The 56178-nt window shown below is 67.2% G+C and carries 49 protein-coding genes and 3 pseudogenes (2 of these 52 cut by a window edge); 22 read left to right on the forward strand and 30 right to left on the reverse strand.

Annotation, left to right across the window (positions count from 1 at the left end):
* The 6 genes from ccmE to ACFFGH_RS15425 form a co-directional block, all read right to left on the reverse strand.
* Positions 1-123: the 5' end (the start) of a cytochrome c maturation protein CcmE gene (gene ccmE / locus ACFFGH_RS15400; protein ID WP_386669746.1), read on the reverse strand. 348 nt of this gene lie to the left of the window's left edge; 123 of the gene's 471 nt are visible here — the first part of the coding sequence; it begins with the start codon at positions 121-123; the stop codon falls past the left edge of the window.
* On the reverse strand, positions 120-284 hold the full coding sequence (locus ACFFGH_RS15405) for a heme exporter protein CcmD (RefSeq protein ID WP_386669748.1): 165 nt from the start codon (positions 282-284) through the stop codon (positions 120-122). Before ACFFGH_RS15405 ends, ccmE begins: the two co-directional genes overlap by 4 nt.
* Entirely contained in the window at positions 281-1033 is a 753-nt protein-coding gene (locus ACFFGH_RS15410) for a heme ABC transporter permease (RefSeq protein ID WP_386669750.1), read from the reverse strand. The genes ACFFGH_RS15405 and ACFFGH_RS15410 overlap by 4 nt, the downstream gene beginning before the upstream one ends.
* A 103-nt stretch (positions 1034-1136) precedes the next feature.
* A complete protein-coding gene (gene ccmB / locus ACFFGH_RS15415) occupies positions 1137-1835 on the reverse strand; it encodes a heme exporter protein CcmB (protein WP_386669754.1) in 699 nt (232 codons plus the stop codon).
* The gene (gene ccmA / locus ACFFGH_RS15420) at positions 1832-2476 is read right to left on the reverse strand and encodes a heme ABC exporter ATP-binding protein CcmA (protein WP_386669755.1); all 645 of its coding nucleotides are present in this window, start codon (positions 2474-2476) and stop codon (positions 1832-1834) included. Before ccmA ends, ccmB begins: the two co-directional genes overlap by 4 nt.
* A gap of 37 nt (positions 2477-2513) precedes the next feature.
* Positions 2514-2984, reverse strand: a complete 471-nt coding sequence (locus ACFFGH_RS15425; RefSeq protein ID WP_386669758.1) for a DUF3293 domain-containing protein — start codon at positions 2982-2984, stop codon at positions 2514-2516.
* 100 nt (positions 2985-3084) lie between these two features.
* Between ACFFGH_RS15425 and ACFFGH_RS15430 the strand changes: the two genes are divergently transcribed.
* The 3 genes from ACFFGH_RS15430 to ACFFGH_RS15440 all read left to right on the forward strand — a co-directional run bounded on the left by ACFFGH_RS15430 (position 3085) and on the right by ACFFGH_RS15440 (position 5566).
* On the forward strand, positions 3085-4239 hold the full coding sequence (locus ACFFGH_RS15430; RefSeq protein ID WP_386669760.1) for a pyridoxal phosphate-dependent aminotransferase: 1155 nt from the start codon (positions 3085-3087) through the stop codon (positions 4237-4239).
* 115 nt (positions 4240-4354) lie between these two features.
* Positions 4355-5152: an amidohydrolase gene (locus ACFFGH_RS15435; protein WP_386669762.1), complete on the forward strand. Its 798-nt coding sequence runs from the start codon at positions 4355-4357 to the stop codon at positions 5150-5152.
* An 87-nt stretch (positions 5153-5239) separates the two neighbouring features.
* Entirely contained in the window at positions 5240-5566 is a 327-nt protein-coding gene (locus ACFFGH_RS15440) for a thioredoxin family protein (protein WP_386669764.1), read from the forward strand.
* A 296-nt stretch (positions 5567-5862) separates the two neighbouring features.
* Here ACFFGH_RS15440 and ACFFGH_RS15445 read toward each other — a convergent pair.
* From ACFFGH_RS15445 to ACFFGH_RS15455, 3 genes and pseudogenes are all read right to left on the reverse strand, one after another.
* Positions 5863-7569 (reverse strand): annotated as a pseudogene (locus tag ACFFGH_RS15445) (pseudouridine synthase).
* The gene (gene scpB / locus ACFFGH_RS15450) at positions 7562-8410 is read right to left on the reverse strand and encodes an SMC-Scp complex subunit ScpB (RefSeq protein WP_386669766.1); all 849 of its coding nucleotides are present in this window, start codon (positions 8408-8410) and stop codon (positions 7562-7564) included. The pseudogene ACFFGH_RS15445 and the gene scpB overlap by 8 nt, the downstream one beginning before the upstream one ends.
* A 55-nt stretch (positions 8411-8465) precedes the next feature.
* Positions 8466-9386, reverse strand: coding sequence for a segregation and condensation protein A (locus ACFFGH_RS15455; protein WP_386669769.1), 921 nt, complete (start codon positions 9384-9386; stop codon positions 8466-8468).
* Positions 9387-9739: 353 nt separating this feature from the next.
* On the opposite strand from ACFFGH_RS15455, the gene ACFFGH_RS15460 reads away from it, so the two are divergent.
* A complete protein-coding gene (locus ACFFGH_RS15460; RefSeq protein ID WP_386669771.1) occupies positions 9740-10039 on the forward strand; it encodes a YciI family protein in 300 nt (99 codons plus the stop codon).
* Complete coding sequence (locus ACFFGH_RS15465; RefSeq protein WP_386669773.1) at positions 10036-10329, forward strand: BolA family protein; 294 nt, start codon at positions 10036-10038, stop codon at positions 10327-10329. The genes ACFFGH_RS15460 and ACFFGH_RS15465 overlap by 4 nt, the downstream gene beginning before the upstream one ends.
* 19 nt (positions 10330-10348) lie before the next feature.
* Here ACFFGH_RS15465 and ACFFGH_RS15470 read toward each other — a convergent pair whose 3' ends face one another.
* Positions 10349-11101, reverse strand: coding sequence for a 6-phosphogluconolactonase (locus ACFFGH_RS15470; protein WP_386669775.1), 753 nt, complete (start codon positions 11099-11101; stop codon positions 10349-10351).
* A 367-nt stretch (positions 11102-11468) separates the two neighbouring features.
* Here ACFFGH_RS15470 and smc point away from each other — a divergent pair, with 367 nt between their 5' ends.
* The 6 genes and pseudogenes from smc to gyrA all read left to right on the forward strand — a co-directional run.
* Positions 11469-14972 (forward strand): chromosome segregation protein SMC, encoded by a 3504-nt coding sequence (smc, locus tag ACFFGH_RS15475; RefSeq protein WP_386670258.1) that lies wholly within the window; start codon positions 11469-11471, stop codon positions 14970-14972.
* Between the two features lie 192 nt (positions 14973-15164).
* Positions 15165-15881, forward strand: coding sequence for a cell division protein ZipA (gene zipA, locus ACFFGH_RS15480; RefSeq protein WP_386669778.1), 717 nt, complete (start codon positions 15165-15167; stop codon positions 15879-15881).
* Positions 15882-15935: 54 nt separating this feature from the next.
* Positions 15936-18293 (forward strand): NAD-dependent DNA ligase LigA, encoded by a 2358-nt coding sequence (ligA, locus tag ACFFGH_RS15485; protein WP_386669780.1) that lies wholly within the window; start codon positions 15936-15938, stop codon positions 18291-18293.
* A gap of 118 nt (positions 18294-18411) precedes the next feature.
* Positions 18412-19386: an EF-P lysine aminoacylase EpmA gene (gene epmA / locus ACFFGH_RS15490; protein WP_386669783.1), complete on the forward strand. Its 975-nt coding sequence runs from the start codon at positions 18412-18414 to the stop codon at positions 19384-19386.
* A gap of 168 nt (positions 19387-19554) precedes the next feature.
* Positions 19555-20607, forward strand: coding sequence for an S-methyl-5-thioribose-1-phosphate isomerase (gene mtnA / locus ACFFGH_RS15495; protein ID WP_386669785.1), 1053 nt, complete (start codon positions 19555-19557; stop codon positions 20605-20607).
* A 391-nt stretch (positions 20608-20998) separates the two neighbouring features.
* A pseudogene (gyrA, locus tag ACFFGH_RS15500) lies at positions 20999-23543 on the forward strand (DNA gyrase subunit A); the annotation flags it as partial.
* A gap of 196 nt (positions 23544-23739) precedes the next feature.
* Here the strand turns inward: gyrA and ACFFGH_RS15505 are convergent.
* Positions 23740-24219, reverse strand: coding sequence for a peroxiredoxin (locus ACFFGH_RS15505; protein ID WP_386669789.1), 480 nt, complete (start codon positions 24217-24219; stop codon positions 23740-23742).
* Positions 24220-24366: 147 nt separating this feature from the next.
* On the opposite strand from ACFFGH_RS15505, the gene ACFFGH_RS15510 reads away from it, so the two are divergent.
* A complete protein-coding gene (locus ACFFGH_RS15510) occupies positions 24367-24882 on the forward strand; it encodes an Hsp20/alpha crystallin family protein (protein ID WP_386669790.1) in 516 nt (171 codons plus the stop codon).
* Positions 24883-25030: 148 nt separating this feature from the next.
* The gene (locus tag ACFFGH_RS15515; RefSeq protein ID WP_386669792.1) at positions 25031-25930 is read left to right on the forward strand and encodes a DnaJ C-terminal domain-containing protein; all 900 of its coding nucleotides are present in this window, start codon (positions 25031-25033) and stop codon (positions 25928-25930) included.
* Between the two features lie 15 nt (positions 25931-25945).
* Here ACFFGH_RS15515 and pilH read toward each other — a convergent pair whose 3' ends face one another.
* The 10 genes from pilH to purB all read right to left on the reverse strand — a co-directional run bounded on the left by pilH (position 25946) and on the right by purB (position 37861).
* Positions 25946-26311, reverse strand: coding sequence for a twitching motility response regulator PilH (pilH, locus tag ACFFGH_RS15520; protein WP_386669794.1), 366 nt, complete (start codon positions 26309-26311; stop codon positions 25946-25948).
* A gap of 57 nt (positions 26312-26368) precedes the next feature.
* Positions 26369-27361 carry a YhdH/YhfP family quinone oxidoreductase gene (locus ACFFGH_RS15525; protein WP_386669796.1) on the reverse strand — a complete coding sequence of 331 codons (993 nt, stop codon included), beginning with the start codon at positions 27359-27361 and terminating at the stop codon, positions 26369-26371.
* A gap of 90 nt (positions 27362-27451) precedes the next feature.
* Positions 27452-28066 (reverse strand): LOG family protein, encoded by a 615-nt coding sequence (locus tag ACFFGH_RS15530; RefSeq protein WP_386669798.1) that lies wholly within the window; start codon positions 28064-28066, stop codon positions 27452-27454.
* A 91-nt stretch (positions 28067-28157) separates the two neighbouring features.
* Positions 28158-29585: a dihydrolipoyl dehydrogenase gene (gene lpdA / locus ACFFGH_RS15535; protein ID WP_386669800.1), complete on the reverse strand. Its 1428-nt coding sequence runs from the start codon at positions 29583-29585 to the stop codon at positions 28158-28160.
* Positions 29586-29645: 60 nt separating this feature from the next.
* A complete protein-coding gene (sucB, locus tag ACFFGH_RS15540; RefSeq protein ID WP_386669802.1) occupies positions 29646-30836 on the reverse strand; it encodes a dihydrolipoyllysine-residue succinyltransferase in 1191 nt (396 codons plus the stop codon).
* A 96-nt stretch (positions 30837-30932) separates the two neighbouring features.
* Positions 30933-33764 carry a 2-oxoglutarate dehydrogenase E1 component gene (locus ACFFGH_RS15545; protein ID WP_386669804.1) on the reverse strand — a complete coding sequence of 944 codons (2832 nt, stop codon included), beginning with the start codon at positions 33762-33764 and terminating at the stop codon, positions 30933-30935.
* A gap of 130 nt (positions 33765-33894) precedes the next feature.
* Positions 33895-34794 carry a GNAT family N-acetyltransferase gene (locus ACFFGH_RS15550; RefSeq protein ID WP_386669807.1) on the reverse strand — a complete coding sequence of 300 codons (900 nt, stop codon included), beginning with the start codon at positions 34792-34794 and terminating at the stop codon, positions 33895-33897.
* The gene (locus tag ACFFGH_RS15555; protein WP_386670261.1) at positions 34791-35933 is read right to left on the reverse strand and encodes a ribosomal protein uL16 3-hydroxylase; all 1143 of its coding nucleotides are present in this window, start codon (positions 35931-35933) and stop codon (positions 34791-34793) included. The genes ACFFGH_RS15550 and ACFFGH_RS15555 overlap by 4 nt, the downstream gene beginning before the upstream one ends.
* 119 nt (positions 35934-36052) lie before the next feature.
* Positions 36053-36451, reverse strand: coding sequence for a VOC family protein (locus tag ACFFGH_RS15560; protein WP_386669809.1), 399 nt, complete (start codon positions 36449-36451; stop codon positions 36053-36055).
* Between the two features lie 33 nt (positions 36452-36484).
* The gene (gene purB / locus ACFFGH_RS15565; RefSeq protein WP_386669812.1) at positions 36485-37861 is read right to left on the reverse strand and encodes an adenylosuccinate lyase; all 1377 of its coding nucleotides are present in this window, start codon (positions 37859-37861) and stop codon (positions 36485-36487) included.
* 134 nt (positions 37862-37995) lie between these two features.
* Between purB and ACFFGH_RS15570 the strand changes: the two genes are divergently transcribed.
* Positions 37996-39417 carry a class II fumarate hydratase gene (locus ACFFGH_RS15570; RefSeq protein ID WP_386669815.1) on the forward strand — a complete coding sequence of 474 codons (1422 nt, stop codon included), beginning with the start codon at positions 37996-37998 and terminating at the stop codon, positions 39415-39417.
* 83 nt (positions 39418-39500) lie between these two features.
* Here the strand turns inward: ACFFGH_RS15570 and ACFFGH_RS15575 are convergent, their stop codons facing one another.
* Genes ACFFGH_RS15575 through ACFFGH_RS15595 form a run of 5 tightly spaced genes read right to left on the reverse strand, consistent with a single transcriptional unit; the run spans position 39501 to position 42737 of the window.
* A complete protein-coding gene (locus ACFFGH_RS15575; RefSeq protein ID WP_386669816.1) occupies positions 39501-40133 on the reverse strand; it encodes a YggN family protein in 633 nt (210 codons plus the stop codon).
* Between the two features lie 29 nt (positions 40134-40162).
* The gene (locus ACFFGH_RS15580) at positions 40163-41212 is read right to left on the reverse strand and encodes a hypothetical protein (protein WP_386669818.1); all 1050 of its coding nucleotides are present in this window, start codon (positions 41210-41212) and stop codon (positions 40163-40165) included.
* Positions 41209-42105, reverse strand: coding sequence for an ABC transporter ATP-binding protein (locus tag ACFFGH_RS15585; RefSeq protein WP_386669820.1), 897 nt, complete (start codon positions 42103-42105; stop codon positions 41209-41211). The genes ACFFGH_RS15580 and ACFFGH_RS15585 overlap by 4 nt, the downstream gene beginning before the upstream one ends.
* Positions 42102-42476 carry a GntR family transcriptional regulator gene (locus ACFFGH_RS15590; protein WP_386669822.1) on the reverse strand — a complete coding sequence of 125 codons (375 nt, stop codon included), beginning with the start codon at positions 42474-42476 and terminating at the stop codon, positions 42102-42104. Before ACFFGH_RS15590 ends, ACFFGH_RS15585 begins: the two co-directional genes overlap by 4 nt.
* Positions 42477-42479: 3 nt before the next feature.
* Entirely contained in the window at positions 42480-42737 is a 258-nt protein-coding gene (locus ACFFGH_RS15595) for a hypothetical protein (protein ID WP_386669825.1), read from the reverse strand.
* A 123-nt stretch (positions 42738-42860) separates the two neighbouring features.
* On the opposite strand from ACFFGH_RS15595, the gene ACFFGH_RS15600 reads away from it, so the two are divergent.
* The 6 genes from ACFFGH_RS15600 to ACFFGH_RS15625 all read left to right on the forward strand — a co-directional run bounded on the left by ACFFGH_RS15600 (position 42861) and on the right by ACFFGH_RS15625 (position 47787).
* Positions 42861-43445: a glutathione peroxidase gene (locus ACFFGH_RS15600; protein ID WP_386669828.1), complete on the forward strand. Its 585-nt coding sequence runs from the start codon at positions 42861-42863 to the stop codon at positions 43443-43445.
* Positions 43446-43618: 173 nt separating this feature from the next.
* Positions 43619-44602, forward strand: a complete 984-nt coding sequence (locus ACFFGH_RS15605) for an FKBP-type peptidyl-prolyl cis-trans isomerase (protein WP_386669830.1) — start codon at positions 43619-43621, stop codon at positions 44600-44602.
* Positions 44603-44680: 78 nt separating this feature from the next.
* On the forward strand, positions 44681-45451 hold the full coding sequence (gene bamJ, locus ACFFGH_RS15610) for a BamJ family beta-barrel-assembly machinery protein (RefSeq protein WP_386669833.1): 771 nt from the start codon (positions 44681-44683) through the stop codon (positions 45449-45451).
* A 51-nt stretch (positions 45452-45502) separates the two neighbouring features.
* Positions 45503-46855 carry a UDP-glucose dehydrogenase family protein gene (locus tag ACFFGH_RS15615; protein WP_386669834.1) on the forward strand — a complete coding sequence of 451 codons (1353 nt, stop codon included), beginning with the start codon at positions 45503-45505 and terminating at the stop codon, positions 46853-46855.
* Positions 46852-47082, forward strand: a complete 231-nt coding sequence (locus ACFFGH_RS15620) for a SlyX family protein (protein ID WP_386669836.1) — start codon at positions 46852-46854, stop codon at positions 47080-47082. The genes ACFFGH_RS15615 and ACFFGH_RS15620 overlap by 4 nt, the downstream gene beginning before the upstream one ends.
* A gap of 36 nt (positions 47083-47118) precedes the next feature.
* Positions 47119-47787 carry a DUF2058 domain-containing protein gene (locus ACFFGH_RS15625; protein ID WP_386669839.1) on the forward strand — a complete coding sequence of 223 codons (669 nt, stop codon included), beginning with the start codon at positions 47119-47121 and terminating at the stop codon, positions 47785-47787.
* A gap of 73 nt (positions 47788-47860) precedes the next feature.
* Here the strand turns inward: ACFFGH_RS15625 and metH are convergent, their stop codons facing one another.
* The 4 genes from metH to htpG all read right to left on the reverse strand — a co-directional run bounded on the left by metH (position 47861) and on the right by htpG (position 54693).
* Positions 47861-50551, reverse strand: coding sequence for a methionine synthase (metH, locus tag ACFFGH_RS15630; protein ID WP_386669841.1), 2691 nt, complete (start codon positions 50549-50551; stop codon positions 47861-47863).
* Between the two features lie 43 nt (positions 50552-50594).
* Positions 50595-51692, reverse strand: a complete 1098-nt coding sequence (locus tag ACFFGH_RS15635; RefSeq protein ID WP_386669844.1) for a homocysteine S-methyltransferase family protein — start codon at positions 51690-51692, stop codon at positions 50595-50597.
* 1 nt (position 51693) lies between these two features.
* Positions 51694-52647: a metalloregulator ArsR/SmtB family transcription factor gene (locus tag ACFFGH_RS15640; RefSeq protein ID WP_386669846.1), complete on the reverse strand. Its 954-nt coding sequence runs from the start codon at positions 52645-52647 to the stop codon at positions 51694-51696.
* Positions 52648-52788: 141 nt separating this feature from the next.
* On the reverse strand, positions 52789-54693 hold the full coding sequence (gene htpG / locus ACFFGH_RS15645) for a molecular chaperone HtpG (RefSeq protein ID WP_386669848.1): 1905 nt from the start codon (positions 54691-54693) through the stop codon (positions 52789-52791).
* Between the two features lie 157 nt (positions 54694-54850).
* Between htpG and ACFFGH_RS15650 the strand changes: the two are divergent.
* Positions 54851-56012: pseudogene (locus ACFFGH_RS15650) on the forward strand (acyl-CoA dehydrogenase family protein).
* Between the two features lie 165 nt (positions 56013-56177).
* Position 56178, forward strand: partial view of an NAD-glutamate dehydrogenase gene (locus ACFFGH_RS15655; RefSeq protein ID WP_386669851.1) — a 1-nt sliver only. Its footprint extends 5003 nt past the window's final position; just 1 of its 5004 coding nucleotides falls inside the window; its start codon straddles the right edge of the window (only 1 of its three bases is visible, at position 56178); the stop codon falls past the right edge of the window.

A 56178-nucleotide genomic window follows, 5' to 3' on the forward strand; every position in this document is an offset into this window, starting at 1 on the left:
GCTTGGGGTGTACAGATAGGCGACGTTGCGCTGCAGCGCCATCGCGACCAGCGAAGCAGCCAGGCTGGCGGCGACGACGAGGGCAGCCACCCAAAGCAGGCGGCGGCGACGGATCGGGTTCATCGTTTCAGTTCTCCGGAAACCGGACGTGGAGCTTCACGGGCGGCGCGGCGCTGCGCGTTTCGCAGTTCGCGCCGAATCTGCAGGCGGGCGGCGACGAAGTCCCAGCCCAGCACGATTACGAATACCGTGTAGGCGGCGATCACATAGTTCTGGTAGCTCACGGCCGGCCGCCCTGCGCCAGTTCTGCGACCCAGCGTTTGCCCGACTCGCGCCGCAGGTTGTCGCCGCGCGCGCGTGCAAGCAGGGCGCCCGCGAACCAGAACTTCGTGCCGATCACCATCCATACCAGCGGCATGACCATGCTCTCGTCCATCGACGACGGCCCGAACAGGCGGATCGTCTGGCCCTGGTGCAGCGAGTTCCACCACACCACCGAGTAGCGGATGATCGGCAACAGCACCACGCCGACGATCGCGAGCAGCCCGGCCGCGCGCGCGGCACTGCGGCGGTCGTCGATCGCGTTGTACAGGCCGATCACGCCCAGATACAGGAACAGCAGGATCAGCTCGGTGGTCAGGCGCGGGTCCCAGTCCCACCAGGTGCCCCACATCGGTTTGCCCCAGATCGATCCCGTCGCGAGCGTGATCAGGGTGAATCCGGCACCGATCGGCGCGCAGGCCATCGCGAGAATCTCGCAGAGCTTGATTCGCCAGATCAGCGCGATCGCGGCGTAGAACGCCATCAGCCCGAACACGAACAGGCTCATCCAGGCGGCCGGGACATGGATGTACAGAATGCGGAAGCTGTCGCCCTGCTGGTAGTCGGCCGGCACTTCGAACAGTGCGCCGTACAGCCCGAACCCCATCACGAGCAGCCCGAGGCCGTAGCCCCAGGGGGCCCAGCGGGCGGCGAAGCGATCGAAGGTCGGCGGCGAGCCGAGTTGGTGGAACCAGCGCAGGATCGGATTCATCGTGTCGGTCCGGCCCGCCGGTGAGGCGGGGCCCCGGGCAGGGCTGAGTGTCGCGTACCGCAGCCGGTCGCGGCTTGATCGAAGACAGGAAACAAACGCTTGTTCAGGTCAGGGCAATGCGAATCGCGGCGGCCGCCGCAACCGGCGCAAGCACGATCGCAACCGCCAGGCCGGCTCCAAGGAGCAGCAAGGCCCCGACCGGGTCCAATCCCTGTGACGCCGCCACCACGCTCCCCGCGCCGAACACCAGGACCGGCACGTACAGCGGCAACGCAAGCAGGGCGACAAGGATACCAGAGCGCCTCATCCCAACCGTCAGTGCCGCGACCACTGCGCCCAGGAGGCTGAGCAGCGGCGTACCGAGCGCGAGCGACGCCATCAGCACCGGCAGTTGGGCCCGTGGCAGGTGCAGAAGCTCGCCCAGCGCAGGCGTCGCGACCAGCAGCGGCAGCGCGGTCGTGGCCCAGTGCATGAACGTGCGCACACCGACCAGCCAGGCCAGCGGCACCGGCGCGAGCATCCACTGCTCGAGCGAGCCATCCTCGGCGTCGCCACGGAACAGCGTGTCCAGTGCGAGCAGACCGGCGAGCAGCACCGCCAACCACAGCACCGATGCGGCAACGGCGGCGAGCTGGGATTTCTCCGCCCCCAGCGCAAGCGCGAACAGCACGACCACGAGCAGCGCGAACAGCGCCGGCTGCAGCGCGTCGCCGCGCCGGCGCCACAGCAGCCGCAGGTCGCGGGCCATCAGCGCCCGGGCGGAGCCGAGCAGGCCGGGCAGGACAGCCGACGGCGCGCTCATGCGGCCTTCTCCAGAACCAGCATCCGGGTCCGCACCGGCGGCGCCGCATAAGCCCCGTGGGTGGTCACGAGGGCCGCGCCGCCGCCTCGCAGGTGGGCCTGCACCATGCGGTTGACCAGTTCGATGCCCTCGAGATCGAGATTCGCGTACGGCTCGTCCAGCAGCCACAGCGGGGAAGGGGACAGCCACAGGCGTGCGAGCGAAAGCCGCTTCTTCTGGCCGGCCGACAGTTGGCGGGCGAGGGCGTCCTCGTAGCCGGTAAGGCCGACGATCGCGAGCGCGCTCTCAGGACGCTGGTTGCGCCTGCGCCCCTGCAGGCCGCAGAGGAACTCCAGGTTTTCCAGCGCGCTGAGATCGCCCTTCAATCCCGGCAGGTGGCCGAGGTAGGCGATCGCCCGCGCCCGGCGCGCCGCGCGCGCGCGCTGTCCGTCGATGTCGATCTCCCCGCCGTCGGCCCGCAGCAGGCCGGCGAGCACGCGAAGCAGCGTCGTCTTTCCCGCACCGTTCCCGCCCTGTACGAGCAGGGCTTCGCCCGCGTCGACCGCGAAGTCTAGCGGGCCGAAGACAGGCTCGTCATTGCGCGCGAAGCGCAAGCCACGGGCCTGCAGCAGCGGCGGGGCGCTTGGGGTCTGGGTGTCCATCGGGGCGCTGCAGGCAGCCGTTGCGGCCGCGGAGGCGTCATTCTACCCAGTCGACGCAGGGCATCTCGGCCGCTTGCATCGGGGCCGCCATCATCATCCGCAGGCACACGGGTTCGCCGCGCGCCCACTGCAGCGTACCGGCCTGGCCGAAGTCCCGCGCGAGCGTGTCGAGATCCCCGGCCGGCAGGTCGAGCACCATCCAGCCCTGCTCGCGCCAGCGTCCGTCGGGCGCTTGTGCCCACGCGGGGATGCGCTTGGCGCCGTGCCCGTCCAGGCGTTCGCGCAGCTGTCCATCGGCGACTTCATTCTCGCGCCCTGCACGCGGCGACGAAGCGGGATTCCAGGCCGTGATGAATGCGTACCGGCGCGCGGTCAGGCTCGACTCCAGCTCGGTCGCGAACTCGCCGACCCTGAGCGCAACCGTGCGCCCGTCGAGCTCCACGGCATAGTCGGCCGCTGCATAGGCACGCGCGAGGTCTGTCGCGTCGACGATCTGGAATTCCTGCATGGCGGCAGTGTCCTTGCACGGACTGGCCGATGCAACCGCTTCGCGCCGCATACCGCGGCCTTTACGTAAACTCGGCAGCCCGCCTTCACATGGCCACGCGATGACGCCCACGCCCCAGACCAAGCTGCCGAAGGTCGGCACGACCATCTTCACCGTGATGTCGCAACTGGCGATCGAGCACGGTGCGGTCAACCTCGGCCAAGGGTTCCCCGACTTCGACGTGCCTGGGCGCCTCAGTGACGCGCTTGCCCGTGCGATGCGCGACGGGCGCAACCAGTATTCGCCGATGACGGGCATTCCCGCACTGCGGGAGGCGATCGCTGCGAAGACCGAACGCTGCTACGGCTATCGGCCGGATGCAGATCTCGAAGTCACGGTGACCTCCGGCGCCAGCGAAGCGATTCTCGACGCGGTGCACGCGGTCGTGCGGCCCGGCGACGAGGTCATCGTGCTCGATCCCTGCTACGACTGCTACGAGCCCGCGATTGAGCTTGCCGGCGGCGTCGCGGTGCACGTGCCGCTCGACCCGCAGACGTTCGCGCCGGACTGGCAGGCGATCCGCGCCGCGGTTACGCCGCGCACGCGCATGTTGATGATCAACACCCCACACAACCCCTCGGGCGCGATGTTCGACGAGGCCGATATCCGCGCCTTGATCGAATTGCTGCAGGGCACGGATATCTACCTGCTGTCCGACGAGGTCTACGAGCACATCGTGTTCGACGGTCGCCAGCATGAGTCCGCGTTGCGGTATCCGGAACTGCGCGAGCGCGCATTCGTGATCTCGAGCTTCGGCAAGACCTACCACTGCACGGGCTGGAAGGTCGGCTACTGCATTGCACCGCCGGCGCTGAGCGTCGAGTTCCGCAAGGTGCACCAGTACAACACCTTCTGCACCTTCACCCCGGCGCAGTTCGCGTTCGCCGAGATGATCGAGGCCGAGCCCGAACATTACGAACGGCTGGGCGCCTTCTACGAGGCCAAGCGTGACCGCTTCCGCGAGCAGCTGCTGACGACACGGCTCAAGCCGCTACCGGTACCGGGCGGTTACTTCCAGCTCGTCGACTATTCGGATGTCAGCGATCTGGACGATGCCGCGTTCTGCCGTTGGCTTACGATCGAGAAGGGCGTCGTCGCGATTCCGCTGTCGCCGTTCTACGGCACGCCGCCCGTCGGTCAGCGGCTCGCGCGACTGTGTTTTGCAAAGAACGAGGCGACGCTCGACGCCGCGGTCGAGCGGCTGCGCATGCTCTAAGCACCTGTTTCCGCGCGTGGCATACATGCGTTTGCGTGCCCGTCGAACGCCTGCTATCGATCACTGAACATTTCCGTTGCACCTGCCGCGTCACCGCGGCACCGAGGACCGAACCATGCAGAACCTGCGCATCTCGCTCGTCCAGGGCAATACCCGCTGGCACGACCCGGAAGGCAACCGTGAGTATTACGGCGGCCTCATTGGGGCGCTGCGCGGTGTCACGGACCTCGTGATCCTGCCGGAAACGTTCACGAGCGGATTCTCGAACGACGCCATCGGCAATGCCGAAACGATGGATGGGCCGACCGTGCAGTGGATGCGCGACTGGGCGGCGCGGCTGGATGCGGCGGTCACGGGCAGCGTGCAGCTGCGGACCGACGACGGCGTGTTCAATCGCCTGTTGTTCGTGACGCCTGACGGCCGCGTGCAGACCTACGACAAGCGACACCTGTTCCGCTACGCGAACGAGCACGAGCGCTATGCCGCGGGTCGCGACCGGCTGACGGTCGAGTGGCGGGGCTGGCGGATCTGCCCGCTGGTCTGCTACGACCTGCGCTTCCCCGTGTTTTCGCGAAACAGGTTCAACGTCGAACGCGAGAACGACCTCGACTATGACCTGCTGATCTACGTCGCCAACTGGCCCTCGGTGCGCAACTATCCCTGGAAGACGCTGCTGCGCGCGCGTGCGATCGAGAACCTTTGCTACGTCGCCGGCGTCAACCGTGTCGCGATCGATGGCAACGGCCTGCAGTACGCGGGCGAAAGCGTAGTGATCGACTTCACCGGCCATGCGATCAGCGAGTGCGGCGAGATGGAGGTCGTGGTGACGACCACGCTGCTGGCGCCCGAGCTCAAGGGTTTCCGCGAGCGCTTCCCGGCGATGCTGGACGCGGACCAGTTCGAACTGCGCTGATCGACGCACTCCGCGCTGCTGTCGTGGGCGTCACCTGCCAACCGCTACCGTGCCGCGATCTTTTTTTGGCGGCAGGAGCACGAACCGATGATGATCCGCGAATACACGGAAACCGAGCCGGCGCGCGAAGACGTGGAAGCCCTGCAGGGCGCGACGTTGCTCGAGTTCGGCGCGTCGTGGTGCGGCCACTGCATTGCAGCGCAGCCGCTGCTCGAACGCACGCTCGGACTGCACCCGCAGCTGCGTCATATCAAGATCGAGGACGGCCGCGGCAAGCCCCTGGGTCGGTCGTACCGCGTCAAGCTGTGGCCGACGCTGGTGTTCCTGCGCGACGGCGAGGAAGTTGCGCGTCTCGTGCGTCCGACCGACCCGGCTGCGATCGCCGACGCTCTGCAGCGGATCGATCCGCGCTGAGGGCGCTTAGGCCGCTTCGCGGGACGGTAGTCCGCGCGTAGGCGCAGCCCGCACAGGAGGGCAGCTCCTGGACTACCCGGATCTGGGCGACATTTGCTCGTTCGCCGTCATCTGCGTGCGTAAGCGAACCTTGTCGTCCAGCACGAGCTCGATAGATGGTCAGTGGCGACCTGGCGACGGGCGCATTTGGCCTTGCAACCAGCCCGGTCGGATACCCGGCTCCGGATCGTGCGGCACTTCACGATGCGGCCTAAAGAAAGAAGGGCGCCAATGGCGCCCCTCGTTTCAGTTCCGGATCAGGCGCCGCCGCGCGGGCCGCGCCCACCGCCACCGCCACCGGGACGGCCGCCGCGCGGACCGCCGCCCGGACGCCCACCGCCCGGACCACCCGGGCGGCCGCCACCCGGGCCACCGCTGGGGCGTGGACCGCCCGGGCGACCACCGGGCTTCGCGCCTGGACGCGGACCGCGGGGCTTGTCAGCGTACGGATTGAAGCCACCCGGATTCGCATGATCAGACGGGAAGCTCGGCGCGTTGCCGGGGTGACCGTAGGGCTTGCGCCCCTGACCGCCGCCCGGGCCGCGACGCTCGCCACCGGCGCCAGCACCGCCGTACGGTGAGCCCGCACCGCGTTCGCCGCCGAAACCACCCTCGCGCCGCGGACCGCGACCAGCTCCACCGCCGCCACTGCGCTCACCACCAAAGCCGCCACCGGCCGGACGCTCGCTGCGCCCCTGACCCTGCCCCTGACCCGGGCCACCAGCGCCCGGTCGACCGCCGGGCTTGCCGCCGAACGGCTTGCGGCCGCGCGCGCCGTCGGGGTTACGGTGGCCGCTCGGGCCGGTGTCGACGCCGTCCGGCACGTACCAGGTGCGGAACGCGGCCGGGTTGCCGTCCGGCAGGCCGCGGCCGCCCTTGTCGGGGCGCTGCTTGAACGGCCTCTGCGACTGCTTGGCTGCCGCTTCGCCGCTGACGGTCAGCCCGCCATGCTTGCGTGGACCGCCACGGCCGCGGCCGCGATCTTCGCGGACATTGTCGAAGCGGCGCAGCTCACGGCCTTCGTCCGCCGTGTTGTGGCCGCCGACATAGCCGTGCGAACGGCCCTGGCCGCTCAGATCGATCGTCGCCCTAGTCGCCTTGCGCTGGCCGATCACGGGCTGCAGCGTCAGTGCCGAAGGCGCGCCGTCTTCGAGGCCAAGGTCGGTGCGCAGCTTCTCGACGCGGTCCGATGCCAGCTCCTGCGACTGTCCGCGCAGCAGTTCGCGCGGCAGGTCCACGCCGCCGTAGCGAATGCGCTTGAGGCGGCTGACCTGACAGCCCTGCGATTCCCACAGGCGGCGCACTTCGCGGTTGCGCCCTTCCTTGACGACGACGCGGAACCAGTCGTGCGAATCGCTGCCACCGATGCGCTCGATCTCGTCGAACTTCGCCGGGCCGTCATCCAGCGCGACGCCGCGGCGCAGCCGCTCGACGATGTTGTCCGGCACGTTCTCCTGGCCTTCCGGCGCACGGACGCGGCAGACGTACTCGCGTTCCACCTCGAATGAGGGGTGCATCAGCGCGTTCGCCAGCTCACCGTCGGTGGTGAGCAGCAACAGGCCGGTCGTATTGATGTCGAGCCGGCCGATCGCGATCCAGCGCGCACCCTTGAGCGCGGGCAGGGCTTCGAAGATCGTCGGGCGGCCTTCGGGGTCCTCACGCGTGGTCACTTCGCCTTCGGGCTTGTTGTACATCAGCACGCGCGCCGGCTCGGTCAGCGCGCTGGCGACGAACTGGCGGCCATCGAGCTCGACTTTGTCGCCGCTCTTGACGCTGACGCCGACCTGGGCGATCTAGCCGTTGACCTTGACCAGGCCATCGGCAATGCGCTGCTCGAGCGCACGCCGAGAGCCGAGGCCTGCCTGCGCGAGCACCTTGTGCAGGCGTTCCTCGAGCCGGGGCGCCTCTTTGGTGGCGGGGTCGATGCGTTTCAGGGTGAGCTTGCGGCTCTTTTCTTCAGTCATTTTTCTGCAGCTCCGGCCCGTCCTGCGACGCGGCCTCAAACTCGGGAACGGTCGTCGTCTCGACGGCGTTGTCTTGCTCGTGATCGTTCTCGTCCGCCGCGCGCTCGCCCGGCGCGGCTTCGGGTTCCGTGGATCCGGATTCGGACGCGCGAGCGTCCGCTGCACCGCTATCGGTGCGTAAGGTGTGTTGCGAATCAGCCGGGTCGGCGGACAGATCAGCGTCCGCCTCTTCGGTGTTGCGCCCGATGCCGCCGGCGTCAATCGGCCCGGACGCAGCCGGTGCCTGATCGAACTGCAGTTGCGGTTCAAGCTCGCCGATGTCCTTCAGCTCGGACAGCGGCGGCAGTTCGTCCAGCCGCTTGAGGCCGAAATAGTCGAGGAATGCCTTCGTGGTGCCAAATAGCGCCGGCTTGCCGGGTACGTCACGGTGGCCAACGACCCGGATCCACTCGCGTTCTTCCAGCGCCTTGATGATGTTGCTGTTCACCGCGACGCCGCGCACCTGTTCGATCTCGCCGCGGGTGATCGGCTGGCGGTAGGCGATCAGCGCCAGCGTCTCCAGCGTGGCGCGTGTGTATTTGGTCTGCCGCTCGGTCCACAGGCGCGCGACCCACGGGTGCACGTCCGCTTTTACCTGGTAGCGGAAGCCGGACGCCAGTTCGACCAGCTCCACGCCCCGCGCCCCGCAATCCTCGCGCAGGCTTTCGAGCGCCTGCTCGATCGCGCCGTTCGGGGCAGGCTGGTCCTCGGGAAACAGCGCCTGAAGCTGCGCCAGCGTCAGAGGCTGGTTGGCGGCGAGCAGCGCGGCTTCGACGATTCGGGTGATCAGGCTCTGGTCCATGGCTCAGCGGAAAACGGGGCGGTTGCAGCGCGGGCCGACGTCCACAACGACGCGGTCACGCCGTGGCATTCGTGGGGTCTTCATCGAACTCGCTCGACAGTTCGATCTCGTCCGGGTCCTTCATCAACGCGAGTGACTTCACGTAGATCGGGGAGAGCGGCTCGTCCTGCACGATCTCGATGAGCTGCTCCTTCGCGAGCGTAAGCAGGCCGAGGAACGTCACCACCACGCCGAGCCTGCCTTCCTCGGCGGTGAACAGCGACTCGAAACGATGGAACGCGCCGTCCCTCATGCGCTCCAGCAGCTCGCCCATCCGCTGGCGCACGCTCAGTGCGTCGCGCTTGATCGCGTGCTGGGTGAACAGCTCGGCGCGCTTGAGCACGTCGTGCAGTGCCAGCAGCATCTCGCGCAGTTCCACCGGTGGCGGAAGCCGGATCGACGCCCGGTCCGGCACGTAGGCCGCCGCAGGTGCCGTGTCGCGGTCCTGGCGTGGCAGCGAATCAAGATCCTCCGCCGCCTTCTTGAATCGTTCGTACTCCTGCAGCCGCCGTACCAGCTCGGCGCGGGGATCGTCCTCCTCGCCTTCCTCGGCCGTCGCCCGCGGCAGCAGCATGCGCGATTTGATCTCGGCCAGCATCGCGGCCATCACGAGATAGTCGGCCGCCAGCTCGAACCGCATCTCGTGCATCGCCTGGATGTAGTCGACGTACTGGCGGGTGATGTCCAGCACCGGAATATCGAGGATGTCCAGGTTCTGTCGGCGGATCAGGTACAGCAGCAGGTCCAGCGGCCCTTCGAACGACTCCAGGATGACCTCGAGTGCGTCCGGCGGGATGTACAGGTCCTGCGGGATCTGCAGCACCGGCTGACCATGCACCACCGCCAGCGGCATTTCCTGCTGCTGCGGGTGCGATGACCCGTTGGACGGGCCGGTGGCAGGGGACTCGGACGCCTGGGGCGCGAGATCATCGGTCATTCGGAGCCGGCCCCTCCGGGCCGTGGGCACAAACCACTGCTTCGATGCGACCGCCGCGGTGCGGCAGCCGCCGTTTGGAACGGCATGAGGCGGTACGGACTGCAAGGTCGCTGCCCTTGCCGGACGGGTCGCTTTGCGGGACAGGCCGGTGAGCGGGTCGGGGCGGGCGATGGGGTGCGGCGTGCCGCGTCTGGAATCGGTTCGCGTCGTACAACCGCGACCGTTCGCTGCTGCCGGCCCTGGATACGCGGCTAGGGTACGGGCTGGTCCATGCGCTTGTCCAGCCGGCACGTCCGGCAGGGCGCGACACTACAATGCGCGGGCCCCGGCAGGCGGGCGGAGGAGGATCGGCGATGTGGTACGTGATCGAGGGCTACGACGGCGAATCGGTGCTCGAACGGCGCCTCGAGGCGCGTCCGGCGCACGTCGAACGGCTGATCGCGCTGCGCGATGAGGGCCGCCTGCTTGTCGCAGGGCCGTGCCCGGCCGTGGACGCCGAGGATCCGGGTCCTGCGGGCTTCAGCGGCAGCGTCGTCATCGCCGAATTCGATTCGCTCGAGTCCGCCCGGACCTGGGCGGCGGCCGATCCGTACGTCAGCGCCGGCGTTTACACGCGCGTCGAAGTGCGTCCCTTCCGTCGGGTGCTGCCGTGAGCGCGGGTCCGCTTCCGCGCGACGAGCGTGTTGCGGCGATTCGCTCGGCCCTTGAGCAGGCGCTGGACCCGATCGCGCTCGAGATCGAGGACGAGAGCCATCGGCATGCCGGCCACGCCGGCGCACGCGACGGACGCGGCCATTTCCGTGTCGATATCGTTAGCGAGGCGTTCGCCGGTGTCGCGCCGCTCGCGCGGCACCGCAAGGTCTACGCCGCCGTCGGAACGCTGATGGAAACCGACATCCACGCGCTGGCGATCCGCGCACGCACGCCTGCTGAAGCGGGCTGATCCGTAGCCTGCAGCGGGATCACGCGCACCAGTGAACCTGGAGCGGCGTCGAGCCCCCCAGCGCGGCGAGCACCGGCCAGGACTCGACCTTGCCGCTGGCCACCGCGTATTCGAACGCCTCGCGCTGGTCGCGGCCGCGGATCAGAAGCAGACGCGCCCGCGCCCGCGCGATGCCGGCCGGCGTGACCGAGATGCGCCGCGCCCACTCGCCGGCGCCTGGGCAGCCGCTTGCGTCGACCGCCACGTAGGCGTCGCGCGCGCCTAGTGCACGCGGCAGGTCGAGCATTCGCGGAAACAGTGACGCGATATGGCCATCAGTGCCCATGCCGAGCACGGCGGCGCTGGCGTTCTGCATGCCATGGGCATTCGCAACGGCGACCGATTCTTCAAGCCTGCGTCCAGGCTGGGTCAGCGACTCGAACCGGGCCTCGGCGGCGTGGCTGCGGATGAGCGAAGCGCGCACGCGGAAGGCGTGACTGTCCGGGTCGTCAGGCCGCAGCCAGCGTTCGTCGGTGAGCGCCACATCGATGCGGGACCACTCGAGTGGCGCCATCGCGAGGGCCCGGTACACCGGCGACGCCGCGTCCTTCGCCGTTACAAGCAGTCTGGCCCGCGGCAAAACCTGCAGGTCGCGCCGCAGTTCGGCGGCGACTGCCACGGCCGAGGCCCAAGTCCAGACCTCGGCATTGCGATGCACATGCAGGACGAAGCTGCCGGCTTCCGGATCCGGTGCCACCTGGTCCGCCAGGGGGCAGTCATCGTTGAGCGTCATGCATAGGGCCATGCAACAGTCGCGCCACACGGCGCCTCGATGGGGGACTGCAGCGGGGCCGCTGCGGCATGGATGCGACGGGGACAGCGCCGACCGGACCCGGGCGGCCCCCGGCGCTACCGATCAGGCCCGGCTTCCGAGCACGTATTTAATCGTGCGCGGGCGCGGCAACCCAGTTGGAGCCGGCGGCCGGGGCCCGGCAACCTATTCGGCTGTGTGTGCACGTCGGATGAAACCCGCGGACCCGCAATCAGGCGCGCGGCTATACTCGTCCGCTGCGTTCGCGAACGCGGCTGCCCAGACCGGGCGCCGGTTCCACCGGTATCACGCCCGCGCCGCCGGCGCGGCAGAGGGGCTCTACCGCCGCATGCGTCTTTCCACCATCAAGCTTTCGGGATTCAAGTCTTTCGTCGACCCGACCACGCTCCACCTGCCCACGAACATGACGGGCGTCGTTGGGCCGAACGGTTGCGGCAAGTCGAACATCATCGACGCGGTGCGCTGGGTCATGGGCGAAAGCTCCGCGAGCCGCCTGCGTGGCGATTCGCTGACCGACGTGATCTTCGCGGGCTCGTCGGCACGCAAGCCCGTCTCGCAGGCGATGGTCGAGCTGATCTTCGACAACTCCGACCGCACGATCACCGGCGAGTACGCCGCGTTCAACGAGATCTCGGTCAAACGCACCGTCAGCCGCGACGGCAGCAGCCAGTACTACCTCAACAGCGCGAAGTGCCGCCGCCGGGACATCACCGACCTGTTCCTCGGGACCGGGCTGGGCCCGCGCAGCTACTCGATCATCGAGCAGGGCATGATCAGCCAGATCATCGAGGCCCGGCCTGAAGACCTGCGCGTCTATCTCGAGGAAGCCGCCGGCATCTCGAAGTACAAGGAGCGCCGCAAGGAAACCGAAACGCGCATCCGCCACACGCGCGAAAACCTTGCCCGCATGACCGACCTGCGCGACGAAGTCGGCAAGCAGCTCGAGCACCTCAAGCGCCAGGCGCGCCAGGCCGAGCAGTACCAGACGATCCAGGCCGAGCGGAAGATCAAGGACGCAGAGTGGAAGGCCCTCGAGCATCGCGCGCTCGACCAGAAGCTGCAGTCGCATCGCGAGAAGCTCGACCAGCAGGAAACGCGCCTGCAGCAGCTGATCGCAGAACAGCGCGAGGCCGAGCGTGAGCTGGAAACCGGTCGCGTGCGCCGCGAGGACGCTGCCGAAGCGCTCAGCCGCGCGCAGGCGGAGAGCTACGAGGTCAGCGGCGCACTCGCTCGCATCGAACAGCAGATCCAGCATCAGCGCGAGATGTCGACGCGCCTGCAGCGTGCACGTGACGAGGCGCAGAGCCAGCTTGCCGAGATCGCCACCCACATCGGTCACGACCAGGCACGGCTCGACGCGCTGCTCGCGTCGGTCGAGGATGCCGAACCGCAACTCGAGGCGCTGCGCGAAGAGGACATGGCCCGGCAGGACGCGCTGCGCGATGCGGAAGCGCAACTGGTCGACTGGCAGCAACGCTGGGACGCCCACAGCCGTGCGCAGTCCGAGGCGGTGCGCGCGGCGGATGTCGAGCGGACCCGGATCGAGCATCTCGACCGGCAGGTGCTCGACGCCGATCGACGCCGCGACGCACTTGCGACGGAGCGGGCCGGGCTCGACCTCGACGCGCTGGCCGAGGCGTTCGCAGCGCTGCAGGAGCGCCACGAGGCGCAGCGGCTTTCGCTGGATACGCTCAATGAGACACTCGATGCCCGTAAAGCGGCGGTGTCGGGCCTGCAGGAACAGCAGCGTTCGATGCAGACCGAGCTGGCGGACGTGCGCAAGCAGGCGCAGGCCGCACGCGGCCGCCTGTCGTCGCTGGAGACGCTGCAGCAGGCAGCACTCGGACAGGAGCAGGGCGCGGCGCTGACCTGGCTGCGCGCACGTGGGCTGGATTCGGCCACGCGCGTCGGAGAGGTGTTGACCGTCGAGCCGGGCTGGGAAAACACGGTTGAAAGCGCGCTGGGTCAGTTGATCGAGGGCGTGCTGGTCGAATCGCCCGAGTCCCTGGTCGATGCGATCGGCGAACTCGGCGATGCCCGACTTGCGCTGGTCTCGCCTGAGCCCGATTCGACCGAGTACGCACCCACATCGCTCGCCTCGCGTGTAGAAGGGCCGCGCGCGATCCGACAGCTGCTCGCCCGGCTGCACGTGGCCGACGACCTGGTCGAAGCGCGGGCGCTGCAGGCGACGCTTTCGGACGGCGAGTCGGTTATTACGCGCAGCGGCGAGCGCCTGGGCGCGGGCTGGGTCCGCGTGCTGCGTTCGGGCGCGGCGAAGCAGGGTGCATTGCTTCGCGAGCGCGAGATCCAGTCGCTCCGCGCCGACATCGAAGGAATGCAGGAGCGCGAGCGGGAACTCGACGCAGGGCTCACCGAGCTGCGCGACCGCATGCTGGCGGCCGAGCAGCAGCGCGAGGACGCGCAGCGCACGCTCTACGGGGCGCACCGCAGCGTTTCCGAGCTGGCCGGCCAGTTGCAGAGCCAGCAGGGACGGCTCGACTCCGCGCGCGGCCGCATCGAGCGCATCGATGCGGAACTCGCGCAGATCGCATCGACGCTGGAGGCAGGCCGCGAGCAGGCCCGTGAGGCGCGCATGCGGCAGGAAGAAGCGGTCATCCGCATGTCCGAACTCGAGGACGCGCGACACGCACTCGAAAGCGAGCGCCGCAGCCTGACGGAAGCTCGCGACCAGATCCGCTCCGCCGCGCGCGAAACCCGCGATGCGGCGCACGCCCTCGCGCTCACATTGGAAAGCCAGCGCACGCAGATCACCGGCCTGGCGCAGGCGCTCGAACGCATGGGCGGCCAGCGCGGCCAGCTCGATTCGCGCCTGGAAGAGCTGATGCTTCAGCTCGAGCAGGGCGACGAGCCAGTCAATACGCTCGAGGAGCAACGCCAGGTCGCGCTGGAGCAGCGCGTGCTTGCCGAGCAGAAGCTGACCGCAGCGCGCATCGCGCTCGATGGGATCGACCACGATCTGCGCCGCTTCGAGCAGGTGCGCCAGCAACGCGACGAGCAGGCACTGCAGCAGCGCGAAGCGATCGGCCAGCGCCGGCTTGAACAGCAGGCGCTCGTGCTCAAGGCTGAGACGCTGGCAGCCGCCGTCGTCGAGGCCGGTTTCGTTCTAGAGGATGTCGTCAACACGCTCACGGATGACATGGACGCGCGCGTCTGGGAGCGCACGGTTGCCGAGCTCGACGCGAAGCTGCGCCGGCTTGAGCCCGTCAACCTGGCCGCGATTGCCGAACACGCCGAGGCTGCGCAGCGCAAGGAGTATCTCGACGCGCAGGACGCCGACCTCACTGCTGCACTGGAAACGCTGGAGGACGCGATCCGCAGGATCGACCGCGAAACGCGAGGCCGGTTCAAGGACACGTTCGACCGCGTGAACTCCGGCGTGCAGCAGCTGTACCCGCGCCTGTTCGGTGGCGGCCACGCCTATCTCGAACTGACTGGCGAAGACCTGCTCGACACCGGCGTCGCGATCATGGCGCGCCCGCCCGGCAAGCGCGTCTCGAATATCTCACTGCTTTCCGGCGGCGAAAAGGCGATGACAGCGGTCGCGCTGGTGTTCGCGATCTTCCAGCTCAATCCGGCACCGTTCTGCCTGCTGGACGAGGTGGACGCGCCGCTCGATGAGGCGAACGTCGGTCGCCTCGCGGCGATGGTGGGCGAGATGAGCGAGCAGGTGCAGTTCCTGTTCGTGACCCACAACAAAGCCACGATGGAAGTCGCGCGCCAGCTGTCGGGCGTGACGATGCGCGAGCCCGGCGTGAGCCGGCTGGTGTCGGTCGACCTCGCGGAAGCGACGCGGCTGGTCGGTGCTGCCTGATCGCCGCCTGCGGTCGCGTACCGGTAGCGGCCACGTTGGGGCTGCCTTCCATCGCAGCGGTGGGCCGGCCGGTCGCCGGCCCGATCCGCGTACACATGTGCGCCGTGGTGGACCTTCGCGTGCAGCTGAGCTAAATAGCTTCCCTTTGCGTCGCACGCGCCGTCAGCGCGATGCACGATCCAGGAGTTGGAAATGTCGGATATGACCATGCTGCGCATCGGAATCGCGGTTGCGGGGCTGATTCTGCTCGCCGCGATCTTCTACTTTGGCCGGCCGCGCAAGCCGGGCCAGGGCAAGCGCCTGCAGCGTGAAAGCACCTCGCGACAGGAGCCGACGCTCGGCGAGCAGATGGAAGCAGATGCACGCGCCGAATCGCTGGCCCAGTCCGAGCTCGACCTTTCCAGCCGCGCGGCCGAAACGCCTCCGGCGGCCGAGCTCGGCAAGCGCGTCAGCGAGGAGTTCGACAAGATCGTGACGCTCTACCTCGCCGCGCGCGCGGGCCAGAAGCTGCACGGCCCCGACATCGTCGTTGCAGCGGAAAAAGCGGGCCTCGTCTACGGCCACATGGGCGTGTTCCACCGGCTGGTCGAGAATCGCCCGGAGCGCGGGCCGGTGTTTTCAGTCGCGAACATCATGAAGCCCGGCAGCTTCGATATGACCCAGATCCAGACGTTGGAAACACCTGCGATCGCATTCTTCCTCACGCTGCCGGCCCCGATACCTGCGCTGGACGCCTGGGAAACCATGTTGCCGACGGCGCACCGCATGGCCGAGCTGCTGGACGGCGTGGTCCTGGACGAGCAGCGCAACGCCCTCGGACGCCAGCGCATCGCACATATCCGCGATGAGCTGCGCGCGTACGACCGCCAACGCGAAGCGCCGCCGCTGACCAAGGCGACACGCTGGTAAGCGCCGCGCGCACTGTCCCGTTCTCACGGGACAGCAGCGATAATCGGCGGCGTGATGACCTCCGCCTCCGATCCCGCCGACCGCATTGCCGAGCTGCGCCACCAGCTCGACGACGCCAACTACCGCTACTACGTGCTCGACGATCCGGCCATCCCGGACGCCGAGTACGACCGCCTGCTGCGTGAGCTGGAGGCTCTGGAGGGCGAGCACCCGCACTTGCTGATGCCCGATTCGCCGAGCCAGCGTGTCGGCGCCGTGCCCTCGGGCGCGTTTGCGTCGGTTCGCCATGCGGTGCCGATGCTTTCGCTGGCCAATGCGTTCGCCGATGAGGAAGTCGCGGACTTCGTGCGCCGCATCGAGCAGAAGCTCGGCATCGATTCGCCACGGTTCTCGGTCGAGCCCAAGCTCGACGGCCTGGCGATCAGCCTGCGCTACGAAGCCGGGCGCTTCGTGCTCGGCGCAACGCGAGGGGACGGCGCAACCGGCGAGGACGTGACCACCAACCTGCGCACGATCCGGGCGGTGCCGATGAACCTGCGCGGCGAAGGCTGGCCGGACGTCCTCGAGGTGCGTGGCGAGGTCTACATGCCGATCGCCGCATTCCAGGCCTACAACGCACGCATGCGGGCCGAGGGCGGGAAGATCCTCGCGAATCCGCGGAACGGCGCGGCCGGATCGCTGCGCCAGCTCGATCCGCGCATCACCGCGCAGCGTCCGCTGGCGTTCTACGCGTACGGCGTCGGCATCGTCGAAGGCGGCGAGTTGCCGGAGTCGCACTCGGCCACGTTGCGGCAACTGCGCGAGTGGGGCTTCCCGGTCAGTGCGGAAAGCGACGTGGTCGACGGTGTCGACGGCCTGCTCGGCTACTACCGGCGCTTGGGTAGCCGGCGCGACGGGCTGGCGTTCGACATCGATGGTGTCGTCTACAAACTCGACGATTACGCGGGCCAGGCCGAGATGGGCTTTGTCTCGCGCGCGCCGCGCTGGGCGATCGCGCACAAGTTCCCCGCGCAGGAGCAGACCACCGTCCTTGAGGACATCGACATCCAGATCGGACGCACCGGTGCCGCCACGCCGGTCGCCCGCCTGAAGCCGGTGCAGGTCGCGGGCGTGGTCGTTACGAACGCCACCCTGCACAACGCCGACCAGATCGCGCGACTCGACGTGCGCATCGGTGACACGGTCATCGTGCGCCGCGCGGGCGACGTAATCCCCGAGATCGTGCGTGTCGTGCCCGAGGGCCGCCAACCCGACGCGCAGCCGTGGCAGATGCCGCTCGAGTGCCCCGTGTGCGGTTCGGAAATCGTGCGCGAAGAAGGGCAGGCCGTCTGGCGCTGTTCGGGCGAGCTGACCTGCGCTGCCCAACGCAAGGAGGCGATCCGCCACTTTGCCGGCCGCCGCGCGATGGACATCGAGGGTCTTGGTGACCGCTACATCGAGGACCTGAGCGACCTCGGCTACGTGAAGTCGGTCGCCGATCTGTACGCGCTGACGCTCGACGACCTGCTGGAAATGAAGCGGCGGGTCGACGAGCGTGACGGTTCTGCAGCGACGGCAACGAAGGGCGGCAAGGTCGCGACGCGCTGGGCCGAAAACCTGCTGGCCGCAATCGATCGCAGCCGACAGAGCACGCTCGAGCGCTTCCTGTTCGCGCTGGGCATCGAGCACGTCGGCGAAAGCACCGCGAAAGCACTCGCCGCGTGGTTTGGTGATCTTGATCTGATCCGCCGCCTGCCGTGGCCGCTGTTCAAGCTCGTGCCGGATGTCGGCGGCGAAGTCGCGCGTTCCATCGGCCATTTCCTCGATCAGCCAGGCAACCAGCAGGTGATCGATGAGCTGCTCGCCCGCGGCGTCGCAGTCGGCGACGCACATCCGCCCAATCCGAAGCTTCGTGACGAGCTCGGCCTGGCAACGCTGCTGGTAGATCTGGAGATTCCGAAGATCACCCGCCTGCGTGCCGACCAGCTGGCGACGGTCGCACGTGACGCGCAGGCGTTGCTCGACATGCCGGAACACAACTTCGTCGCCGCGGGATTGCCGGCAGATACCGCGCAGTCGTTCGTGCGCTGGCTGGACGACCAGGCAAACGCAAGACTGCTCGTTGCAGCAGGCGAGGCGCTGCAGCGTCTGGACGCGTTGACTCCGCGTGCGAGCGTGGCTGCTGTGGGCCCGCTTGATGGCCAATCGGTCGTCCTGACCGGAACGCTGGCCGCGATGACGCGTGACGAAGCGCAGGCCAGGCTCGAGGCACTGGGCGCCAAGGTGTCCGGCAGCGTGTCGAAGAAGACCGGGTTCGTCGTCGCGGGCGAGGCAGCCGGCTCCAAGCTCGATAAAGCCCAGGCGCTCAGCGTGCCCGTCTGGGACGAGGCGAAGCTGCTCGGTTTTCTGGCCGAAAACGGGCAGGGCGCATGAGTGCAACGACACTCGGCATCGCATGCGGCGCGGGCGAGCGATGCGTCGCCGCAGGTGCGGTTCGTGACGAAAAAGTTAGGGCCCGTCGTGGCTGCGTGCGTGGCGACCTAGTGCCACGATGAGCGCTGACTGGCCGCCCAGCGCTTCGTTCGAAACCCTGCGGTTGCGAGCAGCGCTCAACGCGCGCATCCGCGCGTTCTTCGAACAGCGCGGCGTCGTCGAGGTGGAGACGCCGGTGCTGTCGGTTGCCGGCAATACCGAGCCGAACATCGCGTCGTTTGCGACCGAGTTCAGCGGCCGCACCGACGGTGCGCCTCGGACGCGGTGGCTGCGGACGTCACCCGAATATCCGCTCAAACGCCTGGTCGCGGCCGGTTTCGGCGATTGCTACGAGCTCGGCCGCGTCTTCCGTGACGGCGAATCAGGTGGCCGGCACAACCCCGAATTCACGATGCTCGAGTGGTACCGGGTCGGCTGGGACCATCGCCGGCTCGTGGCCGAGGTCGTGGAACTGGTCGCGGAGGCACTCGCACTGGTCGGCCGCCAAGCGGCGTGCACCGAGATCGATTACCGCACCCTCTATCGCGAACGACTCGGTGTCGACCCCGCGTCGGCCAGCGTCGACGCGCTGCGCGGCGCGTTCGGTGACGTCAACATCGACCCCGACGGGCTCACGCGGGATGACTGGCTCGATCTACTCATGACCCATCGGTTGCAGCCGGAATTTCCGACCGACCAGATGCTGGTCGTGCATGATTTTCCGGCGTCGCAATGCGCGCTGGCCCGCGTTCGCGACGGCGACCCGCCGGTCGCCGAGCGATTCGAGCTGTACCTGGGGGCGCTCGAAATCGCGAACGGTTACCACGAGCTTGTCGACGCGGCCGAGCAGGCGGCACGTTTCAGACGCGATGCGACGGTTCGCGAGGCGCGCGGCGCCGTGGTGCCACCTGCGGACCAGCGGTTGCTCGCGGCGCTTGAACACGGCCTGCCGGACTGTGCAGGCGTAGCCGTGGGCATCGATCGTCTGTTGATGGCGATGCTCGGCACGTCGCGGATCGCCGACGTGGTCGCGTTCGATTTCTCGCGCGGGTAGCGGCCCGGGCGTCGTCGTCCGGCGTCGGTTGAGGCGGCGAGCCGATTCGCGAGTTCTTCGTTGAGCGGACGGCGCCAGGATCAGCCTGCATCGGCGCTCATCTTCTGCGCAGTCCTCGGCAAGTGTTCCATCAACGGCCCGCCCAGTCGCCTCGGATAGAATCGACGAATGACCGAATTCGACTTCGACCGTTACGACCGCATCCGTCCCATCCGCTGGACCGGCGACGCGCTCGAGCTTCTGGACCAACGCAAGCTGCCGTTCGAGGTCGAGTACGTCTGCTGCGAAAGCAGTGACGCAGTCGCAGAGGCAATTGCCGCGCTCACCGTCCGTGGCGCGCCCGCGATCGGCATCGCCGCGGCCTGGGGCGTCGTGCTGGCCGCGCGTGAGGTGGAGGCGTCCGACGGTGCCGACGCGGCACGCAAGCTCGAGCCCGCGATCGCTCACCTCAACGCCGCGCGGCCAACCGCGGTCAACCTGGCCTGGGCGCTGGCGCGCATGCGGCGTGTGCTGGGCGAAGCCGGATCGGACTGGCGTGAGGTGATCGATCGGGAAGCACGCGCGATCGCGGAGGAGGATCTCGCGGCGAACCGACGCATGGGTGCAATGGGCGCAGCGATGATCGAGCCCGGAAGCGGGGTGCTCACGCACTGCAATACCGGGTCGCTCGCGACCGCAGGCTTCGGTACCGCGCTGGGGGTCATCCGCGCGGGCGTTGCACAGGGGCGGATCGACAACGTGTTTGCCGGTGAGACCCGCCCGTGGCTGCAGGGCGCACGGCTGACCGTCTGGGAGCTTCAGCAGGATGGAATTGCACCCACCCTGATCGCGGACGCGGCTGCGTCGCACCTGATGAAGTCCGGCAAGGTCCAGTGGGTCATCGTGGGTGCCGACCGCATCTGCGCCAATGGCGACACCGCGAACAAGATCGGCACCTACCAGCTCGCCATCGCGGCTCGCCATCACGGTGTGAAGTTCATGGTCGCTGCGCCGTCATCGACGGTGGACATGGCGACGCCTTCGGGCGACCAGATCCACATCGAAGAGCGCGACCCGGGCGAGCTGTTCGGGCTCGGCGGCGTACGTACTGCGGCCGAGCAGGTCGGCGCGTGGAACCCGGTCTTCGACGTCACGCCCCACACGCTGATCGATGCGATCGTCACCGAGCGTGGAGTCATCGAGAACCCAGACGAATCCGCAATGCAGGCCGCATTCGGCTGATCAGACCGCCTACCGGCATCGCGCGAAGCCTCTTGCGCAGAAGCTGGGTTGGCCCAGACGCGCTCGTTCTGCTGTCATCCATCAGTGTTTTTCGGTTGCCGATGGGGTGATCTCCGCGGGCGCCGGCGACGTCCAGCACGTGCTGCTTTCGCGCCGTGCTGACCTTCGCCCGCCGAGACGCGAGCGAAGTCTGCACCCGTCGTAAACCCGCGCCCCGTACAGCTCCTAAGTCCTTGTCTGCTAAAGGGGTTTTTACTGGCCTCGGGCATGCGCACGTGCTATGCTTTCACGTCTTTTGGACACCGCTCCCAAGCTGCCTCGAACGCCATGCTGAATAGCGTGGCAGGGGTCGCTCCGAAGCGTCCTGCCTCCCGCATCAGACGGAATCCCGATGGCCGAACTCGCCAGAGAAATCATCCCGGTCAACCTCGAAGACGAGATGCGCCGCAGCTACCTCGATTACGCGATGAGCGTGATCGTCGGCCGCGCGTTGCCCGACGTCCGAGACGGTCTCAAGCCTGTGCACCGCCGCGTGCTGTTCGCGATGCACGAGCTCGGTGCGCACAGCAACCGGCCGTACTACAAGTCTGCGCGTATCGTCGGTGACGTCATCGGTAAGTACCACCCGCACGGCGACACTGCGGTGTACGACACGCTGGTGCGCATGGCGCAGCCGTTCTCGCTGCGCTACATGCTGGTCGACGGACAGGGCAACTTCGGCTCGATCGACGGCGATTCCGCCGCGGCGATGCGATACACCGAAGCGCGCATGTCGCGCATCTCGCACGAGCTGATGGCGGACATCGACAAGGAAACGGTCGACTTCCAGCCGAACTACGACGAGAAGGAACTCGAACCGACGGTCATGCCGACGCGGGTGCCGAACCTGCTCGTCAACGGATCGGCCGGCATCGCGGTCGGCATGGCGACGAACATCCCGCCGCACAGCCTGTCCGAAGTAATCGACGCGACGATCGCGCTGATCGATCAGCCCGAGATCGACGTCGACGGCCTGATGGAATACATCCCGGGCCCGGATTTCCCGACCGCCGGCATCATCAACGGCACCGCCGGCATCATCGCGGCGTACCGCACCGGCCGTGGCCGCGTGCGCATGCGCGCGCGCGCCGAGGTCGAGGTTGCGGACAACGGTCGCGAGGCGATCGTCGTCACCGAGATTCCGTACCAGGTCAACAAGGCTCGATTGATCGAGAAGATCGCCGAGCTCGTGAAGGAAAAGAAGCTCGAAGGCATCAGCGAGCTGCGCGACGAGTCCGACAAGGACGGCATGCGCATCTATGTCGAGGTCAAGCGCGGCGAGTCGGCTGAAGTGGTGCTCAACAACCTCTATCAGCAGACGCAGATGGAGTCGGTGTTCGGCATCAACATGGTGGCGCTGGTCGACGGCCGTCCGCAGTTGCTGAACCTCAGGCAGATTCTCGAAGCGTTCGTGCGTCACCGTCGCGAAGTGGTGACGCGCAGGACGATCTTCGATCTTCGCAAGGCGCGTGCGCGTGCGCACATCCTCGAGGGCCTGACGGTCGCGCTCGCGAACATCGACGAGATGATCGACCTCATCAAGACCTCGGAGAACCCGGCGGTTGCGAAGGAGCGCATGCTCGCTCGGTTGTGGGAGCCGGGCCTCGTCGGCAGCCTGCTGGACGCGGCCGGCAGCGAGTCGTCGCGCCCGGAAGATCTGCCGCGTGGCGTCGGCCTTGTCGACGGCGGCTATCAACTGACCGAAACGCAGGCGCAGCAGATCCTCGAGATGCGCCTGCATCGCCTCACGGGTCTGGAGCAGGAAAAGCTTACCGAGGAATACCGCCTGCTGCTGGAGACGATCCGCGGCCTGATCGAGATTCTCGAAAACCCCGAAGTGCTGCTCGACGTCATCCGCACCGAGCTGCGCAACCTCAAGGAAGAGTTCGGCGATGCGCGCCGCAGCGAGATCCGCGAGAGCGAAGAAGACCTCGACATCCTCGACCTCATCGCGCCGGAGGACGTGGTGGTCACGCTCTCGCACTCCGGCTACGCGAAGCGTCAGCCGGTCAGTGCCTATCGCGCCCAGAAGCGCGGCGGCAGGGGGCGCAACGCGGCGTCGACGAAGGATGAGGACTTCATCGACCAGCTCTGGCTGGTCAACACGCATGACACGCTGTTGACCTTCACCAGCGCAGGTCGTGTGTTCTGGCTGCCGGTGCACCAGTTGCCGGACGCCGGCCCGAATGCACGCGGTCGCCCGATCATCAACTGGATTCCGCTCGAAGCCGGTGAGAAGGTGCAGGCCGTGCTGCCCGTGCGCGAGTACCGCGACGACTGCTTCGTGTTCTTCGCTACGCGCTGCGGCACGGTGAAGAAGACGCCGCTGACCGAGTTCGCGTTCCGGCTGCAGCGCGGCAAGATCGCGATCAACCTCGACGAAGGAGACGCGCTGATCGGGGTTGCGCTCACGAACGGCGAGTGCGACGTGATGTTGTTCGCCAGCAACGGCAAGGCGGTTCGCTTCTCGGAAGGCGAGGTGCGTTCGATGGGCCGCACGGCCACCGGCGTGCGCGGCATGCGGCTCGCTGGCGACGACGAAGGCGCGTGCGCACAGGTCGTCAGCATGGTCGTGATCGAGGGCGACGGTGACATCCTGACCGCAACCGAGCGGGGCTTCGGCAAGCGCACCCCGGTTGCCGATTACCCGCGCAAGGGCCGCGGCACCCAGGGCGTGCTCGCGATCAAGACCAGTGACCGCAACGGTGAACTCGTCGGTGCAATCCAGCTCAGCGATCACCACGAGGTGCTGCTGATCTCGGACGGCGGCACTCTGGTCCGCACGCGAGCGAACGAGATTGCCCAGGTCGGTCGCAATACGCAGGGCGTGACGCTGATGCGCCTGGCCAAGGACGAGAAGCTGCAGGCGGTCGAGCGGCTCGACGCATCGCTCGACGATGTGGATGCTGCCGCCGGTGGCGAAGCATCTGAGTCAGCCGTGCTGGCCCAGGCGATCGTTGAGGTGGTCGAAGCCGAAGGTGATGGCGCTTCCGACGCGTAGGAGCGTCGATGAGCGAGCAAAAGAAAACGCCGCCTTCGGGCGGCGTTTTCTTTGTTGCAATCAAACGAGGGCCAGCTTGCCGGCGTACGAACTCAGTCGAGCAGCGTAAGCATGTGCTCGGCCGATGACACGCGGTATTCGCCCGGGGCCTCGACTTCGAGTTGCCGGATGACACCGTGGTCCGACAGCAGCGCGAAGCGGCGGCAGCGCGTGCCCATGCCGTAGGCGCTCGCGTCGATCTCGAGCCCGAGCGCACGCGCGAACTCGGCATTTCCGTCCGCGAGCATCATCAACTCGTCCGGCACCGACAGGCTACGGGCCCAGGCCTGCATCACGAACGGGTCGTTGACCGACATGCAGGCGACGTCGACACCGCGGCGGCGGAACTCGGCGAAGTGCTCGACGTAGCCCGGCAGGTGACGCTCGGAGCAGGTCGGGGTAAAGGCGCCCGGAACACCGAACAGCACGATCCGCCGGTTCTCGAACAGGTCGCGCGTGTTGATGTTCTCTACGCCCGACTGGAGTCGCTGCACCGTCACTTCCGGGATGGCGCTGCCGATGTTGATCGTCATGTGAAGCGTCCTTGAGGAATTTGAACGGAGTCTAAGCGAGGGCGCGTTCCAAGTGGTCAACGGATCTTGCGCCGGTGCGGCCGGGCCCTACATCGCCGGCAGTTGCGGCTACGCCGCATTAGCACACCAGATAGTGGAGGACCTGCCATGAATCTCAATCGCTATCCTCAGCAGTACCGGACCGGCCAGACCGGCATGCCGGATGACTTCAAGCAGCTGTTCGAGCGCTTCTTCCAGATCGGCGAGAACTCCGACGAGTCGTCGGTCGTAACCAGTCAGTGGGCGCCGCGCGTCGACATTCGCGAGGACTCCAACCGCTTTGTGATCCTGGCCGACCTTCCGGGCATCGACCCGGCCGAGGTGGAAATCTGGATGGACAAGGGCATCCTGTCGATCAAGGGCGAGCGCAAGAGCGAAATCAACGAGCAGAAGGAGCGGTACTCGCGCATCGAGCGCCGCTACGGCAGCTTCCATCGCCGCTTCGCGCTGCCCGACAGCGCCGACCCGGAAGGCATCAGCGCCGATGGCCGCCACGGTGTACTGGAGATCAGTATTCCGAAGCGTCCTGAAACGACACCGCGCCGCATTCACGTCGGAGGCGGGCGGAGCCGGCTCGAGGGCGACGGCGAGAACGGCGGCCGCGACGGGCAGACGCGTCAGTAAGGCCAAGACGGCTGCACGCATGAGGTGGCGCACGCTTGCGTGAACCGCGGCTTGCGCACCAGGCGTCTACACTACGGCCCGCAAGTGCAGCTTGCGGGCCGTTTTGTTGGTGCCGCAGCAAGGCTCACGACTGATACGAAGGGTCACGATGCAGTTCAAGGACTACTACGAAATCCTGGGCCTGGAGCAGGGCGCAGGCGATGCCGAGATCAAGAGCGCCTATCGTCGGCTCGCGCGCAAGTACCATCCGGACGTCAGCAAGGAAGCCGGCGCGGAAGACAAGTTCAAGGCAGTCAACGAGGCCTATGAGGCGCTGCGCGATCCCCAGAAGCGCGCTGCCTACGACCGGCTGAGGTCTCGCGGGTACCGCCCGGGCGACGACGTGCAGGCGCCGCCCGGCGGCTTCGGTGGCGGTGGCGCATACGGCAGCCCGGATCTGGACGAAATCTTCGCCGGGGGCGGCGCCGCGGGCGGCTTCAGCGATTTCTTCGAAGGCCTGTTCGGTCAGAACCGTCGCGCTGCCGGCGGGTTCAACACCGGCCGGGCGGCTCCGCCCCGCGGTGATACGAGGGCGAAGCTCGCGGTGCCGCTGGAAGCGGTCTATCAAGGCTCGAGTGTTCGCATCAACGTCAACGGCAAGACGCTCGACGTGCGCGTACCGAAGGGGATCCGCGAAGGTCAGGTGATCCGGCTGGGCGGGCAGGGCGAGCGCGGTGACCTGCTGCTCGAGGTCGAGTACGCGGCGCACCCGCATTTCGAGGTCGACGGGCGCAATGTGATCCACATCCTCGCCGTCGCACCTTGGGAAGCCGCGCTCGGCGCGACGATCAGCGTGCCGACGCTGGGCGGCTCGGTCGAGCTGAAGATTCCGCCGAATTCGGAGGCGGGTCGAAAGCTCCGCCTGCGCGGCCGCGGGCTGCCGGGCGATCCGCCGGGCGACCAGATCGTGGAGCTCGAGGTGCTCGCGCCGCGCGCGCATAACGCCACGCAAATCGACGCCTATGTCAGGTTGCGCGAGGCGTTCGGAGACGACTGGCGCCGCGCCTGAGGCGCGGCGGTCGGATCAGCCCGGTAGCAGCTGGTTGACGACTTCGGCGAGTTCTTTCTCGTCGAATGGCTTGGTGATGTAGGCCTTCGCGCCCTGGCGCATGCCCCACATCCGGTCGGTGTCCTGGTCCTTCGTGGTGACCAGCACGATCGGGATGTGCTTGGTGGTTTCCTCGCGCGTGATCGAGCGCGTGGCCTGGAAGCCGTTGAGGTTCGGCATCACCACGTCCATCAGGATCAGGTCGGGCAGCTCGCGCTTGGCGGCTTCGACGCCGGCGGCGCCGTCCTCGGCGGTCACGGCCTCATGGCCGAGCTTTTCGACGATCCGGCGGATGCCCATCAGCTGGGAGGGCGAATCGTCGACGATCAGGATGCGGGCCATGCTCGGTTTCCAGGTTGAACAGCGGGGTCCGGCCGCGATTGTAGCGGCTCGGGCCCGTTACAGCGCGACGAGCGTCCGGCCCTTCGAGCCACCAGCGAGCATGGTGCTGAACACGTCCGGCAGGCCTTCCAGCGAAACCTCGCGGGTGCAGATTGCGTCAAGGTTCGCCGGCTTCCAGTCGCTTGCAAGGTGCTGCCAGACCGCCTCCCGGATATCGCGGGCGGTACCGGCCGAGGCCACGCCCACCAGAGATACGCCGCGGATGATGAACGGCATCACTGTAGCCGGCAGATCCGCGCTTGCTGCCAGGCCGGCCGTAGCGACGTTGCCGTAGGGCGCGGTCTGGGCCAGCAGGCTGGCGAGCATCGGCCCGCCGACGTTGTCCAGGCCGCCGCCGAAGCGCGTCGATTCCATCGGCCGCGAGGTCGACAGTGCATCGCGACCCAGCACCTGCGTTGCGCCGAGCTGCTTGAGGTAGGCGGCCTCGTCCGTCTTGCCGCTGATCGCATGCACCTCGAAGCCCGCGCGGGTGAAGATGTCCACGGCTAGCGATCCGACGCCCCCTGTCGCGCCGGTCACGGCGATCGGTCCCAGGTCTGGTGTCTGCCGGTTGTCGAGCATGCGCAGCAGCGCCAGCCCCGCGGTGAAGCCCGCGGTGCCGAGGATCATGCCTTCGCGGAGGTCCAGCCCCGCCGGTAGGGCGACCGCCCACTGCGACTGGAGTCGCACGTATTCGGAGTAGCCCCCGTCCCGGGTCTCGCTGAGGCCACAGCCCGTGACGAGAACGGCGTCGCCTTCGCGGAATGCGCGGTCGGTCGAGGCCACGACGTGACCCGCGACGTCGATGCCGCCGACCAGCGGAAACTGACGGAGGATCTTGCCCTTGCCGGTCCCCGCCAGCGCGTCCTTGTAGTTCACGGACGAGAACGCTGCCTTGATGACGATTTCGCCGGGCGAGAGGTCGTCGAGCGAAACCGCCTCGACGCCACTGCGGTAGCCGGCGGCGTCGTTATGGATGCGGAATGCGTTGAATGTCGAAGGCACTGTCATCGGCAGGTCCATCAGCGGAAGCGAAGCGGCAAGGATAACGGCGGTGCGATTGCCGCGCGGTTTACGCGCGCCGGGCGCTCGTTTGAGCGATCAGCGCAGCGAAGCGCGCTTCTTTTCTTCAAGCCATTTTTCGGCACGCGCCGGCGTGTACGCGCGGATCCACTCGAACATCGCGTCGAGATCTTCGCCGTACCAGAGATCGCGGCGCTGGTCGGCGTGCAGGAAGCGCTCTTCGACCATGCGATCCATCATTGCGGCGAGCGGCGCATAGAATCCGTCGACGTCGAGAAACGCGCACGGGCGGTCGCCGATGCCGAGCTGACGCCAGGTCAGCATCTCGAACATCTCGTCCATCGTGCCGAAGCCGCCGGGCAGGGCGACGAAGGCATCGCTGAGGTCGAACATACGCGCCTTGCGCTCGTGCATGTTCGCGACGACGTCGAGCCGCGTCAGGCCCTGGTGCGCGACTTCCATCCCGACAAGTTGCTGGGGGATGACGCCGATCACCTCACCGCCGGCCGCGAGCGTTGCGTCGGCCACCACGCCCATCAGGCCGACATTGCCGCCGCCATAGACGAGCGCAAGGCCTTCGCGCGCAAGGCGGGCGCCGAGCGCCGCCGCACGCTCCGCGTAGATCGGGCGGTTTCCGAAATTGGAGCCGCAGTAGACGCAGACGCGGCGGAGTGGGCGAGTGGTGTTCGACATCAGAATTTCCAGAAGAATGTGTGTACAGCAATCCATAACGCAAAACGGCGCACCGGAGTGCGCCGTTTTGCGTCGGCCATGAAGGCAGCCGTCAGTTCGCCTTGTGGATCGCGCGCTTGTCGACCGCCATCGCCGCGTCGTGCACGGCCTCGGACAGGCTGGGATGCGCGTGGCAGATGCGCGCGAGATCTTCGGCCGAGCCGTTGAACTCCATCGCGAGCACGCCTTCATGCACGAGCTCGGACACGTTCGCGCCGACCAGGTGCATGCCGAGGATCCGGTCGGTCTCAGCGTGCGCGAGCACCTTCACGAAACCCGCCGGCTCGGCCATCGCGACCGCGCGGCCCACCGCCGCGAACGGGAAGCTGCCGGCCTTGTACGGCACGCCGTCGGCCTTGAGCTGCTCCTCGGTGCGGCCGACCCAGGCAATTTCCGGCTCGGTGTAGATCACCCACGGGATCGTCTCGAAGTTGACGTGGCCCGGCAGCCCGGCGATGAGCTCAGCCACCGCGATGCCTTCCTCGAAGCCCTTGTGCGCCAGCATCGGGCCGCGCACGCAGTCGCCGACCGCCCACACGCCGTCGACGCCGGTGTGGCAGTGCTCGTCGACCACGATCTGGCCGCGCTCGTTGAGCTGGACGCCGGTGCCATCGGCCAGCAGGCCGCGCGTAGCGGCCTTGCGGCCCACGGCGACCAGCAGCTTGTCGACGATGATCGTCTGCTCGCCCTTCGCGTCGTTGTAGGTCACGTGCACGCCGTCGGCCTTGACCTCGGTCGTGGCGACCTTCGCACCGAGACGGATGTCGAGGCCCTGCTTCTTGAACTCGCGCGCGGAGACCTTCGCCGCTTCGCCGTCCGCAGCTGCAAGGAAGCTCGGCATCGCCTCGAGGATCACGACCTCGGCGCCAAGGCGATTCCACACGCTGCCCAGCTCAAGGCCGATCACGCCCGCGCCGATCACGCCCAGGCGCTTCGGCACCTCGGTGAAGTCCAGCGCGCCGACGTTGTCGACGATGTGCTCGCCGAACTTTGCGAACGGCAGCTCGATCGACTCCGAGCCGGCCGCGATGATCACGTTCGTGCCCTTGAGCTCGACCTCGGAACCGTCGTGCTGCTTGACGCGCACGACGTTGCCCGGCTGCAGCTGGCCGAAGCCGTAGAACGCGGCGATCTTGTTCGCCTTGAACAGCGCTGCGATGCCGCCGGTGAACTGCTTGACGATCTTGTCCTTGCGGCCAACCATCGCGTTGACGTCGATCTTCGCGTTGTCGAACGCGATGCCGTGGTCGCCGAAGATGTGGTGCATGTTCCAGAACTGGCGCGAGCTGTCGAGCAGCGCCTTCGACGGGATGCAGCCCACGCGCAGGCAGGTGCCGCCAAGCGCGGGCTTGCCGTCCTTGCCGAGTGCTGCGTCGATGCACGCGGTCTTCAGGCCCAGCTGGGCGGCGCGGATCGCGGCGTGGTAGCCGGCCGGGCCGGCGCCGATCACGACGACGTCGAAGTTCTGCTGTTCGCTCATCTCTTTTCCTTGTTCGCCAAGTGCAGAAAGCCCCTCGGTGTCGAGGGGCTCAGGTGGGCATTACATGCCCAGCAGCATGCGGTGCGGGTTCTCGAGCTGGTTCTTGATGTCGACCAGGAACAGCACCGCGTCCTTGCCGTCGATGATGCGGTGGTCGTAGCTCAGCGCGATGTACATCATCGGCGCAGCGATGACCTGGCCGTTCTCGACGATCGCGCGTTCCTTGATCGCGTGCATGCCGAGGATCGCGCTCTGCGGCGGGTTGACGATCGGGGTCGACATCAGCGAGCCGAACGTACCGCCGTTGGTGATCGTGAACGTGCCGCCCTGCAGGTCTTCCAGGCCCAGCTTGCCGTCGCGCGCCTTCTTCGCGTAGTCGGCGATGCCCTTTTCGATGTCGGCGAACGACATGCGCTCGACGTTGCGCAGCACCGGCGTCACCAGGCCCTTTTCGGTCGAGACCGCAATCGAGATGTCGGCGTAGCCGTGATAGATCACGTCGTTCCCGTCGACCGAGGCGTTGATGATCGGGTGACGCTGCAGCGCATTCGCGGCGGCCTTCGCGAAGAAGCTCATGAAGCCGAGCTTGATGCCGTTCGCCTTGACGAAGTCGTCCTGGAGCTCCTTGCGCATCTCCATGACCTTGGCGAGGTTGACCTCGTTGAACGAGGTGAGCATCGCGATGGAGTTCTTCGACTGCATCAGGCGCTCGGCGATGCGCGCGCGCATGCGCGTCATCGGCACGCGCTCTTCCGGACGTGCACCACCTGCGACGCCAGCGCCGCCGGCCTTCGCGTAGTTGACGATGTCCTCCTTGGTGACCGCACCGTGGCGGCCGGTGCCAGCGACCTGCGACGGATCGACGTTTTCGCGGGCCGCGGTTGCGCGGGCGCCCGGCGGAAGTTCGACATTGCCGCCAGCGGTCTGCTGCGATGCGGCGGGCTTTGCGGCGGCCTGGGCCGGTGCCTGCTCGGCCTTCGGTGCTTCGGTCGGGGCGGGCGCGGCTGCAGCGGCACCGGCTTCGACGATCGCGATGACCTGCTGGCTGTTCACCGTTGCGCCCGTCTCGAACTTGATCTCCTTGAGCACGCCATCCACCGGCGACGGCACCTCGAGCACGACCTTGTCGGTTTCGAGATCGACGATGTTCTCGTCGCGCTTGACCGCGTCACCCGGCTTCTTGTGCCAGGTCGCGATCGTCGCGTCGGAAACCGACTCGGGCAGGACGGGAACTTTGATTTCGGTGCTCATGGGGACGGCGTCCTTGATTTGAAGGTGTGTCCGGACTTCGGAAAGCGATAGACGACAGGGCCCGGCGCCGCTGATGCGGCGGCCGGGCCTGTCGGGTCATTCGGCGCAGTCTTCGCCGCGTGGCGGGTTGACCAGCGCGTCGGCGATCAGGCGGTTCTGCTCCTCGACGTGGTCGGCAAAGTGGCCGGCCGCAGGAGACGGCGAACGTTCGCGACCCGCGTAGTGCAGCGTCTGGTTCGTGGCGAGACAGGCGGTCAGGTGGTGGCGGATCTGGTACCACGCACCCTGGTTCATCGGCTCTTCCTGGCACCAGATGACGTCAGGGGCGGCGCCATACTTCGCGAGCTCCGCCCTCAGCTCGGCGCGCGGGAACGGATACGGCTGCTCGACGCGGATCAGGGCGACATCGGTCGCGCCGCGCTTTTGCATGTCTTCGAACAGGTCGTAGTAGACCTTGCCACCGCAGACCACCACGCGGCTGACCTTTGCCTGGTCGGCCGAATGATCCGGAATCAGCGTCTGGAAGCTGCCGCTCGCCAGTTCGTCTAGCGACGACACCGCAAGCTTGTGGCGCAGCAGCGACTTCGGCGTCATCACCACCAGCGGCTTGCGCGTGCTCATGTGCATCTGGCGACGGATCATGTGGTACGCCTGGGCCGGCGTCGTCGGCGTGCACACCAGCATGTTGCCCTGCGCGCACAGCTGCAGGAACCGTTCGAGGCGTGCGGAGCTGTGCTCCGGACCCTGGCCTTCATAGCCATGCGGCAGGAACAGCGCCAGCCCGCACAGGCGGCCCCACTTGGCCTCGCCGGACGAGAGGAACTGGTCGATGACGACCTGCGCGCCGTTTGCGAAATCGCCGAACTGCGCTTCCCAGATGTCGAGCGTGGTCGGGTCGGCACTGGCGTAGCCGTACTCGAACGCCATGACCGCTTCTTCGCTGAGCAGCGAGTCGATGATCGTCACGTCGGACGGCTTCTGCACCAGCTCGCGCAGCGGCAGGTAGTACTCGTCGCTCGCCTGCTCGTGCAGGATCGCGTGGCGATGGAAGAACGTGCCGCGGCCGGAATCCTGGCCCACGAGGCGCAGCTTGTAGCCCTCGTCGAGCAGCGTCGCGTATGCGAGGTTCTCCGCGAAGCCCCAGTCGGCCGGCAGTTCGCCCGCGGCCATCTTGCGGCGGTCGTCGTAGATCTTCGCCACGCGCGCATGCAGCTTGATGCGCTCGGGAATCGTGTTGATCTGCGTGGCGAGGCGATCGACGCGTGCACGGTCGACGGTGGTGTCGACGGCGTCAGTAATGCGGCCCTTCACGTACTTCGACCAATCGATCGCGAACTCGTCCGGCGTCACCTCGACCAGATCGGTAGTGACCGCGCCTTCGTCGAGCTTGGCGCGATAGCCGTCGACGACCGCCTGCACCTGCTCGGCATTGACTGTGCCTTCGGTGATGAGCTTGTCAGCGTAGAGCTCGCGCGGGGTCTTGTGCTTGCGGATCTTCTGGTACATCAGCGGCTGCGTCGCCGCTGGCTCGTCGGCCTCGTTATGGCCGTGGCGGCGGTAGCAGACCAGGTCGATCACGATGTCGCGACCGAAGGTGTTCCGGAAGTCGAGCGCGAGTTCGGCGCAGAACACGACTGCTTCGGGGTGGTCGCCGTTCACGTGCAGCACGGGGGCGGCAACCATCTTCGCGACGTCGGTCGAGTAGAGCGTCGAACGCGCGTCCTGACGCTCGCTGGTCGTGAAGCCGACCTGGTTGTTGATGACGATGTGCACGGTGCCGCCGACCGCGAAACCGCGCGCCTGCGACATCTGGAACAGCTCCATCACCACGCCCTGGCCCGCGAATGCGGCGTCGCCGTGCATGAGGATCGGCAGTACCTGCGCGCGACCGTTCTCGCCGCGGCGCGTCTGGCGCGAGCGCACCGAGCCCGCAACCACCGGGTCGACGATTTCGAGATGCGACGGGTTGAACGCCAGCGCCAGGTGCACCGGTCCGCCGGGCGTGGCGACGTTCGCCGAGAAGCCCATGTGGTACTTCACGTCGCCCTGGTGCGCGAGGTCGCTGTGCACGTGTTCGAAGTTGCCTTCGAACTCGTCGAACAGATGGCGCGGCGGCTTGCCGAGCGTGTTGACGAGCACGTTGAGGCGGCCGCGGTGGGCCATGCCGATCACGACATCCTTGACGCCCTGTTCGCCGGCGCGGCGGATCGTGGTGTCGAGCAACGGGATCAGCGCGTCGCCGCCTTCCAGCGAGAAGCGCTTCTGGCCGACGTACTTCGTGCCCAGGTAGCGTTCCAGGCCGTCCGCCGCGACCAAGCGCTCGAGAATGCGCTTCTTGTCTTCGGCCGTGCGATTGAAGCGGCCGCCGGCACGTTCGAGTCGCTCGTACATCCAGCGGCGCTGTTCGACGTCGCTGATGTGCATGAACTCTGCACCGATCGGGCCGGTGTAGGTCGCCTTGAGCAGGGCGAGCAGGTCGCCGAGCTTCATGCGGTCCTGCCCGCCGACGCCGCCCGTGCTGAACTCCGACGACAGGTCGGAATCCGACAGGTGGTGGAACCCGAGCGACAGATCCGGCGCATCGGGCTTCTGCCACATGTCGAGCGGATCGATGTCGGCTGCGAGATGGCCGCGCGAGCGGTACGCCGTGATCAGGCGTCCCACATGGCGCTCGCGCTCGTCACCGGCAGCCTGCGAGGTGGCGACTACGCCGCGCGCAGCGGCCTTGCCGGCCTCCGCGATCGCATCGATCACCGGCGAATGCGGTACGTCGCCCGCTTCGCGACCCTTGAAGCCGTCGAAATACGCTTTCCACTGCGGCGACACGCTGTCCGGCGAGACCAGGTACTGCTCGTACAGGTCCTCGATGAAGGCGGCATTGGCGCCGAGCTGGGAGGACTTGGAGAACTGCTTCAGGAGGCTGTCCACGATGGCGATCGGGAAACTCGAAAGGGGAGGCGGGGAAGCCCGAGCGCTCAGCCGCAGCGCCATTCAGGCGAAAGGAGCGGAATTATAGCCCCACCCCGGCAGACGGCGGGCTGAAGGGCAGGATGAATTGCTAGATCCCCAGTGCCCTGAACTCGGTACAGATGCGCGAGCGCTCCCAGACCGGGTCGAAGCTGTTGCGCAGTTCGCGCGCGCGCGGCCCTGAATCGATGCGACCCTCGCCGTCGATGCGGTGACCGAGCGGGCGGAAATACCAGCCGTCCGCGTCGTTCACGGCAAATGCCGACGGGTAGGCGAGGTCCACCGGGTCTTCGACCGCGCGGAACAAGAACGAGCTGGGCAGGCGCTGGGACAGGCCGATCAGCGGGGCGAGCGCGCGCCGCGGGGCGTCCGGGTCCTGCAGCAGGATCCGGGTCTCCCCGCCGCGAACCGCCAGCCGGCGCAAAGCGCCCACGACGTCGGACGAGTCGAGCAGGCCCGAATCGAGCTCGCGCGAATAGATCCGCAACGTGCGGCGCGTGCCGGCGATGAGGCCGAGCAACATCGCGGTCGCCTGCTCGCGGTCCTCGACGGCCGCAGGCCCCGCAAGCGCGCGGTGCATCGACTGATGCTCGATGCCGGCCTCTTCGAAACGCGGCCCGGACGGCAGGAATCCGTTGCGGCGGTAGAAATCGATGGCCGAGGCCTGCGCGTGCAGGCTGACCTCAGGCCAGCCCGCCACGCGCGCGGCTTCCACCAGTAAGGCCAGCATCGCCTCGCCAACGCCGCGACCGCGCCAGTCGCCTAGCACGGCCATGCGGCCGATCCGGCGCTCGGGCGTAAGCCGCCCGGTCCCGATTGGAGTTCCGTCCTGCGAACGCGCCAGCACATGCACGCACAGCGGGTCCAGCGCGTCGCGCTCGATCGAGGCCGGCACGCCCTGCTCGCGGATGAAGACCGTCTCGCGCACCGCATGGAGCTCGCTTCGCGCGGCCTCGAACGGGACGAGCGCGACGTCGAACGTGGGACTCATTGGTCGATGTCCGACTCGTCGACCGGCTGGTAGTGACCCGAGCGCAGCAGCTCCGACACGCAGTCGCGGCCGCGGACCGAGAGCGCCGCGAACGCCGCCATGTCCAGCGTCGCGGCGTTCGCGATGAGTCGGGCGTCGGCCACCGGCACCTCGAACACCTGTCCGCTGACGTAGAGCCGCGCTCCGCGCATGGCCTTGCGCCAAGCCAGGCGCGAGAACGGATGGCGATAGAGGGTGGCGCCAGCGCCGAGGGCCTGTCCGACCCGATCGGCGGAGAGCGGCGCGTCGTCGGGCATTACGGCGCCGGCGCTGCGGTACTGGGTGATGAACCGGCCGAACCAGTCGCCGAGGCGGTCCGGGTCGTTCATGCGCAGCGCGTTCAGCGCTTCGACGACGCGACCCATCGCTGTCGCGTCGATCTCGAACGGGTCGCGGGGCACGCCCAAATCGGGGTCGCGGTAGCGCAGGGACTCGTCCGCCTCGCTCGCGAGCGCGTCCACGAAATCGCCCAGCAGCTCCGCGGCCGATGGTGCGCGCATGCCGATCGAGAACGTAAGACACGCATCCTCGGCGACGCCGTGGTGCGGCACGCCCGGCGGCAGGTACAGCATGTCGCCTGGCTCCAGCACCCATTCGTGTGTCGGGTTGAACTGGCGCAGCAGCTTGAGTTCGACATCATCTCGGAACGCGATCGGCGGCGCGTCGGATGCGTCGATCTGCCAGCGACGGCGGCCATGCGCCTGCAGCAAGAACACGTCGTACTGGTCGACGTGGGCGCCGACCGAGCCACCGGGCGCCGCGAACGACACCATTACGTCGTCGATGCGCCAGCGCGGCAGGAAATCGAACGATTCCAGCAGCGCGGCGACGTCAGCGTCCCACTTGTCCACGTCCTGCACGAGCAGGGTCCAATCGTGGTCCGGCATACCGGGGAACTCGGCCTCGTCGAAAGGACCGTGCCGCACCTGCCAGCCGTCGCGGCTGCGATCGTGGCTGATCAGGCGCGACAGCGCGGCGTCCTCGCAGGCCAGACCGGCCAGGTCCTCGGGCTCGATAGGCGAGACAAAGCCCGGAAACGCATTGCGGATCAGCAGCGGACGCTTCTGCCAGCAGTCGCGCAGGAACGTGGCGGCCGGCATCCCCAGCGGCGGGCGACGCGATCCGTCGATCTCGATCTTCGGCTCACTGGCGCGCGCGGGTCTGGTCTTCGCACGGGCGGACGCCGCGGGGCGAGTGGATGTGGAGGGCGTCTTGCGGGTCATGTGGCGATCTCGTCGTAACCGCGGCCAAGAAACTGCAACAGGCACCAGCCGTGACCGAAGGGGTCGGCAAGCTGGACGATGCGACCCCATCCGGCTTCGCGGACGACGCCTTCCTGCACCGCGCCCGCGGCGACCGCGCGGATCAGCGAAGTGCCGAGATCATCGACGACCAGATCGCAATGCAGCGGCGTCCAGTGGCGCGCATAGGTGCGAAGCGCGCCGTCCGCGCCCGGCGTACCGGCATCCTTGCGCAGCAGGTAGATCGCTATGTCGGCGCCGACCATCTCGACCGCGTCGGTCCCGAAACGGCGCGCAGCTTCGAGGCCGAACGCCGCGTTGTAGAACCGTTCGGCCTGGCCGAGGTCCGGCACGTCGATGTTGAGCAGCAACCTCATCGTGGATCTCCAGCCGCAGGGTGCCGACGCAACTCAGACTTCGCGAGCGAGCTGTTCGGCCAGGCCGGTGTAGCTGGCCGGCGTCATCTCGAGCAGCCGCTGCTTCGCGTCCTCGGGCAGGTCGAGCGTGCCGATGAACTCGCGCATCGAAGCTTCGTTGATGCCTTGGCCGCGCGTGAGCGCCTTGAGCTGCTCGTAGGGATTCGGCAGGCCGTGACGGCGCATGACCGTCTGCACGGCTTCGGCCAGCACTTCCCACGAGGCATCGAGGTCGGCCGCCAGGCGCTCGGGGTTCGCCGAGAGCTTGTTGAGGCCGCGCAGCAACGCATCGAAACCGATCAGCGCGTGGCCGAACGCGGTACCAAGCGCGCGCAGCACCGTGGAGTCGGTGAGGTCGCGCTGCCAGCGGCTGATCGGCAGCTTGACCGCGAAATGCTCGAGCAGCGCATTCGCGATGCCGAAGTTTCCTTCGGCATTCTCGAAGTCGATCGGGTTGACCTTGTGCGGCATCGTCGAGCTGCCAACTTCGCCGGCCTTGACCGCCTGCTTGAAGTAGCCGAGCGAGATATAGCCCCAGATGTCGCGGCACAGGTCGATCGCGATCGTATCGATGCGTTTCTGTGCGTCGCAGAGTTCGGCGATGCCGTCATGCGGCTCGATCTGCGTGGTGTAGGGCTGCCAGTCGAGGCCGAGCGACTGCACGAACCGCTGCGAGAACGCCGGCCAGTCGATGTCGGGATACGCCGAGACATGCGCGTTGTAGTTGCCGACCGCGCCATTGATCTTGCCCGGCATCGGCAGCGCAACCAGTACGTCGCGCTGGCGCTGCAGGCGGGCGACGACGTTCGCCAGTTCCTTGCCCACCGTTGACGGTGATGCGGTCTGGCCGTGCGTACGCGACAGCATCGGCAGGCCCGCGTGCTCGTGCGCCATCGCGCGCAGCTTTCCGATCAGTTCGTCCAGCTTGGGCAGCAGCACGCTGTCGCGCGCCTCGCGCAGCATCAGCGAGTAGCTGAGGTTGTTGATGTCCTCGCTGGTGCATGCGAAGTGCACGAACTCCAGCGCGGGGCCGAGCTCGGCATCGTCCTTGAGTCGCTCCTTAATCAGGTATTCGACGGCCTTGACGTCGTGATTCGTGGTCCGCTCGATTTCCTTCACTCGTGCCGCGTCCTGCACGCCGAGACCATCGGCCAGTGCGCGCAAGCGCGCGACGGCTGCGTCGGAAAACGCGGGCAGTTCGGCGATCGCCGGGTCGGCTGCGAGCGCAAGCAGCCACTCAACCTCGACGCGCACACGGGCGCGGATCAGCCCGAACTCGGAGAAGATCGGCCGCAACGCATCGACCTTGCCGGCATAGCGGCCGTCAAGCGGCGAAAGGGCGAGCAGCTGGGATTCGACGTGGGCGGACATGGACGGCGCGCGTGGGATTGGGGGCGTGATTCTACAGGCGGGCGCCCGGCGCGGCCCGCGGAGTGCGGCCGGCCGCGCTACGGCTCGCTGACATCGGCGACCGTATGCTCGGCGCTTTCCAACAGGAATCGACCATGGCCAAGTCCGCGGAAGGAGCCCGAGGCTCGCGCATCGAGCGCGACAGCATGGGCGAGCTGCAGGTGCCGAAGGATGCGCTCTGGGGCGCCCAGACACAGCGCGCGGTGCAGAACTTTCCGATCTCCGGGCGCAGGATGCCGCGCGAGTTCATCCGTGCGCTGGGGCTGATCAAGGCGGCCGCAGCTGACGTCAACGGCCGCTTCGGCCTGCTCGGCAAGGGCGCCGCAACCGCAATCCGCAGTGCGGCATTGCGCGTGGCAGAAGGCGAGCATGATGCGCAGTTCCCGGTCGACGTGTTCCAGACCGGCTCGGGCACGTCGAGCAACATGAATGCCAACGAGGTGATTGCCGCGCTCGCCTCAAACGCAGGTCGCGTGCGCGTGCATCCAAACGATCACGTCAACCTCGGGCAGAGCTCGAACGATGTCATCCCGACGGCTATCCGCGTCTCGTCCCAGCTCGCCACGACCGAGTCGCTGCTGCCGGCGCTCAAGCATCTGCGGCGCACGATCGAGCGCCGGGCGCGCGCGCTATCGAAGGTGACCAAGACCGGGCGCACGCACCTCATGGATGCGATGCCGCTGACGTTCGGGCAGGAGTTCGGCACCTGGGCCGCGCAGCTTGCGTCGGCCGAGGCGCGCATCGAAGACGCGCTCAAGCGCCTGCGCCGGCTTCCGATCGGTGGCACCGCGATCGGTACGGGCATCAATGCGGACCCGCGGTTCGGCCCGGCAATGGCCAAGAGCCTGTCCGCGCTAACGAAGAGTCGGTTCGAATCGGCCGACAACCGCTTCGAGGGGCTGGCTGCGCAGGACGACGCGGTGGAGCTTTCCGGCCAGCTCAATGCGCTCGCGGTCGCGCTGATGAAGATCGCCAACGACCTGCGCTGGATGAACTCCGGTCCGCTCGCCGGCCTCGGCGAGATCGAACTGCCGGCGTTGCAGCCGGGCAGCTCGATCATGCCGGGCAAGGTCAACCCGGTGATCCCCGAGGCGGTAGCGATGGTCTGCGCGCAGGTGATGGGCCACCACGTCGCGGTCACTGTTGCGGGACAGAGCGGCAATTTCCAGCTCAACGTGATGCTGCCGCTGATCGCGTACGACCTGCTCGATTCGATTGCACTGCTGTCGAATGCGATGCGTGTACTCGCCGACCAGGCGATTGCCGACCTGCAGGTGCGGAACGACCGCGTCCGCGAGGCGCTGGACCGGAACCCGATCCTCGTGACGGCGCTCAACCCCGTGATCGGCTACGAGAAGGCGGCGGCGATCGCGAAACAGGCGTATCGCGAAGGCCGCCCCGTGCTCGACGTTGCGCGCGAGGCGACGGGCCTGCCGATCGCCGAGCTCAAGCGGCTGCTCGATCCGGCGGCGCTGACGAAGGGTGGTATCCAGGCGGCGGGCGCCGGAGGCGGCTGAGATAGCCGCGCGTCGAAACGGAAACGCCCGCCGAAGCGGGCGTTTCCGGGCCGGTCGTACTGGCGCGGCAGTCGCGGTCGAGCTCAGCCCGCGGCCGCGTTCTCGGCCACCATGTCCTTCTTGACGTCCGCCTTGCAGTCGTCGACATCGGCCTGCGTCATCGTCGCGTAGGGCTTGAACTCGGGGAGCGCCGCGGCAAGTTTCTGCTGCGATGCAAGCAGGGCCGGCAGGTGGCCGCACAGCTGCAACGCCGAGCCCTGGATCTTCGCTGCCTCGGCTTCGACCTTTGCTTCGACCGACGTCGAATCGCCGGACAGCAGGCCCCTGGCCGCTTCCTTCATCGCGATGGTCGCAAGTTCGGCACCCTTGAGCCCGACCTGCATGCCCGCCTCGGCGACCGCGGCCACTCGGCTGCGGTGCTCGAGCAGCAGCGCCCGCTGGGCCGGGGTGACGCCGACCTTGCGGCCGTCGATCAGGAAATCGCCCTGCGGCGTGATCTCGGCCTTGGCGCCGCCCGGGCCATCGTTCGAGAGCGTGATGTTGCCTTCGTGGATCTCGCGGCGCGCCTCGGTGACGGCCTCGTCGACCGCGCGGGCGATGGTGCCATCCGCGGGTTGCCCGGCCGCGGCCGAAGCGGGGTTGGAGGGCTGCGCGCAGGCGCTGAGCATTGCCGTCGCGAGCAGCGGAGTGAGGAGTGACAGATGGATGCGTTTCATGGCACGACTCCGGAAGTGGGAAACAGGGTTCAGCCTTCGTCGCGCCACCGGCGCAGGCGGATGCTGGCCGCGATGAGGGCGGCGCCGGCGAGTACGCCGAGCCAGAGTTGCGCGGTGCCGAGCACCGAATAGATCGAGCGCAGGTTGATCAGGTGATGCACGGCGGCGGGGCCATCGAGGTCCGTGGCGCCCAGCGAGGCCACGTCGAACCAGCTGCCCGGCATCACGCTCAGCAGTGAGCGCGCCACGATGTTCTTCCAGAACCAGCTCGTTTCCAGGTCGAACAGCTGCATCAGGTCGAACCAGCTCACGAATATCCCGGCAAACACCGGCACCATTAGCGCCCAGAGGAAGGGCTTGCTGCGGGCCCAGGCCGAGCAGAACATCAGCCAGCCCACCGTGGGCAGCACCCAGAGTGCGTAGACCGGGACCGCGGCAAGCATGGTCGCGGCGATCAACAGCGGGCTGCCCGGACCCCAGAGCAGGGTGATGGGGTTGCCGCCGTGCAGCATCACGAACACGCTGGCCAGCACGAGGAAGCCGAGCATCGTGATCAGGCCTGCGACCACCGCGAGCACCGGGGCGACGACCGTCGCGCTTGCGACCTTCGACAGAACGGTCTGCGTGTCCGACAGCGGCAGCGACTTCCAGAACAGAACGCTGCGGTCCTTGCGGTCGTCGTACAGCGAACCCAGGCAGTAGAAGAACACCACGAACGCGAGCACGAGCAGGCCCCAGCCAGCGGCGGTGTACAGGCTCAGGTCGACCGCGCCGGCCACCTGGCGCATTTCCTCAGGGCCGATCTTCGAGGTGAGTTTGCCGAGATCCAGCGCGCCGATCGTGATCTGCTCGCCGTCGATCTTGATGTTCTGATCCGCAACGCGGCGACCGGCCACCTCGGCCATGATCAGGCCCATCAGCGTCAGCAGCAGGAAGACGCCGCCGGCCACAAGCGGCGCCCAGAAGAAGCCACCCTTGTGCTCCCAGAACTCGCGCTTGAGCAGCAGCTTGAACTTTTGCGTGGAGTGCGGCGCGGCAACCGGCGCTCGCGCGGGCAGGGTGTCGATGGCGGCGTTCATGCGTAGGTCCCCTTCATGGTGGCGACGAACAGGTCGGCCAGGCCCGGTGTGCGGGTTTCGCCGAGTGCGGCAAGCTGGTCATGCGAGACGCCGTCGAACAGCATCACGGTCTTGCCGAACGGCAGCGAGCGCTCGTCGATCGGGTTGTGCGCGCGGGCCTGGTCGAGACGGTCACCGGCGACCAGCAGCTCGGTATAGCGGCCACCGAGCGAATCCATGTCGGTGTCGAGCACGATCTTGCCGTCGCGGATGAACATCACGTCGGTGAGGATGTGCTCGACTTCCTCCACCTGGTGCGTGGTGATGAGGATCGTCTTTTCCTCGTCGAAGTAATCCTCCAGCAGGCGCTGGTAGAACTGCTTGCGGTAGAGGATGTCGAGACCGAGCGTGGGCTCGTCGAGCACGAGCAGCTTGGCGTCGATCGCCATGACGAGCGCGAGGTGCAGCTGCACGATCATCCCCTTGGACAGCTCACGCACCTTCATATCCGGTGTGAGCTTGGTGCCTGCCAGGAAGCGCTCGCAGCGGGCGGCATCGAAGCGCGGATGCACGCCGGCGACGAACTCGATCGCCTCCTTGACGCGGATCCAGCGCGGCAGCACGGCGACGTCGGCGATGAAGCACACGTCGCGCATCAGCTCGTCGCGTTCGGTGCGCGGGTCGCGGCCGAGCACGCTCATCTGGCCATCGAACGGGATCAGCCCGAGCATCGCCTTCAGCGCGGTGGTCTTGCCGGCGCCGTTCGGGCCGATCAGGCCGACGATACGGCCAGCCGGGATATCGAACGCGGTGTCGTCGAGCGCGAGCTTGTTCTTGTAGGCCTTGCGAAGGCCGCGGGCGGTGACAACCGGTGAGGGCGTATCGGTCGAACGGGTGTTGGCGGCGGCATTCATTGGGCACCTGCCTGCTTGGGAGCGGCGTTCATCAGATCGTCCATCGACAGCCCCAGGCGCATGATGCGCTCGAGGACCAGCGGCCATTCCTCGGTCAAAAAGCGCTCGCGTTCGTTGACCAGCAGTTTCCGTGCAGCTTCTTCCGTGACGTACATACCCAGACCCCTGCGTTTTTCGACGAGTGCCTCATCCGCGAGCTCCTGATAGGCGCGCGAGACGGTGATTGGATTGAGCTGGTATTCGGCCGCAACCTGGCGGACCGAGGGCAACGCGTCGCCGGGCTTGAGGATGCCGTCGAGCATCATTGCGATGACGCGCTCCTTGAGCTGGCGATAGATCGGAGCGCCGTCGCTCCATTGGATGGCGGTCATGGATCAACCCCGCGATGCGAAGGAGAAGAAGGGCATCGCCACCGAGTGGCGGATGCGGCTGGCCCGGGCGGACTTGCCGCTCGGCGCCGCCCCGGCGTCGTCGGCGACCGGGGTGATCAATGCGGCCGACGCGACCGCCACGGCCGCCGGATCAGCCGGGGCCTGGGTGGAGCCGTCGGACGCGGACGCAACCAGCGCCAGCAGCAACAGGGTGCCCGGGACCATCAGCGCCGAAGCAGTGTTGTGGAGCTTGCGGTTCATGTGAACGTCCTGCTCGTTAGTAGACCGGTGTTGTAGGTGACTATAACACCGAAATACTTAGGGTCAACAGTCGCGCTACCCAACTGAAGGCATACTCGGCCGCCCCGCTGCCGGAGACCTGCCGTGACGCCTTCCTCCCTTGCCCGCTCGCTGGTCCGCCCACTGCTCGTGCTGGCGCTCGTCAGCGGAGCGGCGTCGGCCGCTCCCCATCTGCTTGAACACTCCTACCGGCCGCTTGCTGGCAAGACGCCGGTCAACCTGCGGCAGGCCTACGGCGGCGACGTGCTGCTGGTAGTCAACACGGCCAGCAAGTGCGGCTTCACGCCCCAGTTCGAAGCACTCGAGGCGATGCACGCGCGCTATAAACCGCGTGGTTTCGCGGTGCTCGGCTTTCCGTCAGGCGACTTCAAGGCGCAGGAGTTCGAGGACGAGAAGCAGATCCAACAGTTCTGCACGCTGACCTACGGCGTGAAATTCCCGATGTTCGAGAAGGTGCACGTGGTGGGCGAGGGGGCGACGCCGTTCTACCGCGCGCTGCACGACGCCACGGGTCAAGCGCCGGCCTGGAACTTCCACAAGTACCTGGTGGGCCGGGACGGTCGAGTGGTCGCGAGCTGGGGCAGCAAGGTCAAGCCCGACAGCCCGGAAATCGTGGCCGCGGTCGAGAAGGCGCTCAAGGCACCGCGACCGGGCACCGCGGAACACTGACTCGACAGCTTCCGCGCGTTCGCCGTTTTCTAAATGACGCGCGACCCGCCAAGGAACCTTCGCCGCAGGCCGTCGGTCTGCACATTTTCCACGTGATTGCCCGCACTTCGCGTGGCCATGACAATAGCGGGCTTGCGCCGTGACCTCGGCGCATCCGACAGGAGCGATACCGGATGAACGCTTTGATGCGCGGCTCGGCCGTGTTGTTGACCACCGCGGCCGTACTGGTCGCGCTCCCCCAAGCCAACGCGACCCAGGACCGTCCTGCCGTCGTCAAACAGGAAAAAACGATGCTGACGACCGACCGCGAGAAAGTGAGCTATGCCATCGGCATGGACGTGGGCAATTCCCTCAAGCCCGTCGGGCCTGACCTCGATGTCGCGGCGCTGGAACAGGCAGTGCGCTCGATTTTCGCCGGTAACAAGCCGACGATGACCCAGCAGGAAGCGCAGGCGACCGACCAGGCCCTGCGTGCCCGCATCGCAGCGCGTGAAGGCACTCCGGTGCCGGGCGCAGCTCCGGGCTCGCAGCCGCCGGCCGTCGACAAGGCGAAGGTCGGCACGCTCGTCGGCAGCTACATGGTTGGCCCGTCGCTGGCGCCGATCAAGGACGAAGTCGAGATGTCCGTATTCCTGCAGGGCCTGCGCACCGCCCTCGAAGGCGGCAAGCCGATGCTCGCGGAGGAAGAGGCCCGCACGGTGCTGACCGCGTTCGGCCAGCGCATGCAGCAGCAGATGCAGCAGCAGGCGGCCGAAGCCGGTGAGCGCAACCGCACCGAAGGCGCGGCGTTCCTCGCGAAGAACAAGGAAACCAAAGGCGTGTTCACCACGCCATCCGGCCTGCAGTACATGGTGCTGCGCGAAGGCAACGGCGAACGTCCGAAGCCCACCGACCGCGTACGCGTGAACTACCACGGCACGCTGCTGGACGGCACCGTGTTCGACAGCTCGTACGAGCGCGGCGAGCCCGCCGAGTTCGGCTTGAATCAGGTAATCCCCGGCTGGACCGAGGGCGTGGCGATGATGCCGGTCGGTGCGAAGTACCGGTTCTGGATTCCCGGCGACCTGGCCTATGGCGCTAAAGGAACGCCCGGCGGCCCGATCGGCCCGAATGCGACGTTGATGTTCGATGTCGAACTGATGTCGATCCTCGACTGACGATTCCAACCCCCTTCCGGGCCGCGCGTCGGCCCGGACCGGCGCAAGCCCGCGCCCGCCTTTCCAGGAGAAAGTCGCATGAACCGTTTCCCCCGAGTTGCCCTTATCGCGCTGATGTCCGTCGCCGCCGTATCCGGCTGCGAGCAGAACGCCGAGAACGCAGCCGACAAGCCCGTCACCGCCGCGCAGCAGAAGGATCCGAACGCGATCCCCGGCCTTGCGACCGAGAAGGAGCGCGTGAGCTACATGGTCGGCATGGACCTGGCGAAGTCGCTGGAGCCGGTCAAGGACGAGATCGACCTGGACACGATGAACCGCGCGCTCAAGGCCTCGCTCGCAGGTGAGAAGGCGCTGATGACCGAGGAGCAGGCGCAGCAGGTGCGCGAAGCGTTCACGCAGAAGATGCAGACGCAGCAGGTCCAGAAAATGATGGCGGCGGCGAAGGAGAACGAGACCAAGGGCCAGGCGTTCCTCGCCGAGAATGCGAAGAAGCCGGGCGTACAGACCACCGCCTCGGGCCTGCAGTACCAGGTGCTGAGCGAAGGCACCGGCCCGAAGCCGAAGGCCACGGACGCGGTGCGTGCGCACTACAAGGGCATGCTGCTCGACGGCAAGGTGTTCGACAGCTCCTACGAGCGTGGCGAGCCGGCGACGTTCGTGCTTCCGCAGATGGTGCCCGGCTGGCAGGAAGGCATTCCGCTCATGAACGTGGGCAGCAAGTACCGTTTCTGGATCCCGTCCAAGCTCGGTTATGGCGAGCAGGGCACGCCCGGTGGCCCGATCCCGCCGAACGCTACGTTGGTGTTCGAAGTCGAACTGCTCGACATCGCGAAGCAGCCGGCCGGCTGATCACGGCGGCTTCGCGCGCAGAGCCACCATCAGAACAATCAGGAACTTCGAATGCGCGCAACTCTTTTCGGCACGGGCTATGTCGGTCTTGTCACCGGCACCTGTCTGGCTGAAGTCGGTCACGACATCGTCTGCGTCGACGTCGACGCAGCCAAGATCGACAAGCTGAACAACGGGATCATTCCGATCTACGAGCCGGGCCTGCAACCCATGGTGCAGTCCAACCACGAAGCCGGCCGACTCCGCTTCACCACCGATGCGGAAGCCGGCATCGCCCACGGCGAAGTGATCTTCATCGCCGTCGGCACGCCCCCCGACGGCGATGGTGATGCGGATCTGCGCTACGTCGTCGAGGTGGCGCGCACGATCGGTGCCCACATCAAGCGCCCGACGATCATCGTCAACAAGTCCACCGTGCCGGTCGGCACGGCGGACCGCGTCCGCAGCGTGATTGCCGAGCAACTGGCAGCACGCGGCGAGGACATCGCGTTCGACGTGGTCTCCAATCCCGAGTTCCTCAAGGAAGGCGATGCGGTCAACGACTGCATGCGCCCCGACCGCATCATCATCGGCTCCGACAGCACGCGGGCCGTCGACCGTCTCAAGCGCCTGTACGCGCCGTTCAACCGCAATCACGAACGCATCCTCGTCATGGATGTGCGCTCGGCGGAGCTGACCAAGTACGCGGCCAACGCGATGCTGGCCACGAAGATCAGCTTCATGAACGAGATCGCCAACGTTGCCGAATGTGTCGGTGCCGATGTCGAAATGGTGCGTCAGGGCATCGGTTCGGATCCGCGCATCGGCTGGCACTTCATCTATCCGGGTGCGGGCTATGGCGGCTCGTGCTTCCCGAAGGACGTGCGCGCGCTGTCGCGTACGGCGTTCAAGTGCGAGTACCGCACCGAGTTGCTGGATGCGGTGGAAGCGGTCAACGACCGTCAGAAGAACCACCTGTTCGAACTGCTGCTGCGTCATTACGGTGGCGAATCCGCGCTGCAGGGCAAGACGTTCGCGGTGTGGGGTCTGGCGTTCAAGCCGAACACCGACGACATGCGCGAAGCGTCGAGCCGGCGACTGATCGAGCAGCTCTGGCGCGCAGGCGCGAAAGTGCGGGCGTACGACCCGGAGGCACGTGAGGCCACGCACGGGCTGTACGGCGCGCGCGAGGACCTGGTGCTCTGCGATTCCGCGAACGCCGCGCTGGCCGAAGCCGACGCGCTCGTCGTGGTCACCGAATGGAAGCAGTTCCGCAGCCCGGATTTCTCGCGCCTGCGCACCGTCCTGACCGACGGGGTGATCTTCGACGGCCGCAACCTCTATCATCCCGAGGAAGTCGAAGCCGCCGGCCTTGCCTATTACGGTATCGGTCGCGGCCGATCACTCCGCAAGCAGGCTGCATGACCTCAGACATCGAGCAACGGCTGGTCGACCTGGAAACGCGGCTTGCGTTCCAGGAGCACGCGCTCGGCGAGCTCAGCGATGCGCTCGCCGCGGCGCGCAGCGAAGAGGCACGAACCTCGTTGCTGCTGCACCGCACGCTCGAGGAAGTGCGCCAGTTGCGCATGGCTTTGTCGACCGCTCCGGTCTCGGCCGATGCGGCGCTCGAACCTCCCCCTCCGCACTACTGAAGGCGTGCGGTTCTCCGCATCGATGACTGCTAGACCATGACCGACAGCCTGCGCGACCAACTCCTCGGCTTGGGTTTCAAGCCAGCGCCGAAGCCCGAACGCAAGGACGCACGCCCCAGCGGGCGGCCTGGGCAGGGTAACGCGCGACCGGGCGGCGCATCGCAGCCCCAGCGGCATGGCGGCAAGCCGGGTGCGCCGGGCGGAAACAACCGCCCGGGGCAAGCGCGCCCGCACTCCCGCACGGAAGGGCGCCCGCAGCAGGGTAAGCCGCGTACGCGCGAGGAAATCGATCTCGCCAAGGCGTATGCCATCCGCGCCCAGCGTGAGAAGGAAGAGCGGATCGCCGCGGAGGCAGCCAAGCAGGAAGAAGCGCGCAAGCGCCGCGAGGCGCGTGCGCGCCTCGCGGAGCTGGTGAAGGACAAGTCGCTCAATGCCGCGGATGCGGACATTGCGCGGCACTTCCCGTACGGCGGCAAGATCAAGCGCATCTACGTCACGGCTGACCAGCTCAAGGCGCTTAACGCAGGCGAGCTGGGGGTGCTGCAGATGGACGGGCGCTACGTGCTCGTCACGGCCGAGCTGCTGGCGCAGGCCGAAGCGGTGTTCGCGCCTGCCGTCGCACTCAAGGTCGATCCGAATGCCCCGGCGGGCGACGACCCCTACGCCGACCCGAAGTATCAGGTGCCGGACGACCTGGTCTGGTAACGCGGGTTAGCAACGTCTTCCTGCCACTGCGCGTCCGGCGCCTGGCTGGACGCCGGACCCCGTCGCAGGTCGATTACTCCGGGTCGTAGTCGAGGTTCGAAGCGAGCCAGCGCTCGGCCTGCGCGAGCTCGACGCGTTTGCGGCGCGCGTAGTCGGCGACCTGTTCCTTCGAAACGCGGCCCACGACGAAGTACTGGCTGCGCGGGTGGCTGAAGTAGTAGCCCGAAACCGCGGCTGTCGGATACATCGCGTAGTTCTCGGTCAACCGCACGCCGGTGTGGCGCTCGGCGTCGAGCAGACGGAACAGCGTTTCCTTCTCACTGTGTTCCGGGCAGGCTGGATATCCGGGAGCGGGGCGGATTCCGCGGTACTGCTCGGCGATCAGCGCCTCATTGTCGAGCGCCTCGTCCGCGGCGTAGCCCCAGAACTCGCGACGCACGCGCTGGTGCATGCGCTCGGCGAACGCCTCGGCGAGCCGATCGGCCAGCGCCTTGAGCAGGATCGCGTTGTAATCGTCGTGCTGCGCCTCGTAGCGCGCGACGTGCTCCTCGATACCGATGCCCGCGGTGCACGCAAAGCCGCCGATCCAGTCCTGCACGCCCAACTCCTTCGGCGCGATGAAGTCGGCGAGGCAGAAATCCGGACGATCGATGGGCTTGTCGGCCTGCTGGCGCAGGAAGTGCAGCGTCGTCGTGCCATCCGCCGTCTCCACCTCGACGTCGTCACCGACGCTCCGCGCAGGCCACAGGCCGAATACCGCCTTCGCTGTCAGCGATTTCTCGCGGACGATGCGGTCAAGCATTGCCCGCGCGTCGCGGTACAGCTCGCTCGCGTGCGTGCCGACGATCTCGTCGGTGAGGATTGCCGGATATTTTCCTGCCAGCTCCCAGGTATTGAAGAACGGCGTCCAGTCGATGTAATCGACGAGCTCGGCCAACGGGTAATCGTCGAGCACGTGCAGCCCCGGCTGCTTCGGCGCGGGCGGTGCGTGCTCGTTCCAGCCGCCATCGAAACGCTGAGCGCGCGCTTTTTCCAGCGACACCAGCCGCTTGCCGTCACCACGGTTGCGGTGGCGTTCGCGGATCTCCGCGTAGTCGGCCTGATTCGCCGCGACGAACGGTCCGCGCAGCTCGACGGAGATCAGCGATTGCGCGACACCGACGGCGCGCGAGGCGTCCTTTACCCACACCGTCGGGGAGCCGTAGTGCGGGTCGATCTTCAGCGCCGTATGCGCACGCGAGGTCGTCGCGCCGCCGATCATCAGCGGCATCGTGAAACCCTGGCGCTGCATCTCGCGCGCGACGTGGCTCATTTCCTCGAGCGAAGGCGTGATCAGGCCCGACAGGCCGATCAGATCGGCGTTCTCGGCCTTTGCCCGGTCGAGGATGACCTGCGCCGGCACCATCACGCCCAGGTCGGTCACGTCGAAGTTGTTGCACGCCAGCACCACGCCGACGATGTTCTTTCCGATGTCATGCACGTCGCCCTTGACCGTGGCCATGACGATCTTGCCGTTCGACTTGCCGACTTCACCGGTGCGGAGCTTCTCGGCCTCGATGTACGGCAGCAGGTAGGCGACCGCCTTCTTCATGACGCGTGCCGACTTCACCACCTGTGGCAGGAACATCTTGCCGGCGCCGAACAGATCGCCAACCACGTTCATGCCCGACATCAGCGGGCCTTCGATCACGTCCAGCGGCCGGGTCGACCGCGCGCGCGCCTCTTCGGTATCGGTCTCGATGTACTGGTCGATGCCGTGAACCAGCGAGTGTGCGAGGCGCTCGTCGACCGGCTTGTCGCGCCAGGCGAGGTCCTCGACCTTCTTTTCGCCTTTCTTACCTTTGAACCGGTCCGCGATCTCAAGCAGCCGTTCGGTCGCATCGGGCCGACGGTTGAGCACGACATCCTCGACGCGCTCGCGCAGGTCCGGCTCCAGGTTGTCGTACAGCGGCAGCGCGCCGGCGTTGACGATGCCCATGTCCATGCCCGCGCGGATCGCGTGGTAGAGGAACACGACGTGGATCGCCTGACGTACGGGCTCATTGCCGCGGAACGAGAATGAAACGTTCGAAACGCCGCCGGAAATATGGCTGTACGGAAACCGCTGCTTCAGCTCACGCGCCGCCTCGATAAAGGCAACCGCGTAATCGTTGTGTTCCTCGATGCCGGTCGCGACCGCGAAGACGTTCGGGTCGAAGATGATGTCTTCGGGCGGGAAGCCGATTTCTTCGGTCAGCAGCCGGTAGGCGCGCGAACAGATCTCGACCTTGCGCTCCTTGGTGTCCGCCTGGCCGACTTCGTCGAATGCCATCACCACGACCGCTGCACCGTAGCGGCGCACCAGTCGCGCCTGGCGCAGGAACTCGGCCTCGCCTTCCTTCATCGAGATCGAGTTGACGATTCCCTTGCCCTGCAGGCACTTGAGCCCGGCCTCGATCACGCTCCATTTCGAGCTGTCGACCATCACCGGCACGCGCGCGATGTCGGGCTCGGCCGCGATCAGGTTCAGGTAGTCGACCATCGCACGCTCGGAGTCGAGCATGCCTTCATCCATGTTGACGTCGATGATCTGCGCGCCGTTCTCGACCTGCTGGCGCGCGACCACGACCGCTTCGTCGAAGCGGCCCTCGAGGATCAGCTTCTTGAACTGGGCGCTGCCGGTGACGTTCGTGCGTTCGCCGACGTTGACGAAGTTCGTCTGCGGCGTGATCTGCAGGGGCTCGAGCCCACTGAGCCGGGTGTAGCGGGGCAGTGCGGAAGTCATCGCGGTCGGGTGCGTCCGTAATTCGAAGCGGCAGTAAGCGGCATCAGGCGGCATCGGCCGCAAGCTGGGGAAGCTGCCGCGGCGCGGCCGTACGCACGGCCTCGGCGATCGCGGCGATATGCGCAGGCGTGGTGCCGCAGCAGCCACCGATGAGGTTCAAAAGGCCGGCATGCGCGAACTCGCCGATGACGGCGGCCATGTCCTCGGGCGTCTCGTCGTAGCCGCCGAACGCGTTCGGCAGGCCCGCGTTTGGATGCGTGCTGACATGGGCGTCGGCGACCTGCGCCAGCACGTCGACATGCGCGCGCAGGTCCTTCGCGCCGAGCGCGCAGTTCAGGCCGATCGCGAGCGGCTGCGCGTGGCGCACCGAGTACCAGAATGCTTCGGCAGTCTGGCCCGACAGCGTGCGGCCGGAAGCGTCGGTGATCGTTCCGGAGATCATCACCGGCAGGCGCGCGCCGCGGCCGTCGAACGCTTCTTCGATCGCGAACAGCGCGGCTTTCGCGTTGAGCGTGTCGAAGATCGTCTCGACCATCAGCACGTCGGCGCCTCCGTCGATCAGCCCGTCGGCGGCTTCGCGGTAGGCGATGCGCAGCTCGTCGAACGTGATCGCGCGGAAGCCGGGCTGGTTGACGTCCGGGCTCAGCGAAGCGGTGCGGCTGGTCGGGCCGAGTACGCCGATCACGAAGCGGGGCTTGGACGGGTCGCGTGCCTCGGCTTCGTCGCACGCCTGACGCGCCAGGCGCGCACCCGCTTCGTTGAGCTCGCGGGCGACGTGCTCGAGTCCGTAGTCGGCCAGCGAGATCGTGGTTGAATTGAACGTATTCGTTTCGATCAGGTCCGCGCCGGCAGCCAGGTACTCGGCGTGGATCGTGCCGATGATGTCCGGACGCGTCAGGCTGAGCAGGTCGTTGTTGCCCCGCTGGTCGTGGGCGCAGCCGCATTGTCCATGGTGTTCGTGCCCGGCCGGGTGGGCGACGTCGAAGCCCGGCGCGAAGCGCGTGCCACGGTAGTCGTCCTCCGAGAGGCTGTACTGCTGGATCATCGTGCCCATCGCCCCGTCAATGACGAGGATGCGCTCGTGCAGCAGGCGCTGCAGGGCTTCGGCGCGGACCGGGTTGAGCCAGGGAAGGCGGTGCATGTCAGCGGACCTCCTGAGCCGAATCGCCAGGCTTGCGCCCAATCAGCGCGATGACCTCGAAATGCGGCGGCCGCCGCTCGCGCGTGACCGTGCTGCAGCTGACGACGCCGAAGCCCGCCTTCGCGGTGAACTTCAGCAGGTCCTTCTCGCTGAAACCGAGGTTGACGTGCCCGTAGGCTTCGACGACCGATCGATGCTCGTGCCGGGCAAGGCTGGTCAGCAGAAGGCGCCCGCCGGGGCGCAGCACGCGCCCGGCTTCAATGACCGCCTGCGCCGGCTTTTCGGCGTAGGTCAGTGCGTGCATCAGCACCACGAGGTCGAATGCGGCGTCGTCGAACGGCAGCGCGTGCATGTCGCCCTCGCGCACCTCGACGTTCCGGAGCCGGCGCAGGCGTTCGGATGCGGCCAGGACCACTTTGCTGCTCGCATCGAGGCAGACATACCGGTGCGAATGCGGGGCCAGCAGTTCCGCCAGCACGCCGTCACCCGACGCGATGTCGAGCACGTCGCCCGGGTGCAGCAGCGGCAGCGCCGAGCGCGCCAGCGCTTCCCAGGTGCGCCCCGGCGAGTAATGGCGCTCCATGTCGCCCGCGACCGAGTCGGCCCAGTTCTGCTCGGACGCACGCGCGGCCAGCACGCCGGGCACGCGCTCGGCGTCTTGGCGCAGCAACGGATCGTCGCTGCCTTCGCGCAGCGTCTGCCACAGCGCGCGCTGTGCGCCGTCCAGTGTGCCCTCGTCAAAGCGGTAATAGGCGGACACACCGGCGCGCCGGTCGCGCACGAGACCTGCGTCCTTGAGTCGCGCGAGGTGCGTGGACACGCGTGGCTGCGCGAGGCGGGTGATCGAGGACAGCTCGGCCACGGTGAGCTCCTCGCGCTCGAGCAAGGCCAGCAACCGCACGCGCGTCGCGTCCGCAAACACCTTGAGGCGGGACGACCAGCCTTCCAGATCCATCGATACAGCCTCGTATACGTCTATCGCGATATAGCGATAAGTGTGTGCCGTGGCTGGGCCCGAGGTCAAGGCGGCTCGGCTTAGCGCAAAAAAAAGCCCGCGGACGAGCCGCGGGCCTTTGCTGCTTCAGAGTTCTGCGTTTCAGCTCGACAGCTCGACCAGCAGCTCGTTCAGGCGACGCACGTAACCGGCCGGGTCCTTGAGTCCGTTACCGGCCGCCAGCGCGGCCTGGTCGAACAGCACCCGGGCCAGCGTACCGAATCGCTGCTCGCCGGTCTCCGCGTCGAGCCGAGCCACGAGCGGGTGGCTCGGGTTGATCTCGAAGATCGGCTTCGATTCCGGCACTGCCTGGCCGCTCGCCTCGAGAATCTGGCGCAGCTGCAGCCCGATGTCCTGGTCACCGAGCGCGAGCACCGCCGGCGATTCGGTGAGGCGATGCGACACACGCACGTCCGAGACCTCGTCGCCCAGCGCGGCCTTGATGCGCTCGACGAGATCCTGCTTCGACTTGGCCAGCTCTTCCTGCGCCTGCTTGTCCTCGGCCGAGTCCAGCGTGCCCAGGTCCAGGTCACCGCGTGCGACATCGACGAACGACTTACCGTCGAACTCGGTCAGGTAGCCCATCAGCCACTCGTCGATGCGGTCGGTCAGCAGCAGCACTTCGAGTCCCTTCTTGCGGAATACCTCGAGGTGCGGGCTGTTGCGCACCTGCGCGTAGCTCTCGCCGGTCAGGTAGTAGATCTTGTCCTGGCCGTCCTTCATGCGGCCCGCGTAGTCGGCCAGCGAGACCTCCTGCGCATCGCTGTCGCCATGCGTCGAGGCGAAGCGCAGCAGGCCGGCGATCTTCTCGCGGTTCGCGAAGTCCTCGGCCGGCCCTTCCTTGAGCACCTGGCCGAAGTTCTTCCAGAACTCGCGGTACTTGTCGGGCTCGTTGGCCGCAAGCTTGTCGAGCATGTCGAGCACGCGCTTGGTCAGGCCGGTCTTCATCGATCCGATGACCGGGTCTTTCTGCAGGATCTCGCGCGAGACGTTGAGCGACAGATCGTTCGAGTCCACGACGCCGCGGATGAAGCGCAGGTACAGCGGCAGGAACTGCTCGGCCTGGTCCATGATGAAAACGCGCTGGACGTAGAGCTTGAGTCCGCGCGCGGCTTCGCGGTGGTAGAGGTCGAACGGCGCGCGGCCCGGCACGTACAGCAGCGATGTGTACTCGAGCTTGCCCTCGACCTTGTTGTGGCTCCACGCGATCGGGTCACCAAAGTCGTGCGAGACGTGCTTGTAGAGCGCCTTGTACTCGTCGTCGGTAATCTCGTTGCGCGGCCGGGTCCACAGTGCGCTGGCGCGGTTGACGGTCTCCCACTGGCGCTCGGCCGGCGCGTCCTTCTCCTCGCCGTGGTGCTCCTTCGGCATCTGGATCGCGACGCCGATGTGGTCGGAGTACTTCTTGATGATCTCGCGCAGACGCCAGCCGTCCGCGAAGCCCGCCTCGTCGGCCTTCAGGTGCAGCACGATGCGGGTTCCGCGGTCGGCTTTCTCGATCGTGGCGATGTCGAACTCGCCTTCGCCGGTCGACGACCAGTGCACGCCCTCGGAGGCAGGCAGGCCGGCGCGGCGCGTGAACACTTCCACCCGGTCGGCGACGATGAACGCCGAATAGAAGCCGACGCCGAACTGGCCGATCAGCTGCGAGTCGCGGCGCTGGTCGCCCGACAGCGCATTCAGGAAGTCGGCGGTGCCGGATTTCGCGATCGTGCCCAGGTGCGCGATCACGTCCTCCCGGCTCATGCCGATGCCGTTGTCCTCGACCGTGACGGTCTTCGCCTCCGGATCGAAATCCACCCGTACCCGCAGCTCGGCGCCGCCCTCGAGCAACTCCGGTCGCGCCAAGGCCTCGAACCGCAGCTTGTCGGCCGCGTCGGACGCGTTGGAGATCAGTTCCCGCAGGAAGATCTCCTTGTTCGAGTAGAGCGAGTGGATCATCAGCTGCAGCAGCTGCTTGACCTCGGTCTGGAAGCCGAGGGTTTCCTTACGTGTCTCAACGGTCATGACGGTTCCTCGTTCGCCGGGCCGCGCAGGCGGCCGATGGCGCGCAGATGGGGGCGGTACGCGGCGATTCAAGGCGGCCGGGGCGGTAGGGTTGGATGCCCGGTCCGGCTACAATGTCGCGTTATATCGCCATCAGTAACCCGCACGAGGTGCCGACGTGGATTTCCGCTTCACCGAAGAGCAGTTGATGATCCAGGACGTGGCGCGCCGCATCGCCCAGGACAAAGATCGCGCCCAGCGCCGAACACCACGACCGGACCGGCGATTTCCCGCTCGAGAACATTCGCACGCTCGGCGAGAACGGGCTGATGGGCATCGAGGTGCCGGCCGAGTACGGCGGCGCCGGTATGGACCCGATCTCGTACGTGCTCGCAATGATCGAGATCGCCGCCGCCGACGCGGCGCACTCGACGATCATGTCAGTCAACAATTCGCTGTTCTGTAACGGCATCCTGAAGTTCGGCACCGAGGAGCAGAAGCAGCTCTACGTCCGTGCGATCGCGGAAGGCCGCGAGATCGGCGCGTTCGCGCTGACCGAGCCGCAGTCGGGCTCGGACGCGACCGCGATGCGCTGCAAGGCAGTCCGCCAGTTCGACGGCACGTTCATCGTCAACGGCAAGAAGAGCTGGATCACCTCCGGCCCGGTCGCGAAGTACATCGTGCTGTTCGCGATGACCGATGCCGAGAAGGGCGCGCGGGGCATCACGGCGTTCATGATCGACACCACGCGCGACGGCTTCCACCGCGGCAAGACCGAGCCGAAGCTCGGCATTCGTGCGTCGGCGACCTGCGAAATCGAGTTCACCGATTACGTGGTGCAGGCGAACGAAGTGCTGGGCCAGGAAGGCGAGGGCTTCAAGATCGCGATGAGCGTGCTGGACGCCGGCCGCATCGGCATTGCCAGCCAGGCCATCGGCATCTCGCGCGCCGCGTATGAAGCGACGCTCAACTACGTCAAGGAGCGCAAGGCGTTCGGCCAGCCGATCGGCGCGTTCCAGATGACCCAGGCGAAGATCGCCGACATGAAGTGCAAGCTCGACGCGTCGCTGCTGCTCACGCTGCGTGCGGCGTGGCAGAAGGGCGAGTTCGACAAGGGCGGCGCACGCTTCTCCACCGAGGCCGCCGTCGCCAAGCTCACTGCGTCCGAAGCTGCGATGTGGATCAGCCACCAGGCGGTGCAGATCCACGGTGGCATGGGCTACTCGAAGGAAATGCCGGTCGAGCGCTACTTCCGCGACGCGAAGATCACCGAGATCTACGAGGGCACGAGCGAGATCCAGCGCCTGGTCATCGCCCGCAACGAGACCGGACTGCGCTGAGTCTGCCGTGATCCCCGACGTCGCCTCGCTGCGTCCCGGTCCGGTCATCCCGATTCCGGGCGCAGTGGGCCGCGATCGCCTCCATACGTCGGCGTACCTCTTTCCCTGACACTCTTGCCGGCCTGCGCGAAAGCGCGGGCCTCTTCCATTGGACCCCCCGTTCCCA

This window comes from Lysobacter korlensis (assembly GCF_042434515.1).

Excerpts from the sequence above, each read along its gene's own strand:
- bamJ (WP_386669833.1), top strand. The coding sequence starts at position 44,681 with ATGAACCGTTTCCCCCGAGTTGCCCTTATCGCGCTGATGTCCGTCGCC.
- mtnA (WP_386669785.1), top strand. The coding sequence starts at position 19,555 with ATGACCGAATTCGACTTCGACCGTTACGACCGCATCCGTCCCATCCGC.
- ACFFGH_RS15460 (WP_386669771.1), top strand. The coding sequence starts at position 9,740 with ATGTGGTACGTGATCGAGGGCTACGACGGCGAATCGGTGCTCGAACGG.
- ACFFGH_RS15530 (WP_386669798.1), bottom strand. The coding sequence starts at position 28,066 with ATGTCGAACACCACTCGCCCACTCCGCCGCGTCTGCGTCTACTGCGGC.
- ccmB (WP_386669754.1), bottom strand. The coding sequence starts at position 1,835 with ATGAGCGCGCCGTCGGCTGTCCTGCCCGGCCTGCTCGGCTCCGCCCGG.
- pilH (WP_386669794.1), bottom strand. The coding sequence starts at position 26,311 with ATGGCCCGCATCCTGATCGTCGACGATTCGCCCTCCCAGCTGATGGGC.
- ligA (WP_386669780.1), top strand. The coding sequence starts at position 15,936 with ATGACCTCCGCCTCCGATCCCGCCGACCGCATTGCCGAGCTGCGCCAC.
- ACFFGH_RS15435 (WP_386669762.1), top strand. The coding sequence starts at position 4,355 with ATGCAGAACCTGCGCATCTCGCTCGTCCAGGGCAATACCCGCTGGCAC.
- ACFFGH_RS15555 (WP_386670261.1), bottom strand. The coding sequence starts at position 35,933 with ATGCCGGCCGCCACGTTCCTGCGCGACTGCTGGCAGAAGCGTCCGCTG.
- ACFFGH_RS15440 (WP_386669764.1), top strand. The coding sequence starts at position 5,240 with ATGATGATCCGCGAATACACGGAAACCGAGCCGGCGCGCGAAGACGTG.
- ACFFGH_RS15625 (WP_386669839.1), top strand. The coding sequence starts at position 47,119 with ATGACCGACAGCCTGCGCGACCAACTCCTCGGCTTGGGTTTCAAGCCA.
- ACFFGH_RS15430 (WP_386669760.1), top strand. The coding sequence starts at position 3,085 with ATGACGCCCACGCCCCAGACCAAGCTGCCGAAGGTCGGCACGACCATC.
- ACFFGH_RS15470 (WP_386669775.1), bottom strand. The coding sequence starts at position 11,101 with ATGACGCTCAACGATGACTGCCCCCTGGCGGACCAGGTGGCACCGGAT.
- lpdA (WP_386669800.1), bottom strand. The coding sequence starts at position 29,585 with ATGAGCGAACAGCAGAACTTCGACGTCGTCGTGATCGGCGCCGGCCCG.
- scpB (WP_386669766.1), bottom strand. The coding sequence starts at position 8,410 with ATGGACCAGAGCCTGATCACCCGAATCGTCGAAGCCGCGCTGCTCGCC.
- ACFFGH_RS15575 (WP_386669816.1), bottom strand. The coding sequence starts at position 40,133 with ATGAAACGCATCCATCTGTCACTCCTCACTCCGCTGCTCGCGACGGCA.
- ACFFGH_RS15635 (WP_386669844.1), bottom strand. The coding sequence starts at position 51,692 with ATGCACCGCCTTCCCTGGCTCAACCCGGTCCGCGCCGAAGCCCTGCAG.
- ACFFGH_RS15615 (WP_386669834.1), top strand. The coding sequence starts at position 45,503 with ATGCGCGCAACTCTTTTCGGCACGGGCTATGTCGGTCTTGTCACCGGC.
- zipA (WP_386669778.1), top strand. The coding sequence starts at position 15,165 with ATGTCGGATATGACCATGCTGCGCATCGGAATCGCGGTTGCGGGGCTG.
- sucB (WP_386669802.1), bottom strand. The coding sequence starts at position 30,836 with ATGAGCACCGAAATCAAAGTTCCCGTCCTGCCCGAGTCGGTTTCCGAC.
- ACFFGH_RS15595 (WP_386669825.1), bottom strand. The coding sequence starts at position 42,737 with ATGAACCGCAAGCTCCACAACACTGCTTCGGCGCTGATGGTCCCGGGC.
- ACFFGH_RS15585 (WP_386669820.1), bottom strand. The coding sequence starts at position 42,105 with ATGAATGCCGCCGCCAACACCCGTTCGACCGATACGCCCTCACCGGTT.
- ACFFGH_RS15525 (WP_386669796.1), bottom strand. The coding sequence starts at position 27,361 with ATGACAGTGCCTTCGACATTCAACGCATTCCGCATCCATAACGACGCC.
- metH (WP_386669841.1), bottom strand. The coding sequence starts at position 50,551 with ATGACTTCCGCACTGCCCCGCTACACCCGGCTCAGTGGGCTCGAGCCC.
- ACFFGH_RS15590 (WP_386669822.1), bottom strand. The coding sequence starts at position 42,476 with ATGACCGCCATCCAATGGAGCGACGGCGCTCCGATCTATCGCCAGCTC.
- ACFFGH_RS15410 (WP_386669750.1), bottom strand. The coding sequence starts at position 1,033 with ATGAATCCGATCCTGCGCTGGTTCCACCAACTCGGCTCGCCGCCGACC.
- ACFFGH_RS15550 (WP_386669807.1), bottom strand. The coding sequence starts at position 34,794 with ATGAGTCCCACGTTCGACGTCGCGCTCGTCCCGTTCGAGGCCGCGCGA.
- ACFFGH_RS15455 (WP_386669769.1), bottom strand. The coding sequence starts at position 9,386 with ATGACCGATGATCTCGCGCCCCAGGCGTCCGAGTCCCCTGCCACCGGC.
- purB (WP_386669812.1), bottom strand. The coding sequence starts at position 37,861 with ATGTCCGCCCACGTCGAATCCCAGCTGCTCGCCCTTTCGCCGCTTGAC.
- ACFFGH_RS15620 (WP_386669836.1), top strand. The coding sequence starts at position 46,852 with ATGACCTCAGACATCGAGCAACGGCTGGTCGACCTGGAAACGCGGCTT.
- ACFFGH_RS15560 (WP_386669809.1), bottom strand. The coding sequence starts at position 36,451 with ATGAGGTTGCTGCTCAACATCGACGTGCCGGACCTCGGCCAGGCCGAA.
- ACFFGH_RS15570 (WP_386669815.1), top strand. The coding sequence starts at position 37,996 with ATGGCCAAGTCCGCGGAAGGAGCCCGAGGCTCGCGCATCGAGCGCGAC.
- ACFFGH_RS15580 (WP_386669818.1), bottom strand. The coding sequence starts at position 41,212 with ATGAACGCCGCCATCGACACCCTGCCCGCGCGAGCGCCGGTTGCCGCG.
- ACFFGH_RS15505 (WP_386669789.1), bottom strand. The coding sequence starts at position 24,219 with ATGACGATCAACATCGGCAGCGCCATCCCGGAAGTGACGGTGCAGCGA.
- ACFFGH_RS15640 (WP_386669846.1), bottom strand. The coding sequence starts at position 52,647 with ATGGATCTGGAAGGCTGGTCGTCCCGCCTCAAGGTGTTTGCGGACGCG.
- ACFFGH_RS15510 (WP_386669790.1), top strand. The coding sequence starts at position 24,367 with ATGAATCTCAATCGCTATCCTCAGCAGTACCGGACCGGCCAGACCGGC.
- epmA (WP_386669783.1), top strand. The coding sequence starts at position 18,412 with ATGAGCGCTGACTGGCCGCCCAGCGCTTCGTTCGAAACCCTGCGGTTG.
- htpG (WP_386669848.1), bottom strand. The coding sequence starts at position 54,693 with ATGACCGTTGAGACACGTAAGGAAACCCTCGGCTTCCAGACCGAGGTC.
- ccmA (WP_386669755.1), bottom strand. The coding sequence starts at position 2,476 with ATGGACACCCAGACCCCAAGCGCCCCGCCGCTGCTGCAGGCCCGTGGC.
- ACFFGH_RS15425 (WP_386669758.1), bottom strand. The coding sequence starts at position 2,984 with ATGCAGGAATTCCAGATCGTCGACGCGACAGACCTCGCGCGTGCCTAT.
- smc (WP_386670258.1), top strand. The coding sequence starts at position 11,469 with ATGCGTCTTTCCACCATCAAGCTTTCGGGATTCAAGTCTTTCGTCGAC.
- ACFFGH_RS15605 (WP_386669830.1), top strand. The coding sequence starts at position 43,619 with ATGAACGCTTTGATGCGCGGCTCGGCCGTGTTGTTGACCACCGCGGCC.
- ACFFGH_RS15515 (WP_386669792.1), top strand. The coding sequence starts at position 25,031 with ATGCAGTTCAAGGACTACTACGAAATCCTGGGCCTGGAGCAGGGCGCA.